50 protein-coding genes and 1 tRNA gene (2 of these 51 cut by a window edge) are annotated in these 56,717 nt (G+C 65.9%); 24 read left to right on the top strand and 27 right to left on the bottom strand.

The window, feature by feature from the left end; all coding sequences use genetic code 11:
* The 8 genes from ACTJLC_RS00480 to ACTJLC_RS00445 form a co-directional block, all read left to right on the top strand.
* Window positions 1-994: the 3' portion of a PelD GGDEF domain-containing protein gene (locus tag ACTJLC_RS00480; RefSeq protein WP_440843158.1), read on the top strand. 413 nt of this gene lie to the left of the window's left edge; 994 of the gene's 1,407 nt are visible here — the last part of the coding sequence; its start codon lies beyond the left edge, outside the window; it ends in the stop codon at window positions 992-994.
* A 4-nt stretch (window positions 995-998) separates the two neighbouring features.
* Window positions 999-2,036 (top strand): hypothetical protein, encoded by a 1,038-nt coding sequence (locus ACTJLC_RS00475; RefSeq protein WP_440843157.1) that lies wholly within the window; start codon window positions 999-1,001, stop codon window positions 2,034-2,036.
* A complete protein-coding gene (gene pelF / locus ACTJLC_RS00470; protein WP_440843156.1) occupies window positions 2,033-3,691 on the top strand; it encodes a GT4 family glycosyltransferase PelF in 1,659 nt (552 codons plus the stop codon). Before ACTJLC_RS00475 ends, pelF begins: the two co-directional genes overlap by 4 nt.
* Window positions 3,691-5,064, top strand: a complete 1,374-nt coding sequence (gene pelG / locus ACTJLC_RS00465) for an exopolysaccharide Pel transporter PelG (protein WP_083083667.1) — start codon at window positions 3,691-3,693, stop codon at window positions 5,062-5,064. Before pelF ends, pelG begins: the two co-directional genes overlap by 1 nt.
* Window positions 5,065-5,079: 15 nt before the next feature.
* The gene (locus tag ACTJLC_RS00460) at window positions 5,080-5,982 is read left to right on the top strand and encodes an endo alpha-1,4 polygalactosaminidase (RefSeq protein WP_440843155.1); all 903 of its coding nucleotides are present in this window, start codon (window positions 5,080-5,082) and stop codon (window positions 5,980-5,982) included.
* A gap of 359 nt (window positions 5,983-6,341) precedes the next feature.
* Window positions 6,342-7,535, top strand: a complete 1,194-nt coding sequence (locus tag ACTJLC_RS00455; protein ID WP_440843154.1) for a GGDEF domain-containing protein — start codon at window positions 6,342-6,344, stop codon at window positions 7,533-7,535.
* Between the two features lie 96 nt (window positions 7,536-7,631).
* Window positions 7,632-9,188: a methyl-accepting chemotaxis protein gene (locus tag ACTJLC_RS00450; RefSeq protein ID WP_440843153.1), complete on the top strand. Its 1,557-nt coding sequence runs from the start codon at window positions 7,632-7,634 to the stop codon at window positions 9,186-9,188.
* A 184-nt stretch (window positions 9,189-9,372) separates the two neighbouring features.
* Window positions 9,373-10,473: a lactonase family protein gene (locus tag ACTJLC_RS00445; RefSeq protein ID WP_440843152.1), complete on the top strand. Its 1,101-nt coding sequence runs from the start codon at window positions 9,373-9,375 to the stop codon at window positions 10,471-10,473.
* A gap of 139 nt (window positions 10,474-10,612) precedes the next feature.
* Here the strand turns inward: ACTJLC_RS00445 and ACTJLC_RS00440 are convergent, their stop codons facing one another.
* Window positions 10,613-11,632 carry a zinc-dependent alcohol dehydrogenase family protein gene (locus ACTJLC_RS00440; protein WP_440843151.1) on the bottom strand — a complete coding sequence of 340 codons (1,020 nt, stop codon included), beginning with the start codon at window positions 11,630-11,632 and terminating at the stop codon, window positions 10,613-10,615.
* A gap of 126 nt (window positions 11,633-11,758) precedes the next feature.
* Between ACTJLC_RS00440 and ACTJLC_RS00435 the strand changes: the two genes are divergently transcribed.
* Window positions 11,759-12,667: a LysR substrate-binding domain-containing protein gene (locus tag ACTJLC_RS00435; protein ID WP_073426694.1), complete on the top strand. Its 909-nt coding sequence runs from the start codon at window positions 11,759-11,761 to the stop codon at window positions 12,665-12,667.
* 206 nt (window positions 12,668-12,873) lie between these two features.
* Here the strand turns inward: ACTJLC_RS00435 and ACTJLC_RS00430 are convergent, their stop codons facing one another.
* The 10 genes from ACTJLC_RS00430 to ACTJLC_RS00385 all read right to left on the bottom strand — a co-directional run bounded on the left by ACTJLC_RS00430 (window position 12,874) and on the right by ACTJLC_RS00385 (window position 21,579).
* Window positions 12,874-14,901 (bottom strand): hypothetical protein, encoded by a 2,028-nt coding sequence (locus ACTJLC_RS00430; RefSeq protein ID WP_440843210.1) that lies wholly within the window; start codon window positions 14,899-14,901, stop codon window positions 12,874-12,876.
* Between the two features lie 218 nt (window positions 14,902-15,119).
* A complete protein-coding gene (locus tag ACTJLC_RS00425) occupies window positions 15,120-15,737 on the bottom strand; it encodes a hypothetical protein (protein WP_310128848.1) in 618 nt (205 codons plus the stop codon).
* A 105-nt stretch (window positions 15,738-15,842) separates the two neighbouring features.
* Window positions 15,843-16,460: a hypothetical protein gene (locus tag ACTJLC_RS00420; RefSeq protein ID WP_073426692.1), complete on the bottom strand. Its 618-nt coding sequence runs from the start codon at window positions 16,458-16,460 to the stop codon at window positions 15,843-15,845.
* A gap of 135 nt (window positions 16,461-16,595) precedes the next feature.
* Entirely contained in the window at window positions 16,596-17,228 is a 633-nt protein-coding gene (locus ACTJLC_RS00415; protein WP_083083676.1) for a hypothetical protein, read from the bottom strand.
* Entirely contained in the window at window positions 17,225-17,785 is a 561-nt protein-coding gene (locus ACTJLC_RS00410) for a hypothetical protein (protein WP_310128844.1), read from the bottom strand. Before ACTJLC_RS00410 ends, ACTJLC_RS00415 begins: the two co-directional genes overlap by 4 nt.
* An 89-nt stretch (window positions 17,786-17,874) precedes the next feature.
* A complete protein-coding gene (locus tag ACTJLC_RS00405; protein ID WP_073426935.1) occupies window positions 17,875-18,933 on the bottom strand; it encodes an extracellular catalytic domain type 2 short-chain-length polyhydroxyalkanoate depolymerase in 1,059 nt (352 codons plus the stop codon).
* Window positions 18,934-19,218: 285 nt separating this feature from the next.
* A complete protein-coding gene (locus ACTJLC_RS00400; RefSeq protein ID WP_440843150.1) occupies window positions 19,219-19,701 on the bottom strand; it encodes a hypothetical protein in 483 nt (160 codons plus the stop codon).
* Between the two features lie 22 nt (window positions 19,702-19,723).
* Complete coding sequence (locus tag ACTJLC_RS00395) at window positions 19,724-20,170, bottom strand: lysozyme (protein WP_073426688.1); 447 nt, start codon at window positions 20,168-20,170, stop codon at window positions 19,724-19,726.
* On the bottom strand, window positions 20,163-20,870 hold the full coding sequence (locus tag ACTJLC_RS00390; RefSeq protein WP_440843149.1) for a DUF2589 domain-containing protein: 708 nt from the start codon (window positions 20,868-20,870) through the stop codon (window positions 20,163-20,165). The genes ACTJLC_RS00395 and ACTJLC_RS00390 overlap by 8 nt, the downstream gene beginning before the upstream one ends.
* Before the next feature lie 31 nt (window positions 20,871-20,901).
* On the bottom strand, window positions 20,902-21,579 hold the full coding sequence (locus ACTJLC_RS00385; RefSeq protein ID WP_073426686.1) for a DUF2589 domain-containing protein: 678 nt from the start codon (window positions 21,577-21,579) through the stop codon (window positions 20,902-20,904).
* A gap of 276 nt (window positions 21,580-21,855) precedes the next feature.
* Here ACTJLC_RS00385 and ACTJLC_RS00380 point away from each other — a divergent pair, with 276 nt between their 5' ends.
* Window positions 21,856-22,533 carry a LuxR C-terminal-related transcriptional regulator gene (locus ACTJLC_RS00380; RefSeq protein WP_083083683.1) on the top strand — a complete coding sequence of 226 codons (678 nt, stop codon included), beginning with the start codon at window positions 21,856-21,858 and terminating at the stop codon, window positions 22,531-22,533.
* A 141-nt stretch (window positions 22,534-22,674) separates the two neighbouring features.
* Here the strand turns inward: ACTJLC_RS00380 and ACTJLC_RS00375 are convergent, their stop codons facing one another.
* Window positions 22,675-23,478 (bottom strand): bestrophin-like domain, encoded by an 804-nt coding sequence (locus tag ACTJLC_RS00375; RefSeq protein WP_083083684.1) that lies wholly within the window; start codon window positions 23,476-23,478, stop codon window positions 22,675-22,677.
* Between the two features lie 2 nt (window positions 23,479-23,480).
* Window positions 23,481-24,626: a hypothetical protein gene (locus ACTJLC_RS00370; protein ID WP_440843148.1), complete on the bottom strand. Its 1,146-nt coding sequence runs from the start codon at window positions 24,624-24,626 to the stop codon at window positions 23,481-23,483.
* 466 nt (window positions 24,627-25,092) lie between these two features.
* Here ACTJLC_RS00370 and ACTJLC_RS00365 point away from each other — a divergent pair.
* Window positions 25,093-25,169 (top strand) — tRNA-Asp (locus tag ACTJLC_RS00365).
* 83 nt (window positions 25,170-25,252) lie between these two features.
* Entirely contained in the window at window positions 25,253-27,190 is a 1,938-nt protein-coding gene (locus ACTJLC_RS00360) for a SurA N-terminal domain-containing protein (RefSeq protein WP_440843147.1), read from the top strand.
* A gap of 111 nt (window positions 27,191-27,301) precedes the next feature.
* On the opposite strand, the gene ACTJLC_RS00355 is transcribed toward ACTJLC_RS00360, so the two are convergent.
* Both ACTJLC_RS00355 and ACTJLC_RS00350 read right to left on the bottom strand, forming a co-directional pair.
* A complete protein-coding gene (locus ACTJLC_RS00355) occupies window positions 27,302-27,643 on the bottom strand; it encodes a hypothetical protein (RefSeq protein ID WP_073426682.1) in 342 nt (113 codons plus the stop codon).
* Window positions 27,644-27,761: 118 nt separating this feature from the next.
* On the bottom strand, window positions 27,762-28,451 hold the full coding sequence (locus ACTJLC_RS00350; protein WP_073426681.1) for an arylesterase: 690 nt from the start codon (window positions 28,449-28,451) through the stop codon (window positions 27,762-27,764).
* Here ACTJLC_RS00350 and ACTJLC_RS00345 point away from each other — a divergent pair.
* Window positions 28,450-29,136 (top strand): ABC transporter ATP-binding protein, encoded by a 687-nt coding sequence (locus tag ACTJLC_RS00345; RefSeq protein ID WP_073426680.1) that lies wholly within the window; start codon window positions 28,450-28,452, stop codon window positions 29,134-29,136. The genes ACTJLC_RS00350 and ACTJLC_RS00345 overlap by 2 nt on opposite strands.
* Window positions 29,137-29,321: 185 nt before the next feature.
* Here the strand turns inward: ACTJLC_RS00345 and pgi are convergent, their stop codons facing one another.
* The 3 genes from pgi to ACTJLC_RS00330 form a co-directional block, all read right to left on the bottom strand.
* Window positions 29,322-30,944, bottom strand: a complete 1,623-nt coding sequence (gene pgi, locus ACTJLC_RS00340; RefSeq protein WP_440843146.1) for a glucose-6-phosphate isomerase — start codon at window positions 30,942-30,944, stop codon at window positions 29,322-29,324.
* Between the two features lie 295 nt (window positions 30,945-31,239).
* Window positions 31,240-32,826 carry an NAD(P)H-hydrate dehydratase gene (locus tag ACTJLC_RS00335; protein ID WP_310128826.1) on the bottom strand — a complete coding sequence of 529 codons (1,587 nt, stop codon included), beginning with the start codon at window positions 32,824-32,826 and terminating at the stop codon, window positions 31,240-31,242.
* 237 nt (window positions 32,827-33,063) lie between these two features.
* The gene (locus ACTJLC_RS00330; protein ID WP_310128824.1) at window positions 33,064-34,362 is read right to left on the bottom strand and encodes an FAD-dependent oxidoreductase; all 1,299 of its coding nucleotides are present in this window, start codon (window positions 34,360-34,362) and stop codon (window positions 33,064-33,066) included.
* Window positions 34,363-34,654: 292 nt separating this feature from the next.
* Between ACTJLC_RS00330 and purL the strand changes: the two genes are divergently transcribed.
* Entirely contained in the window at window positions 34,655-38,737 is a 4,083-nt protein-coding gene (gene purL, locus ACTJLC_RS00325) for a phosphoribosylformylglycinamidine synthase (protein ID WP_440843145.1), read from the top strand.
* Between the two features lie 377 nt (window positions 38,738-39,114).
* Complete coding sequence (locus tag ACTJLC_RS00320) at window positions 39,115-39,372, top strand: helix-turn-helix domain-containing protein (protein WP_227470809.1); 258 nt, start codon at window positions 39,115-39,117, stop codon at window positions 39,370-39,372.
* Window positions 39,373-39,603: 231 nt separating this feature from the next.
* Here the strand turns inward: ACTJLC_RS00320 and ACTJLC_RS00315 are convergent, their stop codons facing one another.
* The 5 genes from ACTJLC_RS00315 to ACTJLC_RS00295 form a co-directional block, all read right to left on the bottom strand.
* Complete coding sequence (locus ACTJLC_RS00315) at window positions 39,604-40,383, bottom strand: peptidylprolyl isomerase (RefSeq protein ID WP_083083691.1); 780 nt, start codon at window positions 40,381-40,383, stop codon at window positions 39,604-39,606.
* Between the two features lie 11 nt (window positions 40,384-40,394).
* On the bottom strand, window positions 40,395-40,709 hold the full coding sequence (locus ACTJLC_RS00310) for a BolA family protein (protein ID WP_073426674.1): 315 nt from the start codon (window positions 40,707-40,709) through the stop codon (window positions 40,395-40,397).
* A gap of 2 nt (window positions 40,710-40,711) precedes the next feature.
* On the bottom strand, window positions 40,712-41,242 hold the full coding sequence (locus ACTJLC_RS00305) for a septation protein A (RefSeq protein ID WP_073426673.1): 531 nt from the start codon (window positions 41,240-41,242) through the stop codon (window positions 40,712-40,714).
* Window positions 41,243-41,514: 272 nt separating this feature from the next.
* Complete coding sequence (msrB, locus tag ACTJLC_RS00300) at window positions 41,515-41,937, bottom strand: peptide-methionine (R)-S-oxide reductase MsrB (RefSeq protein ID WP_083083693.1); 423 nt, start codon at window positions 41,935-41,937, stop codon at window positions 41,515-41,517.
* Window positions 41,938-41,986: 49 nt separating this feature from the next.
* Window positions 41,987-43,543, bottom strand: coding sequence for a protein adenylyltransferase SelO (locus ACTJLC_RS00295; RefSeq protein ID WP_310128817.1), 1,557 nt, complete (start codon window positions 43,541-43,543; stop codon window positions 41,987-41,989).
* A 189-nt stretch (window positions 43,544-43,732) separates the two neighbouring features.
* Here ACTJLC_RS00295 and ACTJLC_RS00290 point away from each other — a divergent pair, with 189 nt between their 5' ends.
* The 3 genes from ACTJLC_RS00290 (at window position 43,733) to ACTJLC_RS00280 (ending at window position 48,968) form a co-directional block, all read left to right on the top strand.
* Complete coding sequence (locus tag ACTJLC_RS00290; protein ID WP_440843143.1) at window positions 43,733-45,412, top strand: 3-(methylthio)propionyl-CoA ligase; 1,680 nt, start codon at window positions 43,733-43,735, stop codon at window positions 45,410-45,412.
* A gap of 160 nt (window positions 45,413-45,572) precedes the next feature.
* Window positions 45,573-47,657: a 3-hydroxyacyl-CoA dehydrogenase NAD-binding domain-containing protein gene (locus ACTJLC_RS00285; RefSeq protein ID WP_440843141.1), complete on the top strand. Its 2,085-nt coding sequence runs from the start codon at window positions 45,573-45,575 to the stop codon at window positions 47,655-47,657.
* Window positions 47,658-47,789: 132 nt separating this feature from the next.
* Window positions 47,790-48,968, top strand: a complete 1,179-nt coding sequence (locus tag ACTJLC_RS00280; RefSeq protein ID WP_440843139.1) for an acetyl-CoA C-acyltransferase — start codon at window positions 47,790-47,792, stop codon at window positions 48,966-48,968.
* A gap of 75 nt (window positions 48,969-49,043) precedes the next feature.
* Here the strand turns inward: ACTJLC_RS00280 and ACTJLC_RS00275 are convergent, their stop codons facing one another.
* Window positions 49,044-49,544 (bottom strand): LEA type 2 family protein, encoded by a 501-nt coding sequence (locus ACTJLC_RS00275; RefSeq protein WP_083083697.1) that lies wholly within the window; start codon window positions 49,542-49,544, stop codon window positions 49,044-49,046.
* A 70-nt stretch (window positions 49,545-49,614) separates the two neighbouring features.
* Entirely contained in the window at window positions 49,615-49,812 is a 198-nt protein-coding gene (locus ACTJLC_RS00270; RefSeq protein WP_440843215.1) for a hypothetical protein, read from the bottom strand.
* Between the two features lie 249 nt (window positions 49,813-50,061).
* Between ACTJLC_RS00270 and ACTJLC_RS00265 the strand changes: the two genes are divergently transcribed.
* The 5 genes from ACTJLC_RS00265 (at window position 50,062) to ACTJLC_RS00245 (ending at window position 54,043) form a co-directional block, all read left to right on the top strand.
* On the top strand, window positions 50,062-50,364 hold the full coding sequence (locus ACTJLC_RS00265; RefSeq protein WP_073426665.1) for a Dabb family protein: 303 nt from the start codon (window positions 50,062-50,064) through the stop codon (window positions 50,362-50,364).
* A gap of 8 nt (window positions 50,365-50,372) precedes the next feature.
* Window positions 50,373-50,858, top strand: a complete 486-nt coding sequence (locus ACTJLC_RS00260) for a PaaI family thioesterase (RefSeq protein ID WP_114162413.1) — start codon at window positions 50,373-50,375, stop codon at window positions 50,856-50,858.
* A gap of 205 nt (window positions 50,859-51,063) precedes the next feature.
* Window positions 51,064-52,062, top strand: coding sequence for an NADP-dependent oxidoreductase (locus ACTJLC_RS00255; RefSeq protein ID WP_083083700.1), 999 nt, complete (start codon window positions 51,064-51,066; stop codon window positions 52,060-52,062).
* Between the two features lie 53 nt (window positions 52,063-52,115).
* A complete protein-coding gene (locus tag ACTJLC_RS00250; protein WP_114163485.1) occupies window positions 52,116-53,021 on the top strand; it encodes an SDR family oxidoreductase in 906 nt (301 codons plus the stop codon).
* 62 nt (window positions 53,022-53,083) lie between these two features.
* Window positions 53,084-54,043, top strand: coding sequence for an alpha/beta hydrolase (locus ACTJLC_RS00245; protein WP_440843136.1), 960 nt, complete (start codon window positions 53,084-53,086; stop codon window positions 54,041-54,043).
* 12 nt (window positions 54,044-54,055) lie between these two features.
* Here the strand turns inward: ACTJLC_RS00245 and ACTJLC_RS00240 are convergent, their stop codons facing one another.
* Both ACTJLC_RS00240 and ygfZ read right to left on the bottom strand, forming a co-directional pair.
* Complete coding sequence (locus tag ACTJLC_RS00240; RefSeq protein ID WP_440843134.1) at window positions 54,056-54,916, bottom strand: NRDE family protein; 861 nt, start codon at window positions 54,914-54,916, stop codon at window positions 54,056-54,058.
* An 88-nt stretch (window positions 54,917-55,004) separates the two neighbouring features.
* Window positions 55,005-56,105 (bottom strand): CAF17-like 4Fe-4S cluster assembly/insertion protein YgfZ, encoded by a 1,101-nt coding sequence (gene ygfZ / locus ACTJLC_RS00235; RefSeq protein WP_440843132.1) that lies wholly within the window; start codon window positions 56,103-56,105, stop codon window positions 55,005-55,007.
* A gap of 78 nt (window positions 56,106-56,183) precedes the next feature.
* Here ygfZ and mltG point away from each other — a divergent pair, with 78 nt between their 5' ends.
* A protein-coding gene (gene mltG, locus ACTJLC_RS00230; RefSeq protein ID WP_073426931.1) for an endolytic transglycosylase MltG crosses the window boundary here: on the top strand, window positions 56,184-56,717 show its 5' portion. The gene runs 477 nt beyond the window's last position; 534 of the gene's 1,011 nt are visible here — the first part of the coding sequence; its start codon is at window positions 56,184-56,186; its stop codon lies beyond the right edge, outside the window.

Here is a 56,717-nt window from a genome sequence, read left to right as displayed (position 1 = left end):
GCGCGCGAACGCGTTGAACGATTACCTGAACGACCGGCTCGTCGCGATCACGAACAGCCATTACCTGATGCGCCTGTCGCATGAGCGGCTCGAAAAGGACCTGTTGTCGAAGCCGACCACGCTGCGCGATTCGATCACCGAGTTGCGCCGCCTGTCGGTCGCGCACGGGCTCGACATCGTGCCGATGGCGCCGGCGCGGACGCTGCCGGGCGCGCAGGCGTTGCTCGAATTCGTCGCCCAGGCGTGTCAGATCGAAGTGGCCGCGCTGTATGCGGTGCACGAGGGCAAGCTCGCGCATGAAGCGCTCGCGCGCATCGGCGATGCGTTCGAACTGGAACCGCGCGACGAACTCGTCGCCCGCGCGCTCGAAACGCAAGCGGTCGCGCATATCAGGAGCGGCGGGCATCCGGCCACGCACACGAGCCTGCTGGTGTGCGCGCCGGTGATCTCGGCGGACGGGCGCCTGCTCGCCGTGCTGGCGATCAGGCGCATGCCGTTCCTGTCGCTGAACTTCGACAACCTGCAAGTGCTGCTGGTCCTGCTCGGCTACTACGCCGACGGCGTCGAACACTCGCGGCAGGTGCGCACGATCCTGCATGCGGTGCCCGACTGCCCGTATGAATTCGCGCTCGACGTAAGCCGCCTCACGCGTCTCGAAGGCACGGCGGGCATTACCTCGTCGCTGGTCGCGCTGGTGTTTCCGCACGACGACGAAGGCGATTCGTTCTTCGAGCATGTGATGCGCCGCCGCCGCGCGCTCGATCTGATGTGGCCGGTGAAGGCGGCGGGGCGCTCGGTGCTGATCAACCTGATGCCCGCCACCGATGCGACCGGCGTGGACGGCTATCTCGCGCGGATCGAAGCGAGCCTGCGCGCGCAGTTCAATCTCGATCTGGAAGGCGCGCGCATCGGCGTGCATACGCTGCATCTCGGCGGCGGCGAGCCGGGCGCGGCGCTGAAGCGCCTTCTCGTGCGCAGCGGTCTCGAGGTCTGACGCCATGCGCTCCGAATCCACCCGCCGCGAGTCGAGCGTGCTCCGCGCCAGCGCCGCTTTCGCCGGCATCGTGCTCATCGCGCTCGTGCAGTTTGCGCTGATCTGGCGCATCGCGAACCGGCACACCGCGTTCGATCCGCTGCTGCCCGTCGTCGCGATCGACGTGCTCGGCGGCGCGCTCCAGGCGCTACTGGTGCGTGCACTGCTGCCGTTGCGCTATCGTGAGCCGCGCGGCTGGAGCGTGCTGCTGCTGTGGCTCGGCTGCGCGTTCGTGCCGCTGTTCGGCGGGCTCGTGGTGCTCGCGAGTTGCGTGTGGGCCGCCTGCTATCCGCGCTCGCACAGCGGCGAGGAACTGGACGACGTGCCGGCGCCCGAGTTCGTCACGCATCTGATGTCGCGCGTCTCGCACGGCGGCGGCGCCCGCTTGCAGGCGCGCATCGTGAATACGCAGGTGAATGCGTCGGATCGTCTGTCGGCGCTCGTCGCGATTCAAACCATGCCGACGCGCACCACCGGCACGTTGCTGCGCGAATTGCTTGCCGACCCGGTCGAGGACGTGCGCCTGATCGCCTACGGCACGCTGGACCAGGCGGAAAACGAGGTGACGCAGCGCATCTTCCAGACCGCGCAAAGCCTGGAAACGGCGAGCACCGATGCGCGGCGTCACGCGATCAATCGTCAGCTTGCCGAGTTGTATTTCGAGCTGATCTATCAGAACCTGGTGCAAGGCGCGGTCTACCGGCACACGCTGGAGCAGGCCGATCGCCACGCCCGCGCGGCGCTCGATATCGACGACGCCGACGCCGCGCTGTGGATGATCCGCGGCCGCCTCGCGCTCGCGAACGGCGCCGCCGACGAAGCCGCCACCTACATGGCGCGTGCCCAGGCGCTCGGCTTTCCGCGCGAGCGCCTCGTGCCCTGGCTGGCCGAAGTCGAATTCCTGCGCGGCGATTTTCCGCGCGTGTCCGAACTGCTGGCGTCGCTCGGCAATGCCGCGACGCTGCCGATGCTCAAACCTGTCGCGCGTTACTGGTCAACATGAAACCATCACTGCTGCGCCGCGCCGCGGACGCCGATGTCTGCCTGCTGCTCGAAGGCACGTTCCCCTATGTGCGCGGCGGCGTGTCGAGCTGGGTCAACGACATGATCCGCTCGTATCCCGAACTGCGCTTTTCGATCGTGTTCGTCGGCAGCCGCCAGGAGGACTATGAAGGCGCCGCCTATGCGCTGCCGGATAACGTCGTGCATTTCGAGGCGCACTACCTGTACGAAGCGGCGCTCGCCGACAAGGAGGCGTCGCGTGAAATTCCCGGCGATGCGCAAGCGTTTGCACGCTCGGCCGCCTTGCACGACGCGTGGCGCAACGGCGGCTCGAATCCAGGCTCGAACCTGGCCCCAAGCCCCGGCGCGCTGATGGCCGACATGGTGCAACTGATCGGCGACCACGGCCCGCTCAACGAGGAACAGTTTCTCTCCAGCCGCGCGGCGTGGGACTTCATCGTCGACCAGTACCATCGCTATTGCACGGACCCTTCGTTTACCGACTACTTCTGGACCGTGCGGATCATGCACAAGCCGCTATGGCAGCTTGCGCGCGTGGCCGAACAGTTGCCGCCGGCGAAGATGTATCACACGGTGTCGACGGGCTATGCGGGCTTTCTCGGCGCGCTGCTGCATTATCGGAGCGGGCGGCCGCTGCTCGTCTCGGAGCACGGCATCTACACGAAGGAACGCAAGATCGACCTGCTGCAAAGCCAGTGGATCCGCGACAACCGCGGCGCGTTCGAGCGCGACATCTCCAGGATCAGCTATTTCCGCGAACTGTGGGTGCGTTTCTTCGAAGCGCTCGGCAAGCTCGCCTACGACGCCGCCGACGACATCGTCGCGCTCTACGAGACCAATCGCCAGCGGCAGATCGCCGACGGCGCGCAGGCCTCGCGCACGCGCAACATTCCGAACGGCGTGGACGTGGAGGCGCTCGCGCCGCTCGTCGCGCAACGCGTGGCGCGTGCGCGCAAGGTGGTCGCGCTGATCGGCCGCGTGGTGCCGATCAAGGACATCAAGACCTTCATTCGCGCGCTCTTCATCGCGTCGCGGACGATGCCCGATATCGAAGGCTGGATCGTCGGCCCGCAAGAAGAAGATCCGGCCTATGCGCTGGAGTGCCGCGCGCTGGTGCAAAGTCTCGGGCTCGCGGCGAACGTGAAGTTCCTCGGCTTTCAGCGCATCGACGAGATCCTGCCGCAAGTGGACGTGATCGCGCTGACCTCGATCAGCGAGGCCTTGCCGCTCGTCGTGCTGGAAGGCTTCGCGGCCGGCGTGCCGGCGATCACGACCGACGTGGGCTCATGCCGCCAGTTGATCGAAGGCTACGGCGACGACGATCGCGCGTTGGGTTCGGCCGGCAGCGTCGTGCCGATCGCGAATCCGGCCGCGTTCGCGCAAGCCGTGCTCGACCTGCTCGGCGACGAACCGCGCTGGCTCGCGGCGCAACAGGCCGGCCTCGCGCGCGTGCGGCGTTTCTATACGAAGAAGCAGATGATCGATCAATACCGTGTGCTGTATGAACGTTTGACGGCCGCGCCCACGCGGGCCGATCGCGCGAGCGGCCAGGCCGCCGCCGCGCGCGGCGGCTGTCCGATGCACCATGGCGCGCCGGACGGCGGCGCCCGGCTTCAACCGCAAGAGGTGCGCTGATGGCCGGTATCGGTTTCGAACTCCGCAAGATACTCAAGCACCAGACGCTGTTCGGCGTCGCGCGCGCCTACGCCTACGCGGGGCTGATCAGCTCCGGGCCGCTGATTCTGTCGATCTTCGGCATTCTGATCATCGGCCTGTTGAGCCTCGCGTTCGTGATACCGAAGTACGCGATCGTGCAGTTCCAGGTGTCGGTGACGTATCTGATCGCCTGCAGCCTGATCCTGACCGGGCCGCTGCAACTGTCGTTTACGCGCTTCATTTCCGACCGCCTGTTCGAGAAGCGCGACGACCTGGTGCTGTCCAACTACAACGGCGTCGTGCTGATCTCGACGGCGGCCTCGGGCGTGCTCGGCGTGCTCGCGGTGGCGTTCGGCTTTCGCGGCGAGCCGCTCGTCTATCGGCTGCTGATGGTGGCGGGCTTCGTCGTCGTCAGCAATATCTGGATCGCGGTGATCTTTCTGTCGAGCGTCAAACAATATCGGCAGATTCTCTATGTATTCGCGCTAGGCTACGGCTGCACCGTCGCGTTCGCATTGATGCTGAATCGTCATGGATTGCCGGGCCTGCTCGGCGGCTTCGTGGCGGGCCATATCGTGCTGCTCGCGGGGCTGTCGGGGCTGATTTACCGCAACTACCAAAGCGAGCGCTTCATCTCGTTCGAGGTGCTGGAAAAGCGCTTCGCGTATCCGAGCCTCGCGCTCGTCGGGCTGCTGTTCAACCTCGGCGTGTGGATCGACAAGTTCATGTTCTGGTACGCGCCGCAAACGGGCGCGCGCGTGATCGGACCGCTGCATGCATCGGTGATCTACGATCTTCCCGTGTTCATCGCCTACGTGTGCGTGATGCCCGGCATGGCGACCTTCCTCGTGCGGATCGAGGCGGATTTCGTCGAGTATTACGACCGCTTCTACGACGCCGTGCGCAGCGGCGCGACGCTGCGCCACATCAACGACATGCGCGACATGATGGTCGGCAGCGTGCGGGCGGGGCTCTTCGAGATCGTGAAAATCCAGGCCGTCGTGCTGCTGCTGATTCTCGCGTTCGGCCACCTCGTGCTCGAAGCGCTGGGTATTTCCACCTTGTATTTGCCGCTGCTCATCGTGGATGTGATCTCGGCCAGTCTGCAAGTGTTGCTGCTCGGTTTGCTGAACGTGTTCTTCTATCTCGACGGACGCCGCGCCGTGCTCAGGCTCACGGCGGCCTTCGTCGTGCTGAACGGGCTGTTTACCGGCATGACGCTGTGGCTCGGGCCGGACTGGTACGGCTATGGTTTCGCGCTCGCGCTGCTCGTCGTCGTGATGGCCGCGGTGATGCTGCTGGACCGCAAATTCGCGTCGCTCGAGTACGAGACTTACATGCTGCGCAACTAGGCGGGAGAATTTCGGATGAGCAATGCGCTGCGCGGGCGTGATTCGATGCGCGGGGTTTATCGGCGTGTCGTGTGCGCGGCGCGTCTCGTGATCGTCGGTTTACTGTCGTCGGTCGCGCATGAACGCGCGTCGGCCGACGCGGGCGTCGCGCCGTCCATTGCGCTCTTTTACGGCGCGCAGCCGCCGGTCAGCCGGCTGCGCGAATTCGATGTCGCGGTGATCGAACCGGACAGCGGCTTCGAGCCGCTCAGGCACAAAAGCGCGCGTACCGCGTGGTTCGCCTATGTGAGCGTGGGGGAGGTGACGCCGCAGCGTTCGTATTACGCGGCGATTCCAAAGGCGTGGCTAGTCGGCGACAACGCGGTGTGGGGCGCGACGGTGATCGATCAGGACGCGGCGGACTGGCCCGCGTTCTACGTCGAGCATGTGATCGCGCCGCTGTGGAAGAAGGGCTATCGCGGCTTCTTTCTCGACACGCTCGATTCCTACCAGCTCGTCGCCAAAACGGATGCAGCGAGGGCGCGGCAGGAACGCGGTCTGGTCGCGGTCGTTCGCGCGATCAAGGCGCGCTTTCCGCGTGCGCGGCTGATTTTCAATCGCGGCTTCGAGATCCTGCCGCAGGTTCATTCGCTGGTGGTCGCGGTGGCATTCGAATCGCTGTATCGCGGCTGGGACGAGGCGGGGCAGCGCTACACGGAGATCGCGCCGGCCGATCGCGAATGGCTGCTGGGGCAGGCGAAAACGATTCGCGAGCAATACCGGCTGCCGGTACTCGCAATCGACTATTGCGCGCCCGCGGACGACGCCTGCGCGACCCAGACCGCGAGCCGGATCAGCGCGGCGGGCATCGTTCCGTATGTCACGGATGGCGGTCTGCAAACGGTCGGCACGGGGCCGGCTCGCGCGATGAAGCAGTAGCCGTGGCGCAGGCACGCGACGAACGCAGACCCGGCCCGTAGTGGGCCGTAGCGGGTCATGGCGGGCCGAAGCGGCGGCGTGGACTCGCACCTTGCCGCGTCGAGCGGCCTTGAATACGGCCTCGAAAGACACAATCCCAAACACGGACCTGAGCGCCGATGAGCGAACCGGCCTTGCCCGCAGGGCGTCCGGTTCACTGACCGGGAGCGTACAATCGTGCGGCCGTACCGGGCCCCACGTCCATTTCTGGCAGAGTCGTCAATGGCGGCTGGCGACGATACACGCTCTGTCGAAACCGCCGCCCACAGGTCCGATTGCCCGATTGTTCCGGGCCGGCAGCGCAGCGGAGAACGAGCCACATGCCCGCTCATATAACGCCCAATCAACTGATTCAACTCATCATCCCAGGCATTACCGCCGTCTTTGCGCTCAGCTTCGCCTGGGCGTGGGTCTACGACAAACGGCTGCGCTATCTGCGCTTTCTGGCCGCTTCCTTTGGTGCTTTCGCACTCGGCTCGGCGGTGCAGATCTGCCATCTGCCGGATGAATGGCGAGCGAACGCGCTGCTATCGGCCGCGTTTTACGTGCTCAGCATTCAACTGCTGGCCGAAGGCGTCTTGCGCAGGGCCGGGCTTCGGTTGCGGTTCGCCGCGCATGCGTCGATGTTCATGCTGGTGATGGGCGGCATGTACTACTTCTCCTACGTCGCCTCGAACCTGCTGGTGCGGATCTACATTCTGAATCTCAGCGCCGGGCTGTTGATGGTGTTCACCGCGCTCCGTTTCAGGAAACGCTGCCGTGGCCGCACCATCAATCACATTCTTCTCTGGGTGCTGCTGATTTTCGGCGCGAGTTTTTTCATCAGGACGCCGCTCACCGTCATTCAACCCTTGCCGCATAGCACCGCGCCCTTCGCGCAGAGCATGTTCTGGGTTCTGCTGCAACTGTCGCTCGCATTGATGGGCGCCGTGTTGGGACTCGTGCTGCTGGCCGCGGCGATGTCGGACGTGATCGACCGGCTCGTTCTCGAACGCGATCTCGACTCGCTCACCGAGACCCTGAACCGGCGCGCGTTCGAACGCCTCGCGGGCCGCCGCGTCGCGGACAAGCGAAGCCAGCCGCTCGCGCTGATCGCGTTCGATATCGACAACTTCAAGTCCATCAACGACCGTTACGGCCATGCGGCCGGCGATGCGGTGCTGCGCCAGTTCGGCGCGATCCTGCGCGGCGCGGTGCGCGAGAAAGACGTGGTGGGGCGGATCGGCGGCGAGGAGTTCGTGCTTCTGCTGCCGGGCGCCGACGGCAAGTTCGCGTACCGGATCGCCGAGCGCTTGCGCACGGTGCTGGAGTCTTCGCGCTTCGACGAAATCGACGCAACGCTGCGCGTCACGACGAGTGCCGGCATTGCCCGCTATCGCCCTGGCGAGGCGGTCGCGGCGTTGCTGGCGCGCGCCGATCAATTGCTCTACGCCGCGAAACGTGCCGGACGCAATCGGGTTCTCACCGAGTTGTCGGATCAGACGCTGGACGCTTCGACGCTCGACATGGCTTGAGCGCGCGCGAAGCTGGCAGCGGTGTTCAGCCGGAATTAAAGGTCGGCGCATCCCGGTCGTTAACGAGTCATACGATAACCAACGGACTCTGGCTCGATGCGCAATTTGACAATAAGACATAGCCTCCTCGCGGTGCTGGTGGTTTTTGCAGGGATGATCCTGTTCGGCGGCGTAGTGGGCGTGCTCACGCTCGGCCGGTCCAACGACAACGCCCGGCTTCTGCACGAGATCGCGAGCCAGGAAGTGCTCGTCAACGACGCCTATAAAGACACGACCCGCACCCGCGCGGCGCTCACGCGCGCCTACTCGGCATTGAAGGAGCGCAATGACGAACAGACGCGCGACTCCGCGCTCAAAAGCGCGCAGACCACGTTGGACCGAGCGGATCGCGAAACGAAGGCGTTCCGCGCGGCAGCGCTCTTTCCCGGCCAGGACGAAGCGTTGAAGCAACAGCTTCTCGATTCGTCGACCTCGTTGGCCGCGCTCCTGAACACCGCATTCGACGCGCTGCGGCGCGGCGACACCAACGCCTACGTCGCGATCAACGACAAGGACATCACGGCCTCGGGCGCGGCGTATTCGGCCAACGTCGAGAAGTTTCAGAAGCTCGCCGATGCGCTCTCCACGGAATCCGCCGCCCAGGGCGACCGCGAATACGCGTGGGTCGTCGGCATGGTGGTGACGGGCGTGGCGCTCGCGCTCGCCTTGATCGTGGCGACGCATTTCGCGCTGCGCAGGATCGTGATCCGTCCGTTGCAGCAAGCCTCCGCGCTGCTCGACCGGATAGCGGGTAACGATCTGACCACGTCGATCCCGGAAGGCGGGAAGAACGAGGTCGGCCAGCTATTCGACGCCATGTCGAGGATGCAGTCGGGACTCGCGCGGACCGTGTCGAACGTGCGCGTGAATTGCGAGGCGATCCACGGCGGCGCGCGCGAGATCGCCGCCGGCAACGTCGATCTGTCGAGCCGGACCGAGCAGCAGTCGGCTTCGCTGGAGGAAACCGCGGCAAGCATGGAAGAGCTCACCTCGACGGTGAAGCAGAACGCCGACAACGCGCGTCAGGCCAGCACGCTGGCCGCCAACGCGGCCGACGTCGCGCAGCGCGGCGGCGACGTGGTGCAGCGCGCGGTGCGGACGATGACGGCCATCACGGCCAGTTCGCACAAGATCGCCGAGATCACCGGCATGATCAACAGCATCGCGTTTCAGACCAACATCCTCGCGTTGAACGCGGCCGTGGAGTCGGCGCGCGCGGGCGAGCAGGGCCGCGGCTTCGCGGTGGTGGCGGGCGAAGTGCGCACGCTCGCGCAGCGCAGCGCGAACGCCGCCGAGGAAATCAAGGCGCTGATCGCCGCGTCGGTCGACGATATCCGCAGCGGCAACGAACTCGTCGTGCAGGCGGGGCAGACCATGAACGAGATCGTCGGCGCGGTGCAGGGCGTCGCGACGATCATGGCCGAGATCACCTCGGCGACCGTCGAGCAGAGCGCCGGCATCGAGCAGGTGGGGCAGGCGGTCAGCCAGATGGACCAGGTGACCCAGCAGAACGCCGCGCTGGTCGAACAGGCGGCGGCCGCCGCGAGCGCGCTCGAACAGCAGGCGCAGTCGATGACGTATGCCGTGTCCGCATTCCGACTCGCCGCGAACTAGCCACGAATTAACCGCGCATTAGCCGTGCATTAATCATCGCGACGCGCGGCCGTGCCGGATCAGGCACGCGCCGCACGATGAGATAAGCTGCGAGCCGGATCCGTCGTCCGGTGAGTCTTGACTCGCCGACGTGGGTCGTTCCGATCATTCCAACGATTCCAATCTTTCCAACGGGAGTATGAGCATGAGCGTTAAACGCGCCCTGGGTGTAGCCGCCCTCGTGCTGGGCACCGCTGTCGTGTCCGGCGTCTCGCAGGCGGCGACCTATGCGTATGTATCGAATGCCGACAGCCAGGATATCTCGGTGTTCAGCCTCGACGAATCGAACGGCGCGCTCGCGCCGGTGCAGACCGTCGCGGTCGCGGGCACGGTCATGCCCCTCGCGTTGTCGCCCGATCATCTGCGGCTGTACGCGGGGCTGCGTTCCAAGCCGTATCGCGTGGTGAGCTTCGCGGTCAATCCGCTCGACGGCCGGCTGATCGAACTCGCGCGAGCGCCGCTCGCGGACAGCATGGCCTACGTCTCGACGGACGCGACGGGCCGCTACCTGCTGTCGGCCTCCTACGGCGGCAACCTGCTGGCGGTGAACCCGATCGGCCGCGACGGCGTGGCCGGCGACGTGCAGCAGACCGTCAAGACCGGACCGATGGCGCATGCGATCCGCACCACGTCCGACAACCGCTTCGCGTTCGCCTCGGTGCTCGGCGCGGACGCGTGGCTGCGTCTGAAGTTCGACGCCGCCAACGGCCGCCTCGCCGACGCCGCCGCGCCCGCCTATTCGCTGCCGCCGAAATCGGGCCCGCGCCACTTCGTGTTTTCGCCGGATCAGCGCTTCACGTATCTGATCGATGAACTCGACGGCAAACTGCACGTGCTCGCGTTCAATCGCGCCGGCGACAACGTCAAGCCGATTCAGACCATCTCGATCCTGCCGCCCGACTTTTCGGGCGACAAGCCGTGGGGCGCCGATATCCACCTGACGCCCGACGGACGCTTTCTGTACGCGTCGGAGCGCACCTCCAGCACGCTGGCGGCCTACAAGGTGGACACCGCCTCGGGCAAGCTGACGCGCATCGGCACGTATCCGACCGAGAAGCAGCCGCGCGGATTCAACATCGATCCGTCGGGCCATTACCTGCTGGCGGCCGGGCAGTTGTCGACGAGCCTGAGCGCTTACCGCATCGACCGTAAGAGCGGCGCGTTGAGCGCAATCGGTCAGTATCCGGTCGGCAAGGGCGCGAACTGGATCGAGATCGTCCGGTTCGACGGCACGAATGGCAATTGAGTGCTGGCGCGGCGCCCGCGGGCGCCGCGCATGAAGCGGCAAACGTGCGTGCCGTGACACGCGGCATGCACACCGCCTTGCTTCGATTCATTCACGACATCAACGACATCGACGACATCAAGGATCGAGCAGCGCCGCGCTACGGCGCGACGCGAATCACCACCTTGCCGAAGTGCTGGCCCGACTCGAGATGCCGATACGCGGCCGGCGCATCCTCGAAACCGAACACGCGATCCACGACCGGCGTGATTCGATGCGCGTCGACGAGCTTGACGACGTCGTCGAGCATCGAGCGGCTGCCCACCATGATGCCGTGCAGCCGCTTGATGCCGCCGATCACGGCGAGCAGTTCGAGCTCCGGTCCCGCGAAGCCGCTCACGCCGCCGATGATCGACACGAGCCCGCCCATTTTCGTGGCGGCCACCGAGCGCGGCAGCGTGTCCCGGCCGCCCACCTCCACGACGATGTCGGCGCCCATGCCATCGGTCAGCCTCGACACTTCGTCCTGCCATTCGGGCGTGCGCCGGTAGTTGATGGTTTCATTCGCGCCGAGCTTGCGCGCGCGCTCCAGTTTCTCGTCGCTCGACGACGTGATGATCGTGCGCAGACCCGCCGCGTGCGCCAGTTGCAACGCGCAGATCGACATGCCGCCCGTGCCGAGCAGCACGACCGTCGCGCCGGGTTTGGCGTCGCCGTCCGCGAACAGCGCGTTCCATGCGGTCACGCCGACACACGACAGCGTCGCGGCCTCCTCATAGCCGAGATGCGCCGGGATCGGCGCGAGGCTCGTTTCACCGGCGACGAAGCGTTCGGCCAGCACGCCGTCGATGTGCGCGCCCGGCGACTCGGCCACTTTCCACGGCGCCGGGCCGCCATCGATCCAGTGCGGGAAATACGTGTTGATCACGCGATCGCCGGGCTTGAAGCGCGTCACCTCGCGGCCCACCTCGACCACCTCGCCCGCGCCGTCGCAGAGCGGAATCAGCGGCGCATCGCGCAGGCCGAGATAGTCGCCGCGCGCGAACATCAGGTCGCGATAGTTGAGCGACGCCGCGTGAACCTTGACGACGACCTCGCTCGGCCCCGGCGTGCGCGCCGCCGCATCGCCGCGCTGCAAACCGGCGATGCCGCCGCCGGGTTTCAATTTCCATGCGTTCATAGCGACTCCCGATGTGATTGGAGCACCTATGATAGTGTCGCTGCGAAGGACGCATTGACGAGACTTTGACGACTTACCGTCGCCTGCCAGGACACAACGCGGCGGCGAAAAAAGGAGGCGCAAGCCATGGACGAACGGTTGCGCGGCGTTGCCGAATTTGTCGACGTCGTGGAGGCCGGGAGCTTTGCCGCAGCGGGCGAGCGCCTCGGCGTCACGCGCTCGGCGATCGCGAAGATCGTGGCCCGGCTCGAACAGCGGCTGGGCGTGCGGCTGTTGCAGCGAACCACGCGACAACTCGGATTGACCGACGAAGGGCATGCGTACTACGAGCAATGCCGCCGCGTGATGGCGGAGTTGGGCGCGGCCGAGGCGGCGCTCGACGCCGGCCGCCGCGAGCCGGCCGGGCGGCTGCGCATCAGCGCGCCGGTGCTGTTCGGCCGGCAATGCGTCGCGCCGGTGATACTGAAGCTGGTCGAGCGTCATCCGTTGCTCGATGTCGAGATGTCGTTCAGCGACCGCAATGCGGATCTCGTCGAGGACGGCTTCGATCTCGCGGTGCGGATCGGCGCGCTGCCGGATCATGCGACGCTCGTGGGCCGCCGGCTCGGCGTGCAGCGCATGGGCATCTGCGCGTCGCCCGCGTGGCTCGAACGGCATGGCCGTCCGTCGGGTATCGACGAACTCGGTTCGCAGGTGAGCATCGCCTATGGGCGCGGCGGACAAAGTGCGCCGTGGCGCGTGCTCGGCGCGGACGGTGAAGTGCACGAGTGCCGTCTTGCGGCGCGGCTGCGCTACGACGACTTGCAGGCGATCGCGGACGCCGCCGCTGCCGGCGCGGGCCTCGCGTGGCTGCCGTGCTGGCTGATGGCGCCTTACCTGCGCGACGGCCGCCTCGTGCTCGTGATGGACAGCAACAGCGTGCTGGGCGCCGAGGTGCACGTCGTGCGCCCGAAGGCGCGTCACATGCCGTCGAAGGTGCGCGTCGCGATCGACGCGCTCGTCGAGGAAGTGCCGCGCGTGCTGGCGCGGATATGAGCGGGCGGGGCGGCGTAGGGCAGCGCTGCTCGCGGCCCTTCGATCCAGCGAGGCGGCCTGTTCCCTGGGGCCGCCGCGAGAGGTCCAGATTGCCTTGGGCGAGTTCGCCTGCGGCCACCGGGATCGATTCGGCAAAGGTCCTGAGATCATGTCGACATGCTGAAGGCGTGATTCGACGTCGCCATGCGGCTGCCGCATGGCGAGCCTCATTGCGGCGTGCCGGCCTGATAGCAGGCCTGCGTGCCCGTGGTCTGATAGACGAGCCGGTAGCCGCTGGCGGCCGTCGCGTCGGCCTGTTTCGACGCGAGCGTGAGCCAGCCCTTGCGCGTCGGCGGCAGCGGCCGGATCACGAGCGCGGCGAGTTGCGGATCGGCCGCGGCCGCGGCCGCGCCGATGATGCGCCGCACGTGCGAGAGGCTGCCCGCGTACCAGCCGAGGAACGGACGATAGGCGGGGCCGGCATAGTGGCTGTCGATGATCATCCACGGATCGTGTCCGGGCTGGCCGAGATTCGCGAGCGTATCGGTCGGACCGAGCAGCGCCTGAAAGTCGCCGCCCAGCCGCGAGTCCGGTTGGCCGATGCGGTTCACGTCGTATTTCGCGCGATCGGCGCCGGCCTGCAAATCGCTGAAGCGCTTGCCGGTCCACGTGATCACGTGCGCGAGCTTGTAGTCGTCGGCGAAGGTGCCGCTGCCGACCTTGTCTTTCTGCGTGATGTACAGCAGGTCGCCGGGCAACAGGTATTGCTCCATCGCGCCGATGTTGCCGCGGTTGATGTCGAGCAGCACGCCCGTCAACGGATCGACTCCGCTGGCGGGCGTCGCGCACGCCTGCGCGCTGATGGCGCCCGACAACTGATTGCTGGCGAGCCCCGCGAAGTTATAGACCCACGAGGTGAAATTCGAACAGTCCGCCCCGTTCCACATCAGCGCTTGCGACGTGATCGGAGCGGGCGTTTGCGACGCCGAGGTCTGAATGGTCTGCGCGCCGTCGGCGCCGCGCTGCGCGGTGCAGGTCATGCTGGCCGAATGCGCGTCGGCCGAACCGCCGCTGGTGCTGCCGGCCGACGAATCGCGATAGTCGATCGACCCGGTGTTCTCGGGCGGCGTCCAGCCCGGAATGTGATGGTGGCAGTAGTTCAGGTTCTGATCGACCCAGTAGTTCTCGATCGCCATCACGAGTTCGCGCCTGAACGTGTCGATGTCGGCGCACGACGCGGGCGGCGCGATCCTGCCGTAGCTCGCGGCATGCGGGCCCCACGTGCTGGCGGTCGGATAGGTCGACCAGTTGCTGCTCGTCATGCCCGGCGCGAGCGACGCCTGCACGTCGTTCTTGCGGCCCTGGAACAGCCACAGGTTTTCAGCGAGCAAGGCCACGCGGTCGCCGCACGCGGCGCCCGACGCCGTGGCGGTTTGATTCTCCGATGCCTGGGTGGTGTTCAGCATCGCCAACGAAGTGATACCCGAGCGGTTCAGCGGATTCACGCTGAAGTTCGCCGCGCCGGTCGTGACCGGGCAGGCCTCGTCGGCGGGCGCGGCGAGCGTGCCGTCCGCGGCGAGGTTGCCCGCGCCCGCGTGGCAAGCGGCCAGCGTGTCGCCCCTGGCCGACTGCGCGACGATGTTTTGCACGCTGGCCGCGAGCGTCGCGCCGGTGTCGCCGCGGCTTTGCGATTCCGCGCCGAGCGCGAGCGCCATGCGGTTGCCGTCCGTGACCGTGCCGGTCGGCGTGTGCGCGGCGACGAACGCGGGCGGTGTTTGCTGCGGGTCGATGCCGCCGAGAAACGCGGCGACGCGCGCGGCGGCCGCCGCGATATTCGCGGGCGTCAAGCCGCCCGCGGCCTGCGCATCGGCGACCACCGCGCTCGAAAACGCGGACACCAGCATCGCCGAGGGCCGCGCCACATAAACCGCGGACAACGTGCCGCCGTCGACCGACGCGCTCGTGCCGGTGGCTTCCTCCAGATACGACCCACCGCTCGCGCGCAGCAACAGCGGCCAATGCAGATCGGCGGGCAAGGCGAAGCGGCCGTTTTCATCGCTGACGGTGCGCGCGACCGGGGTCGCGCCGATCTTGCCGTCGCTGTCGATCGCATACGCGCTGACAGTCGCGCCCGCGACCGGCCCGAGATACACGCTGCCGTCCACCATGCGCGGCGACGCGGCGCTGCCGCCGCAAGCGGCGAGCAACACGGACATGAAGGGGAGGCAGGCGAGCAGGGCGGTGGAGACGATCAATCGGCGCATGGGTAATTCCAGGTCGAGGAGGAATGGCATTGACGCGATTAACGGCACCTTACTGTACAACTTGATTGGAAGTTTTACGTAAGCCTCGCCGCTGCAGGCTTGCCACTATGCGCGATGAATCGAGGTCTTTCGTGATGGTGTTTTCGAGCGCTCAAAAGCGAACCGGCCCGCGACATGCGGGCCGGCTGTTTTACGGCATCGGCGTTCGATCAAGCCATCACCACGTTCGCGAGCCGGAACTGATACGGCACCGCCGTCGTGCCGCCGCCGCCGCCCGTCATCACGATGTCGCAGCGCGCGATGCCGAGCAGCGAGAGTTCGGTGTTGATATCGGAGAGCACCGCCGAATTCATCACCGCGCCTTGCTCGATCTGCGACGCCGTGCCGATCCACAGCGTCGGCTTGAATTCGAACACGGCCTTCTGTCCCGGCACGATGCCCGTCTTGTGCGCGAGCAGCCGGTTGTCCTTGAACACGCCGGCGGTGATCGCGCCGCTGCGCAAGTCGTTGCGCAACTGGATCTCCCGCGAGCTCGACGCTGCGCCCGCCACGCCCAGCACATTGCCGGAAGCCGCGCGCGTGACGCTGAACATCTGGCCGTTTTGCGCGGGCCGCCGCGGCATGTAGTTGCCGTCGGCGTCGCTGGCGGTGAGGGTGGTTTGCATCGGAAACACGAACGGATGATTGTCTCCCCGCCCGCAGTTGCTGATCACCTTCCACGCAATCGCGAGTTCGTCGAAATCCGTCGAGACGTTCTTCTGGAAAATCACGACCTGACTGTTGTTGACGTCGTTGGAGAGGTTGATGAAGTTGAGCTTGATGTCCATGACTGACCTTTTCCGAATGGAGTGAGACGGCGCTGGACCATGCGAGGTCCGGCGCCGCCTGGATGTTGCCTGGATGTTGCCGCGTGTGGAAACGCCGCGACCTCGTCAGGCCATGACGACGTGTTCGAGCCGGAACGTGAACGGCAGCGAACGCGGGCCGGGACCGCCGCCCGTCATGACGATGTCGGCGCTGGCAATGCCGAGCAGCGAAAGCTCGGTATTGATGTCGGAGATCACCGCCGAATTGAGCAACGCGCCCTGTTCGATCTGCGACGCCACGCCGATCCACAGCGTCGGCTTGAACTGGAACACGGCTTTTTGCCCCGGCGCGATCGACGTCTTGGTCGCGAGCGGACTGCCGTCCTTGTAGATGGTCGCGTTCGCCGCGCCGTTCGGCAGATCGTTGCGGACCTGCACCTCGGAGCTGTTGCCCGGCTCGGTGCCGAGCGTGAGCACGTCGCCCGAGGTGGAGCGCACGATCTGGAACACCTGGCCGTTGCTCGCGGGCTGCTGCGGCATGTAATTGCCGTAGCTGTCGCTCGCGCTCACGTTCATCGTCATCGGAAACTTGAACGGATGATTGTCGCCCTGGCCGCAGTTGCGGATGACCTTCCACGCGATCGCCAGTTCGTCGAAGTCGGTCGCGACGTTTTTCTGGAAGATCACGATGCTCGAATTGTTAGCGTCATTCGAACGGTTGACGAAGTTAAGCTGAATGTCCACTTGCCTGCTCCTTGAAGTTTGAAATACGGCAATCGGTTTGCCGCGCACCTTCCCACCGGCCGGCCCGGCGGGCCGGCCGTCAAACGAAACCGGAGGGGAGCCCGCCGTGCGGCGGGCGTCGTCGCGTGAAAGGCGCTACACGTGCACGACGTTTTCGAGCGCGAAGCCGAAGGGCTGCGCGTCGGCGCCGCCGCCGCCGCCCGTCATCACGATGTCGGCCGCGGCGATGCCCGCGAGCGGCAGCATGGTGTTGTCGCTCGACAGCACGGCGGAACTCAGCGCGCGGCCTTCCTGCACTTGCGACGCGGCGCCGATCCACAGCACGGGCGTGAAGCGGAACACGGCCTTCTGGGCCGGCGCGACGGCCCATTTGGCGGCGATCAGCTTGCCCGCGCTGAACGCGTTGACGTTGACCGCGCCGCGCGTCATGCGGTTGACCACCTCGATTCCCGCGCCGCCGCCGACGCCGCCCGCCGGCGCCGGCTCGGCGACGAGCCGGGCGCGGCCGGTCGGATGGACGCCGACCGTGAATCGTTCGCCATCCTGCGCGGTGGCGCGCGGCGAGTAGTTGCCGTGCTCGTCGCCCAGCGCGATTTCGATCGCGGTCGAGTAGACGAACGGATGGACACAGTCGCGGCCGCAGAAGCGGATCACTTTCCACGCGATCGCCAGCTCGTCGAAATCGGGCACCACGTTGCGCTGGAACAGCACCACTTCGCTGTTGCCGCGATCGTTGGACCGGTTGATGAAGCGCAGTTGGATGTTCATTGCGCTGGCTCCGTGGTGTTGGTTGTATCCGTGGTGCCGTCCGCGAGGTGCTTTTCGACCCACTGCGTGAGCGCCGGCGATACGCTGCCGGCAACCGACGCGGCATGCAGCGCTTGCGCGCGGCTCTGCGCCTGCAGATCGGTCGCGAAACGGCCGAAGGCCATCGCGGCGTCGCTGGCATTGCGGCTGCGCGAGAGGTCGTCGAGGTATTGCGCGGCGGCGTCGCTGAGCGCGCCGCTGTGTTGCGCGTGGCCTTGCGCGATGCGCGTCGCGAGGTCGGCGTGAATCGCGGCCAGTTCCTTGATCGCGGCCGCCGCGCCGGTCAGCGCGAAGCGCTCGCGCTGCTCGCGCCAGCCGGCGTCCAATGCCGACTGCGATGCGGCGCTGTACTGCTGGGCGCTTTGCAACGCGGTGCGCGTGAGCGCGCGCCACGCGCCGGGATCGGTGGCGGCGCCCGCGAGTCCAGCGGGATGAGCCGACTGCGCGACGAGCTGGCTGAACAAACGGAAGGCGGCGAGATTGGCGGTTTCCCACTGCGTGATAAAGGTCGAGAGCATGACGGCTCCTGGTTCGGATCGGGTTCGGGTTGAGTTCGGGTTGAGTTCGGGTTGAGTTCAGAGCGAGTGCGAGCAAGCAAGGACGCTGTTCACTGACGCGCGCCGCCGAGGCGCTCGATCATCTTCATCACCGCGGCCATTTGCGGCGCCTCGCGGGAATAGAAGTTGGGATGGATCGGATCGGGACTCGTGTAGCCCCAGAAATCCCAGCAGCCGAGCGGATTGACCGCCGATTTTTCGGTTTGCGGATAGAGCACGATCAGGCGGTTCGTATCGGCGATTTCGTTGTAGCCGGCGCCGCGCACGAAGCGTTGACCGACCGCGGCGGCGTTTTGCACGCAGCCGTGAAACGCGACGTGCACGCCGCACGCGACGCGTTGGCAATCGGCCGGCACATAGACGTAGGCGAGATCGGCCAATGACGCGCGGCGCTCGGGATCGAACGCGCGCTGGTCGAAGCTTTGCAACTGGCCGCCGGCCTGGGCGGCGGGCGCGTTCAACGGCGCGTTCGGCCGTGCGTAAATCCAGCGCAGAATCTCGTGCGCTTGCTCGAAGCCGCAGTTGTTGATGTAAGGGCCTTGATTCGCGCTGCACGGCGAGTCTTCGGGATTGTTCGTGATCAACGCGTGGCCCGCTTCGGGGTGGCGCTGATACTGGATGTTCGGCTTCGGCACCTGAGCCAGTTCATAGAAGCGTTCGGCCTGATCGACCACGCGCGTGGCGACCACCGTGTCCTTCGCGCCGCTGAACAGGTAGAAGCGCTGCTCGCGCAGGTTGGCCGGGTCGTCGATCTGTTTTGCCTTGGCGTAACGCTGCGCGGCGCGCCATGCGCCTTCCGCCGACGGCGCGGCGCCGGCCGGCTGCATGCACAACGTCACGGCCGCCACGGCGGGCGCGATGAAGTCGGACTCGCCGGCGCAATCGAAGGCGCCCCCGGCGACGATCCCCGCGCCGACCAGGCGGCTCGACCACGCCACGTCGAATTGCGCGGCCATGAAGGCGCCCGACGACAGCCCGGAGACGGACGTCTGTTGCAGATTCGCGCCGAGCGCGGGCAGCGCGGCGAGGTCCGCGGCGTTCGCGCTCGTGAGCGTCGCGGCCAGCACGAGTGCGCCGAGCCGCAAACGCAGAGCGAGGCGCTGACGCATGCCGCGTTGCCTGAAAGTTCTGAATAACGAATCATCGATGACGGCTGCCGCATTCATACCGTTGCTCCTGTAGGTTCTGGTGTTCGCCGGATGCACGGCGAGCGCATGGGTGTTCGCGTTTCTGTTCGCGTTTCGGGCGGGTAGGGCTTGCGTTGCGTGAATCTCACTACGCTTGCAGAGTACGTGGGCCGCGCATCGGCATGAATGGGGCGGAAGGCCGGTATGCGACATAGAACGGATGGCCCATGAACCGATAGCGCACGCAATGGGCCGCGCTGCTTGCGGTCAGCGCGCGGCCTCGCGTGTGCAGAACGACACCGGTATCGACACGCCGCGGTCCACCGTCGTGACGGCGATGGGGCGGTTCGCCTGTGTGTAGCGCAAACGGTGGATGCCGCGCGGCCCGAAACCGCTGTCGATGTCCGCGGCGAGGTCCGTGCCGTCGGGTAGTCGCGCGAGGCTCCGGCCGCTCATCATCGCGGGGCGGCGCTGCGGGTCGTCCCAGTCGGCGTGGTCGGCCGACGTATAGAAGTTCGGCAGGACGCCGCGGGTGTAGAGACTGTCGAGCGTTTGCGCGAGCCGCTCGGCACACCTCGCGCACAGCGCCGGCTGATGCGCGAGCTGCAACGCCTGGTTGATGCGCGCGGCTTCGGCGTCGCAGGTGAGCGGCGTCGGCTGCTGCGCGTGAGCAAAACTCGCGAAGCCCGCGAGGCAAACCGCGATGGCGGCCGTGACGATGCCGGCTGCGGCACGATGGTTCGAGATCATCGGAAAGACCCCTTTGAATGCGCTAGGAGAGAAACAGCTTGCGTTCGGCCTGGCGGCGGCGCGTGAGTCCGGCAAGCGGCTTGCCGCCCGCCTTGTTCCACACGAGGAATTGATCGGCGGCACGAGCGGGCGAGCCGGCGTTCAGATAGCGCAACAGGGTCGACGAACGCAGCCGTCCCGCGCCGAGGTTGAACACGAACGACATCAGCGCGTCGAATTGCTGCTGCGTGATGGGCACGCGCACCAGCTTGCACAGTTGCAATTCGGCGCCGCGCAGGTCGCGCCTGAGCAGCGCTTGCGCTTCCGCTTCGCTGAGCGGGCGATCGAAATGCTCGTGCGGCAGGATCAGATGTCCATAGCCGATGGTCGGCTTGCCGACCGCGTCGAGATAGCGCTGAAGGCGCAGGCCCTCGAAGTGTTTGATCAGGTCGATGCCTTGCGCGCCGGTGCGCGTGGGTTGGTCAGTCATGAGGTTTCTCCGGTTCGTCGTGACGTTTGCGCGGCACGAGTCGATGGGTGTACTCGTCGATCACGCGCATGATCGCCTCGGGCGGCGCGAGCGCCGTGAACTGCATTTCGATGTCGATGTGCTGGGTGTCGCGTTGCGCCTGCCGGCCCTCGGCATCCTTGCGCGCCGATGGCGGAGCGAGCGTGACGAAGAAGCGCCCGCGTTGATCGCCGCCGGCCAGTCCGCCCGCGGGCAGCGCTTCGGTGAAGTCGGCGCGCACGGTCAGATGCACGACCATCCTGTCGAGCGCGAGTCCGCGCGGCGTGGCGAGCGCGACGAGCGGCACCGGCATGGTGTGCTCCGCGTCGAGCGCTAGTTCGACGACGCGCGGCGACAGCAAACCGTCCTCGTCCTGATCGAAGAACTGATCGAGCACGGCGGTGTACTGATGCGCGAGCAACTGGTTCGCGGCGGCCGCGGCGTGCTGCATGCCGCGGGTGATTTCGTCGAGCGCGAGGCCGCGCGGCGGGGGTGGGTTGGCGTTGGGCGGCGGCGGGGTGTCGCCGGGTGGGGGAGCGCCGGGCGGCGCGCCGCCGCCGTCGTGCGCGGCGGCCGCCTCGCCGTCGACGGCATCGGTCGGGACCGCGTTCGCGGCGTCGTCATGCGAAGGGGGATGGGCCGGCGAACGTTGCGCGCCGCGCCGCCTGAAAAAATTGAACATGATGTCCGTCCGCCGTCAGTGGCCGTCGCGCTTACTGATGAGCGGGCTGCGGCTGGCCGCCCGCCGCCTGCGTCGCGCCGCCGGCCGCGGACTCGCCGATCAGCTTGCCGTCGGTCGGCGTCGCGGGCAGCGCCTTCACGTCCTTCGACTTGTCCTCCGTCACGACCGGTTTGGTGGCCGCATCCGTCAGAAAGTCGATGACGCGCATCAGCGCCTCGGGCGGAGGCTGCCGCTTGACCTGCGTGTGGATCGAGTACTTGGCGCGCGTATCGGTGCTGCGGGTCTGCTCGGCCTTGTGCGATACGCGGCCCGACATGCTCACGCTGACCGGTCCCCAGCCGAGCTTGACCTGCAACTCGCCGCCCGCTTCGGTCGACGACGACGACTTCTCCGACTGCGTGATTTCCAGTTCGAAGTCGATCGTGCCTTCCTCGATCGCGATGATCGGATGGACGATCGCGGCCAGCAGCGGAATGCGCATGGTCTTCTGCACCACGCCTTTCGATACGCCGCTTTCGTCGACGAGGGTTTCATCGTAGTCGAACTGGACGGCCACCGCCTTGCCGTCCTGAATGCAAACCTGCATCAGAAAGTCGGCGTAACTTTTTGCCGCCTGGGTTTGCGCGGTAATCATTGCTTTCAATGGGCCTGCGATCATTTGGTCCATTGGCAACGCGTTAATGACGGAACCGATGAAATTAGCATCCATACAAACCTCCAGTGGTGAAAACCGGGTAGTGCGAATACACTGCCTTTATTCAAGTTACATAATCTGAAGGCCCATTTGGAGAGGCCGGCCGTCATGGATGTAGACAGGGGTGACGGTCATGGAAAATCGTAAAGAATTAATGTGCCTTTTGCATTAGAACGTTTGTCACGGATCAACGGGCCTAGTGCGTCGTTTTGAAAAGAGCGGTAAAAGCGAGCCGAAGAGACGCGAATAACGTGAACCCGAGCGTCTCGCTACCGAGGGGAACCGCGCAAAATGAACGTTCTAATGATCGATAGTCCGCCGTTGTTCGTGGCGGGAGTGGCCGATGTCTTATGGCGGCGCGATAGCACTTGCCAGGTGTGGTCGGCTCAGTGCGCTGACGACATTTACCGCATCCGTGAGGAATTCCCGCCGGGCACGGTCGGCGCGGTGACGCTCGAATGGGACGAGCGGGCGGCGCGCATGGGCTGGCCCAAGCTGCTGCAGGACACGCTCGGCACGGTGCCGTGGCTGTTCGTCGTGCGCACGGTGTACCGCCAGGCGATTGCCGACGCGCTGATGGCGGGCGCCGCGGGCATCGTCGAGCGACATGCGAGCGCGGACGAGTTCGCCGATGCGCTATGCCGCGTCGCCTCGGGCGCGATTTACGTGCCGCCGAGTTACGGTCTCGCCGCCGGCGTCGCGTCCGGGGAATCGCCTTCGGGCGACCGCGCGTTCGAGCGCCTCACGCCGCGGCAGCGCCAGGTGCTGCGGCTGCTCGCCGAAGGCAAGTCGAACAAGCAGATCTGCCGCGTGCTGAACGTCGCCGAGGGAACCATCAAGAACCACCTGTATGCGCTATTCCGGCAGATCGGCGTGAGCAACCGCACCGAAGCCGCACTGTGGCTGTCGCGTCATATCACGCCGGAAAGCGCGTACCTGCAAGCGACGGTATGCGCGGTACATGAATAAAAGCCGCGCCCGTTCGCGGCCCGGATGAATGACCGCACGCGTGCGCGCGCGGCGGAAGGGGACTCGATCGGGCGGCGGCGCGTCGGCTGTATCGGCACTCTATCGGCGTGAAGCGCGCCGTCCTCGGCGGCGGCGTTGCGCTCAGGCCGGCGCGCCCGGATGCCCCTCGTCCTCGGCGGCAAGCGTTTCGATCGCATGCCGCAACGGCGCGGGACTCACGCTGACCTCGCCGGCGAACGGCCGGTCCACGGCCAGGACGAAAAAGAACGCGAGCCCGAGCGTGGTCGCCCAGATGGTGACGAGGCCGAAGTGAAAGCGCGTCGCCGGCAACACGTACAGCAGCACGAGCGAGAGCGCGCTCGCGATCAGCATCACACCCCATAGCGTCGCGGGCATCGCGACGTCGAGCGCTTGCAGGCGATGCTCGCGGAGCTTGGTCATTTCATTCACGCGGGCGAGCACTTCGGTGAGCAGCGCCCGTTCGCGGTCGCCCGTCGGCGTGATGCGGTTGGTGGTCGCGAACATGCGGCTGAACGCGGCTTCGGTGGCGGCATCCGCGCGGGCGTGCTGCTGCATTTGCGGCCATTCATCGCGCACGACGTGCTCCATGTAGACGATGAGTTCGCGCCGCGCCGCTCGCGCGTCGGGCTTGCCGAACGACGCGAGATCGCGCGCCAGTTCGGTCGCGCATGCGGCTTCGGCGGCGACCGTGCCGGCCGCCGCATCGTAGGTGCCCCATACGGTGACGGCGGCGAACGCGACCAGCAGCGAGTTGATGGTGGTGACCGCGGACATCATCGCGACCGTCATGCCGCGCTGCTCGGCGTCGAGCCGGATCGGAAAGCAGCGGCGAAACAGCAGGTAGCCGGCGAGCGCCGCAACGAGCGTGGCGCCGACGACCAGCATGCCCATCACGGCGGCCGGCAGGTTGTAGAGGAAGAGCATGGTTACTCCGTGTCGTTTGAGAATGTCGTGGAGGAGGGGCTGAATGAAGGGCTGAACGGATCGCCGGCGAGCATCGCGCGCGTGAGTTCGGCGAGGCGCCGGCGAGCGGTGTCGGCGGAATCGGGCTTGTCGAACGACTGCTGCAGATCGAGCAGACTGGCGGCGAGTTCGCTCTGCCATTGCGTGCGTTCGCTGGCGGCTTGCGCGCGGCGCGTGTGCAGCGCGGCGTCGACATCGGCGGAACGATCGCCGCGCACGAGCGTGTCGAGCGTATCGACGAGGCGTTGCAGCAGCCGATGCACGGCGGTCGCCGAGAAACCGCCGAGCATCGCGAGCGCGGGTTTGCCGAAGCTGTGCATGCCGCCCTGATCGAAGAGCCGCGGCGGCAGCAGCTCGACCAGAATCAGCCCCGCGATCACGCCGAGGATCAGCCGCGCGCCGTACGACGCGTCGTACTTCGGGTCGTAGGTCGACGCCGCGATATAGCGATGCGCCTGAAACAGCGTGGCGAACGACGCGCCGAGTCCCGCGCAGAACAGCAGAAAGAGCGCGTTCCACAGCAACTGCGTGCCGTGCGAATCGAGAAAGCCGCGCTCGACGTTGTCCGCGGACACCTCGGGCGAGAGCCCGGTTGCGATGACGGCGATCAGAAACGAAATCGCCGCGACCGTCAGCAGGCGGATCAACGGAACCGGACCGAGCCACCCGAGCGGGCGGGTGAGGCGATGCTGTTCATCCAGCAACGTAACGGCTTGCGGCGTGGCGGGCGCGATCAGCGCCGCGAGCTTGCGGTGGATCGACGCGAGCGCGTGTTGTGCCGAGGTGGAGTGACGCGGTGTGGCATTCGCGGCTTCGTTGGACGGTGCGTTGGACGGTGCCGTGGACGGTGCGGTGGACGATGAAGCGCCTGACAAGACAGCCGGTCGCGTATCGGACGGCATGCCGTCGATCAGCGCGCTCAACAGCGCGATCGTTTCGGGCGCGACCGGCAGGCCGTGGTGCAACGCATAACGCGCCATCGCCTCGCATTCGTCGCGCAGTTGCGCGAGCAGCGCGCCGGGCGACGCGCCATCGTATGATGCGTGACGCTGTGAGGCGCGCGATGCGTCATGAAAGCGAAGACGCTTCGCAAAGCGATAGATGTCCATTCGAATGACCTGTCCGGTGTCGGGTGGCGTCCGGCGCGAGATGCGCTTAACGGCAGCGACCACTTTGCGTGGCTAACGGATCGCGGACAATCGGGCGGAAGTCATGGACGAAGGCATGACGAAGCGCCCATGAAGGGCGTTGGGCCGACTACTTATATAAAGAGGGAGCGGGGCGAAGCATGCGTGATGCAGCGTTTCGCGCGACACGTGTGCCGCTTTTCGTGCTGATCGGTCCGTCCTCATAGGGCAGGACTGCCGCGCTGCACAACGAGATCGCGGTCGATTTCGCGAGCGGGTCGGGCGCGCGTCATGTGCCGGCCGGCTTCGATTCGCAGGGCAGCGGGCGCGTGAATGTCATGTATGCGGGGCGTGCCTGGGTGCTTGCTCGCGTCGGCCGCTCGGCAGATTTCTGTTGCGGTGTGGCGACAGATGAGGCAAAATCACGGGCTCTTGTAGAGCAGTATCAGGAGTGGTAGTTCAGTCGGTTAGAATACCGGCCTGTCACGCCGGGGGTCGCGGGTTCGAGTCCCGTCCACTCCGCCAGTATCCTCGAAAGGCGAACTCCGGTTCGCCTTTTTTATTGCCCGCTGTTGTAATATCGGGCGTTCTGTTTTTGGCACTCACGCATGCTCGATTTTTTCCGCAATCACAAACGCCTGATGATGTTCATGCTCATCCTCGTCATTGTGCCGGGGTTGGGTTTTGTGGGCATTCAAGGCTTCCGCGGCTTTTTTGACGAAAGCGCAAACGTTGCGAGCGTCAACGGTCACAAGATCACGCGCGCGGAATACGACAGCGCGATGCGTCAGCAACTCGACCGCGCGCGGCAGATGCTCGGCGCGCAGTTCGACATGAAGTCGTTCGATACGCCGGAGCGCCGCAGTCAGATGCTCGACGGCCTGATCGAGCAGCGCGTGCTGGTCGACGAAACGCAGCGTCTGCACCTCACCGCGTCCGACGACGCCGTGCGCCGCGTATTGCTCAACGATCCGGTGATCTCGTCGCTGAAGAAACCCGACGGCACGATCGACGTGGACCGTTACAAGCAGTTGCTCGCCATGCAGGGCATGACGCCCGACCAGTACGACGAACGCGTGCGCTACGACATCTCCACGCAGCAGTTGCCGGCCAGCATCCAGAGCAGCGCCTTCACATCGAAAACCCTCGCACAGCATCTGACCGAACTCGCCGAACAGCAGCGCGAAGTGCAGGGCATCGCGTTCCATCCGCGCGACTACGCGGCGAAGGTGCAGCCCACCGACGCGCAACTGCAAGCCTATTACGACGCGCATCGCAACGACTTCGCCACGCCGGCCACCGCCACGATCCAGTACCTCGTGATGTCGCCGGCAAATCTCGCGGCCTCGGTGCAGCCGAGTGACGCCGATCTGAAGAAGTACTACGAGGACAACATCGCGCATTACCGCACGGAAGGCCAGGTGCGCGCGAGCCACATCCTGATCGCCGCGCCGAAGGATGCGAGCGCGGCCGACAAGGCCAAGGCGAAACAGAAAGCCGAGGCGTTGCTCGCGCAGATCAAGGCGCACCCGGATCAATTCGCGCAGATTGCACAGCAGGATTCGCAGGATCCGGGTTCGGCCTCGAAGGGCGGCGACCTGGGTTACTTCAGCCGCGGCATGATCGCGGGCGGCCAGGCATTCGACGACGCCGTGTTCGCGCTGAAGAAAGACGAAGTCAGCGGCATCGTGCAGACCGACTTCGGCTATCACATCGTCAAGGCGACGGACGTGAAGCCGGCCGTCACGAAACCGTTCGACGAAGTGAAAGACCAGATCGCGAAAGAGGTGAAGACGCAGCAGGCGGCCAAGGCGTTTAGCGACGACTCGGAAGGCTTCACGTCGATCGTCTATGAAAAAGCGAAGAGCCTGCAACCGGCCGCGGACAAATACAAGCTGCCATTGCAGACGGCCACCGTCACGCCGCAGCCGAACCCGAAGCTGCCGCCTGACAGTCCGCTGAACAACGCGAAGTTTCTCGCCGCGGTGTTCGCGAACGACGCGGTGACCGCGCGCAACAACACGCAGGCCATCGACGTCGGCGGCAACACGCTGATCGCGGCGCGCGTCACCGACTACAAGGCCGCGGCCGTGCCCGCGCTCGACGCGGTCAAGGACACCGTGCGTCAGAAGGTGATCGCGGCTCAATCGAACGAGGCCGCTCACAAGGACGGCATCGCGAAGCTCGCCGAGTTCGAAAAGTCGAAGGCCACCACCGGCTTCTCGTCGCCGCTGAAGGTTTCGCGCAATGACGCGCAGGGCATGCCGCCGGTCGCATTGAGTGCAATCTACAAGGCGGATGCGCAAAAGTTGCCGGCCTACGTGGGCGTCGATCTCGGCGACGACGGTTATGCGATCTATCGCGTGAACTCGGTCGTCGCGGGCGCACCGATCGATCCGCAACGCCTCGCCGCCGCACAGCAGCAGATCGCGCAAGTCGACGCGCAGTCTGAAGCAGAGGCTTATCTGGAAGCGTTGCGCGCGCGCTCGAAGGTGAAGTTCTACGGTTCGCTGGAGAGCGGCAACGCGCAGGCGAGCAGCGAATGAGCCGGCCGCAACGCGTGAAATAAGAAAAGCCCCGCAAATGCGGGGCTTTCTTTTTGCCGAGCATGAAAGCTCATCAAACGGTTTGCTTCAAACGCCTCGACGCCCGATGCGTTACAGGCAGGCGCTGATCGCGCTGGTGGCATCGCTGCCCGCCGCGCCACTCGCGCGGAAGCCGACCCACGAACCCTTGCCGGAATACGAAGGACGCACCACCGCGGCTGCGCCATTCGGCGGCTGTTGACCGGGGACATAGACGTCGACGGCTTGATCGTTGGCGAGCGTGTCTTGCGACACGACCTGCTGTTGCGAGCCGTCAGCCCATTTCTGCGCGATGCAGGTGGCGACGGCCTTCGGTGCCTGCTGGCTTTGGCCCACTGACTGGACGCCCGCCGGCGGTTGAGCGGCGCAGGCGGAAATTGCCACGGTCAAAGCGATTAACGGTAAGTATTTCACGTTATCTCCTCAGGAATTCGCTCAAAAAACGAGCCGGGTTACATGGAGTTGAAGGTGTCAGATAGACCTTACCGATCCATGTTCCCGAAGTTCTGGAAACAAGTTGTTAGCGGACTGTTCAGTGCGGCGAACTTGTGCGAAGGAGTGGCTTGACGGCGGGCCACACGTTATCGAGTAGCACTGGTTGTGCCTGCACGGTGGGATGCAGTTGATCCGCCTGGAACATCTCGGGCTTGTCGGCGATGCCCGCGAGCATGAACGGCACGAGCGGCACCCGAAGCTGTTTCGATAACTGCCCGTAGAGGCCGTGGAACTTCTGCGTGTAGTCGGGGCCGTAATTGGGCGGCACATACATGCCGACCAGCACGACCTTCGCGTGACCTTGTTGAGCCTGCTCGATGATCGTGCGCAGGTTGTCTTCGGTGGTGGCGAGCGGTACGCCGCGCAAGGCGTCGTTCGCGCCGAGTTCGACGATCACGATGCTCGGCTTCAGGCGCTGCATGAGCGCCGGCAAGCGGGCCCTGCCGCCGCTGGTGGTGTCGCCGCTGATGCTCGCATTGGCGACGCTATAATCGATTCGCTCCTCGCTCAGGCGTTTGCGCATCAACGCGACCCAGCCGGTGTCGCGGGGCAAGCCGTATTCGGCGGAGATGCTGTCGCCGAGTACGACGATCACCGGCCTGGCGGGCTCGGGCGTGTTGGCGCCATGAGCCGCGAAGGGCAGCGAACACAGGGCGGCGGCCATGACGGCCGAGCCGAATGCCGTAGTCAGCGCTATGGCGCGCACTTTCAACCTACGCTTCACCATGCTAAACAAAACTGATCCAGTCATTGAAGTGCGGGGTTTGTGCAAGAAGGTTAAGGATGCAACAGGCGAACTGACGATTCTCGACAACATCGATCTTGCTATCGATGCCGGCAGCAGTGTGGCGATCGTCGGTGCATCCGGGTCGGGCAAGTCTACGCTGCTCGGCTTGCTCGCAGGATTGGACAGCGCAAGCTCGGGCTCGGTTCGGCTGCTCGGGCGCGAGCTCGCCGAATTGAACGAAGACCAGCGCGCGGCGCTGCGCAGCGGCTCGGTCGGTTTCGTCTTCCAGTCGTTTCAATTGATGCCGCATTTGACCGCGCTCGAAAACGTCACCTTGCCGCTCGAACTGCAAGGCGGCATCAGCACGCGCGAGGCCGCGGCGCGTGCGCGCGGCTTGCTGGAGCAGGTCGGGCTCGGGCAGCGCACGGGCCATTATCCGAAGCTGCTCTCGGGCGGCGAACAGCAACGCGTCGCGCTGGCGCGCGCGTTCGTCACGCATCCGGCGATCCTGTTCGCGGACGAGCCCACCGGCAGTCTCGACGCGGCCACCGGCCATGCGGTGATCGACCTGATGTTCGAGATGAACCGCGCGAACGGCGCCACGCTGATTCTCGTCACGCACGACGTCGAACTGGCGCGCCGCTGCGATACCACGGTGACGATCGAGGCGGGGCGGCTGGCCTGACAGGGCGGCGCGTCGTTGAAGATCTAAAACGTTCGATACGGCAAAGCGAGCAAAGCGCAAAAAAGCGGGCCGCGAAGGCCCGCTTTGTCATTCCGGCTTGCTCGACCGCGGCAACGCGCAATCGAACAAGCCGCACGCATCGGCGGCGCCACGCAAGCGCTCCGCCCGCGCTCATTGCTTCGATGTCACCGCTTCAACGCGGCGCGCGCCCGCGCGATCAACGCCGAGGTCGACGAGTCGTGCTTCTTCTCATCGACGCTTGCCGCGGTCAGATCGGCCTCGACCACCTTGCCGAGAATCTTGCCCAACTCGACGCCCCATTGATCGAACGGATTGATGTTCCAGACCGACGCCTGCACCAGCACCTTATGTTCATACAACGCGATCAACGCGCCGAGCGAACGCGCGGTGAGCGCCTCGACGAGCAGCGTGCTGGTCGGCCGGTTGCCCGGAAACACCAGGTGCGGCGCGAGTTCCGGCTGATCGGCGCCGGCCACTTTTGTCGCTTCCTCGAGCGTGCGGCCGAGCATCAATGCCTCGCTTTGCGCGAAGCAATTCGCCAGCAGCTTCGGATGATGGCTCGCGAGCGGATGCTCCGGCGTCAGCACCGCGATGAAGTCGATCGGCACGATCGTCGGGCCTTGATGCAGCATCTGGAAGAACGCATGCTGGCCGTTCGTGCCGGGTTCGCCCCACGTCACCGCGGAGGTCGGATAGTCGACGGTTGCGCCATCGAGACGCGCCGACTTGCCGTTGCTCTCCATTTCGAGCTGTTGCAGATACGAGGGCAGGTAATGCAGCGCTTCCGAATACGGCGCGACCAGATAGCTTTGCGAGCCGAAGAAGTTGCGATACCAGATGCCGAGCATGCCGAGCAGCACCGGCAGGTTTTTTTCGAGCGGCGCGTCGCGGAAATGCTGGTCCATTTCATTAGCGCCGGCGAGCAGTTCGCCGAACTGTTGCGGGCCGACCGCGATCATGATCGACAGACCCACCGCCGACCACAGCGAATAACGGCCGCCGACCCAGTCCCACATCTCGAACACGTTTTCTTTCGCGATGCCGAACTTGACCACTTCCGCGGGATTGGCCGACACGCCGACGAAGTGCTTCGCCAGCGCATTTTCCGGGCAACCCTTCTGGACGAACCAGTCGCGCAGCGAGCGCGCGTTGGTCATGGTTTCGAGCGTGGTGAACGTCTTGGAGACGATGATCGCGAGCGTTTCCTCGGGATCGATCTTCTGCATCACGTTGTAGAGATCCGCGCCGTCGACGTTGGATACGAAGTGCGTGGTGATGTCGGGCGTGGCCAGATGCTGCAGCGCGTGCACGACCATCTTCGGCCCGAGGTCCGAGCCGCCGATCCCGATGTTCACCACGTAGCGGATCCGCTTGCCGGTATAGCCGGTCCATGCGCCGCTGCGCACCTGGTCGGCGAACGCGGCCATCTTCGCGCGCTCGGCCTGTACCTGCGCGTGGAACGGCGCGTTCGGGTCGCTGGCGCGCAAGGCCGTGTGCAGCGCGGCGCGGCCTTCGGTGGGATTGACGACTTCACCCGCGAACATCGCGTCGCGGCGCTGTTCGACGCCCGCTTCGCGCGCGAGCTGCACGAGTAGGTTCAGGGTTTCGTCGGTGATGCGGTTCTTCGAGAAATCGGCTGCGAGACCGCCGCCCGCGAACGCGAAGCGCTCGGCGCGAGTGGGGGCGGGGTCGTTCTCGGGGGCGAACCAGTCGCGCAGGTGCGCATCGCGAATGCTTTCGTAATGCGTTTGCAGCGAGGACCAGGAGGGGAGCGAGTTCTGCGTCATAGCGTCCGTCTAACGAAGGGGCACGAAGAAAGGCGTGCGCGTGAAGCGCTGCCGAGGATGATGCAACGATGCTGTTAGAGCGATGCCGCGCGGCCGGTTCGCCGCGGCTTGCGCTGAAACCTCTGACTGGCAGCCTCGCGATGAAGCCGCCCGTTGAAGTTTCGCCGCAACCCGCGAAGGACCCAACCCGCGGCGCAGTCGGTCAGTATAACGGCGTTGCGTGACAGGTGGCAGCGGGGTGGCAGCGGGGCGGCAGCGGTTTGGCCGGGCCGCGCAAGCGACGGGATCGACGTGGTCAGCTCGTAGCCGGATAGAACAGCCGGTTCAGCAAGGTCCGCACCATCGGCGCCAGTTCGCCCGCCGTCAAACCGGCCGGGCCGTGGCCTTGCGCGCTCAGCGTATCGGCGGCGAGGCCGTGCAGATAGACGCCCGCGAGGGCCGCTTCGTAGCGCGGCAGATGCTGCGCGAGCAGCGCCCCGATGATGCCGCCCAGCACGTCGCCGGTGCCGCCCGTCGCCAGCGCCGCGTTGCCGGTGGGATTGATCGTGAGGCGGCCGTCCGGCGCCGCGATCACGGTGCCGCTGCCCTTCAGCACGACGACGCTGGCGAAGCGCGCGGCCAGCGCGCGCGCCGCGGCGAGGCGGTCGCGCTGCACGCCCGGCGCGTCGGTGCCGAGCAGGCGCGCGGCTTCGAGCGGATGCGGCGTGAGGATGCACGGATCGCCTTGCACGCCGCGCGCGGTGAGTTCGGCGGCGAGCGAGGGGGCTTTGGCGAGCAGATTCAGCGCGTCGGCATCGAACAGCTTGGGCACGTCGAGCGGCAGCACGTCGTGCATGACGCGCGTGGCGCGCTCGCCGTGCCCCATGCCGCAACCGACGGCGAGCGCGTCCATCTTGTCGAGCGGCAGCGCGTCGACGGCATGCAGCATCAGTTCGGGATGCGGCGGATCGTAGGGCGGGGCGCCTTCGCCCAGGATGGCGACATGAACCTTGCCCGCGCCGGTGTAGAGCGCCGCGCGCGCGGCGAGGATCGGCGCGCCGCACATGCCGGTGTCGCCGCCGACCACCGCGAGGCTGCCGAAGCTGCCCTTGTTGGTCGCGAAGTCGCGCGGCGGCAGAAAGGCGGCGAAGAGTTCCGGCGCGTTCAATTGCACGGCCGTGCGGGCGCTGCAATCGACGCCGATCGGCGCCACGGTCACCGCGCCGGCGAGGTCGCGCCCTTGCGCGGTGAAGAGGCCGGGTTTCGCGCCGATGAACGTGATGGTGTGCGTGGCGTGGACCGCGGCGCCGTCGCCATTGCCGACGATCGTGCCGGTGTCGCTGTCGAGGCCGCTCGGCACGTCGAGCGCGAGCACGCCGCCTCTTCTTGGCCTGGCCTTCGCGCGTTGCGAGAGTTGCCGCGCGAGGCTCGCGAACACGCCTTCGAGTTCACGCGTGAGGCCGATGCCGAACATGCCGTCCACGAGCCAGGTGTAGCTGTCGAGCGAGGCGGGCGGCGCCGCGCTGATCGGCACGCCCGCGGCGCGGGCCGTGTCGAGCGCCCAGCGGGCGTCGGCCGGCTTGACCTCGACCGGCATGCACAGATCGACGGCGATGCCGGCCTGGTGCAGCTCCGTCGCGAGAATGAGGGCGTCGCCGCCGTTGTTGCCCGGCCCCGCGACGAGCCAGACCTTCTGCTTCGATTTTCCGATCGACGTGTCGCGGGTGATCTGCTCCTTCAGAAAGCTCGCGGCGGATTTGCCCGCGCGCGACATCAGCGTATGAGGCGGCAGGGACGCCGACGCCTGGGCCTCGGCGATCCGCAGATCGGTCAGCGTGAGGAGAGGAAGCGCCCGGTTGTGCGGACTGGTGAGCGTGGGCGGCGCGAGGTCGGCTTCTGTCATGGCGGAGGCGGGCGGGCACCTGTTGCGAGGTGAGGAGGCTGCGGGAATCACTATGGTAGTGCCTATGCGGTGCCGATGCGTGATGGGGTTGCCTGGCGTTGTGCCGCCTCGTGCACGCTCCCGATGCCCGGTGTCCGGTGTCCGGTGTCCGGTGTCCGGTGTCCGACGCCCGCCGCCTCACCGCACCCAGGCGCCCCGCTTTCCGCCGCGCGTGAACACAGCGGCGCCCACCGCCTCCTACTTGAACCGATCCGCGCGCAGCGCGGCGAGTGTGTCGACGGGCAGATCCGGCGCACTGCCCGTGATCAGGTCGGCGATCAGCTTGCCCGACCCGCATGCGAGGCCCCAGCCGGCGGGGCCATGGCCGGCGTTCACATAGAGCCGCGGATGCAGCGCGTTGCCGATCACCGGCAAGCCGTCCGGCGACAGCAGCTTGACGCCTTCCCACGGCAAGGCCGCCGAGATGCGGGCGGCGCCCGGAATCCAGTCGTGGGTCGCCTGGCCGAGCAGCGCCAGCGCCTCCTTCGTCACCGCGTCGCCGAGCGGCTTGTCGAGCAGGGCGGGGCTCTGCAAGACCGCGCCGCCCGCGATCCGCAGGCGGTGATTCATGCGGCTGATCACGATCCGCTTGACCGCGTCGACGATCGTCACGTGCGGCGCGCATTCCTCATGCGCGATCGGCGCAACCAGCGTGTGCAGGCGCAGCGGACAGAGCGGCAGCCGCAGCCCCAGGCGTTCGAGCAGCGGCAAGCTGCCATGCCCGGCGGCGACGACGACCGCATCGGCGTTGATCACGTCGACTTCGCGTGAACGCGACGCCACGCCGGGACCCGGCGCCAGTTCCACGCCGGCGCGCTGGCCTTCCAGACGGATCGCCGAGACTTCGCAGCCCAGCATGAATTGCACGCCGCCCTGGGTGTCGAGGACCTGCTTGACGAGCTTCGTGAAAAGCGGGCAGTTCGCCGTGCGCTCATGCTCGAACAGCACGCCGCCGGCGAATTCCGGCTCGGTTCGCACGGAATGCTCGAAGGCCGCGCATTCGGCGGGCGTGAGTTCGTGGTACGGCATTTCGTGCAGGCGCAGCAGACCGAGCGCGGGCCGCAGTTGCTCCCACTCCTGCGCCGAACGCACCAGATGAAGCAGGCCGCTCGCCTGCTCGAACTCGAGCCCGAAGCGCGCTTCCATGTCGGCCAGCGTCTCACGCGACATCTCGATCAGCGGGCGCAGCAATCCGTATTGATGGCCGTACGGGTTCGGATCCTGGAGCCTCGCGAGCTGCTTGACGAACTGGCGCGCCGGTCCGTTGAAGCCGGCCTTGTTGACCACGCCGTTCCTGGCGTTCTGACGGCTCGCCATGTAGGTCGGGCCGAACCATACGTCGAGCGGAGTGGGCAGCACGATGCCGCTGTGCCCATAGGTGGCGCCCTGCGCGACGGTGGCGTGGCGCTCCACGACGCAGACCCGATGACCGGCCGCGCGCAGTTGGTAAGCGGTGGCGACGCCTGCTATCCCGCCGCCAATGACGATGACATCCATGTTCTGATTCGAGTTGCCGGCGGGACGCCAAACTGCGCGTGCCGCTCGAGCGTGGCATGCGGCGCGCGGCCCGGCATGACTCACGCCGCTCGCGCCGATCTGATGAAAGGGCGAATGATAGCAGCCAAACGCGCCGACCGGCCACGCCGCGGGCCGCGCCGCCATGCCGTCAGGCCCGCTGGAAGCGCGTTCCCGGGGTATAATCCCGGACTTCCTTTCCGCCTCACGTCGCCTGCACGCGCGACTCATCGGCATCACTCATCGGCATCATTAGCGACGCAACGTCAAGTCCATGGCCCACTTCTCGTGTTTCCCCGGCGCTTCGGCCCTTTCCGATTTCCGTCAAACCCGCCTGCTCGAAACGCTCACGCGCATCGACGCCAACATTACCGGCGTGCGCGGGCAATATCTGCACTTCGTCAACGCGCAAACGCCGCTGTCCGCCGAAGACCACGCGAAGATCGAAGCGCTGATGCACTACGGCGATCCGTTCGAGGAAGGCAAGGAGCGCGGCACGGTCGAAACCTTCCTCGTGGTGCCGCGCTTCGGCACGGTGTCGCCGTGGGCCAGCAAGGCAACGGACATCGCGCATCTGTGCGGTCTCACGCAGGTGCGCCGCATCGAGCGCGGCGTCGAGTACACGGTCACGCTGAAAAGCGGCCTGCTGGGCAAGAAAACGCTCTCCGACGAAGCCCGCGCCGCAGTCGCCGCGGCGCTGCACGACCGCATGACCGAAAGCGTATCGCCCTCGCGCGACCACGCGCTGCATCTGTTCGACGAACTGCCGGCCAAGCCGCTGCAAACCGTCGACGTGCTGGGCCACGGCCGCGGCGCGCTGGAAGCGGCGAACACGGAACTGGGCCTCGCGCTCGCCGACGACGAAATCGATTACCTGGTGGACGCATTCACGAGGCTCGGCCGCAACCCGACCGACGTCGAACTGATGATGTTCGCGCAGGCCAACAGCGAGCATTGCCGCCACAAGATTTTCAACGCGGAATGGACGATCGACGGCGAGAAGCAGGACATCTCGCTGTTCAACATGATCCGCAACACCGAGAAGCTCAATCCGCAAGGCACGATCGTCGCGTATTCGGACAACTCGGCGATCATGGCGGGCGGCATGGCCGAACGCTGGTTCCCGCGCACGCCGGCTGAGTTGGGCGAGCACGAGTTGCCGGAGCACTATCGCCGCAACGTCGAACTCACGCACACGCTGATGAAGGTGGAAACGCACAACCACCCGACCGCGATCTCGCCGTTCCCCGGCGCCGCGACGGGCGCGGGCGGCGAAATCCGCGACGAAGGCGCGACCGGCCGCGGCGCGCGTCCGAAGGCGGGCCTCGCGGGCTTCACGGTGTCGAACCTCGAATTGCCGGACGGCGTCGAGGCGTGGGAAAACGCGCGTGACGTCGCCCAGCCGCTAGCGCACCGCAATCCGCACGACAGGTACGAAGCGTATGGCCGTCCCGACCGCATCGCCTCGCCGCTGCAAATCATGATCGACGGCCCGCTCGGCGGCGCCGCGTTCAACAACGAATTCGGCCGGCCGAATCTGGGCGGTTATTTCCGCGCTTACGAACAGAACGTGGCGGGTCTCGTGCGCGGTTATCACAAGCCGATCATGATCGCGGGCGGCATCGGCAATATCTCCGATCAGCACACGCACAAGCACGATCTGCCGGAAGGCTCGCTGCTGATCCAGATCGGCGGGCCGGGCATGCGCATCGGCATGGGCGGCGGCGCGGCCAGTTCGATGGCGACCGGCACCAACACCGCGGAACTCGACTTCGACTCGGTGCAGCGCGGCAATCCGGAAATCGAGCGGCGCGCGCAGGAAGTCATCAACGCGTGCTGGCAGCTCGGCGAGAAGAACCCCATTCTGAGCATTCACGACGTGGGCGCGGGCGGTTTGTCGAACGCGTTTCCGGAAGTCGTGGACGGCGCGGGCAAGGGCGCGGTGTTCAATCTGCGCAATATCCAGTTGGAAGAGAGTGGCTTGTCGCCGCGCGAAATCTGGTCGAACGAAGCCCAGGAGCGCTATGTGCTGGCGATCGCGCCGGCCGATCTGCCGGCCTTCGAGGCGATGTGCGAGCGCGAGCGCTGCCCGTTCGCGGTGGTCGGCACGGCCACGGCCGAGCGTCAGTTGAAGGTGATCGACTCCGAACTCAAGGACGACGCCGCGCATCAGCCGGTCGACATGCCGATGGAAGTGCTGCTCGGCAAGGCGCCGCGCATGCATCGCGACGTCAGGCGCGTCGAGCGGAAACTCGAACCGGTGGACGTGACGGGCATCGCGTTGCCGGAGGTCGCGGTGGGCGTGCTGCGTCACCCCACGGTGGCGAGCAAGTCGTTTCTCATCACGATCGGCGACCGCTCGGTGGGCGGCACGACCGCGCGCGATCAGATGGTCGGCCCGTGGCAAGTCCCGGTCGCCGACGTCGCGATCACCACGATGGACTACGCGGGCTTCCGCGGCGAAGCGATGACCATGGCCGAGCGCACGCCGCTCGCCGTGATCGACGCGCCGGCCTCGGGCCGCATGGCGGTGGGCGAGGCGGTGACCAACATCGCGGCGGCGCCGATCGCGTCGCTCGACAAGCTCAAGCTGTCGGCGAACTGGATGGCCGCGTGCGGCGCGCCGGGCGAAGACGCTGCGTTGTACGACACGGTCAAGGCCATCGGCATGGAACTGTGCCCGGCCTTGGGCATCAGCATTCCGGTGGGCAAGGATTCGCTCTCCATGCGCACCAAGTGGGAAGACCGGGGCGTGGCGAAGGAAGTGGTCGCGCCGGTCTCGCTGATCATCTCGGCGTTCGCGCCGGTCGAGGACGTGCGTCGCCACCTCACGCCGCAACTGCGCCGCGCGAGCGATGCTGGCGATTCCGTGCTGATCGCTATCGATCTCGGCCGCGGCAAGCATCGTCTGGGCGGCAGTATCCTCGCGCAAGTCACGCAGCAGGTTGGCGACACGGTGCCGGACGTCGACGATCCCGAGGACCTGAAGCGCTTTTTCAACGCGATCCAGTCGCTCAACAGCGAGGGCAAGCTGCTCGCGTATCACGACCGCTCGGACGGCGGCCTGTGGGCGACGGTCTGCGAAATGGCGTTCGCGGGGCATGTCGGCGTGTCGCTGAACGTGGATATGCTGGTGCTCGATCCGCACCACGAATCCGATTACGGCGACGCCAAAGACTGGGCGAAGCAGACGAGCGGCCGCCGTGAAGACCGCACGATCCGCGCGCTCTTCAACGAGGAACTGGGCGCCGTCATTCAGGTGCGCGCGGCCGACCGCGACGCGGTGCTGGTCGCGTTGCGCGAACACGGGCTGTCGGCCTGCTCGCACGTGATCGGCAAGATCAACGAGCGCGACACGATCGAAATCTATCGCGACGCGAAGAAGATTTACGAAGCGCCGCGCACCGAACTGCATCGCACGTGGAGTGAAGTGAGCTGGCGTATTGCGCGTCTGCGCGACAACCCGGCTTGCGCCGATGCCGAATACGACGCGCTTCTGGATGCCGCCGATCCGGGCATTACGCCGGTTCTCACGTTCGATCCGGCTGAAGACGTCGCCGCGCCGTTCCTTGGCAAGGGCGCGCGTCCGCGCGTCGCGATCCTGCGCGAGCAGGGCGTGAACTCGCACCTGGAGACGGCGTATGCATTCGACCGCGCCGGCTTCGACGCGCACGACGTACACATGAGCGATCTGCTATCGGGCCGCGCGAGCCTGGCGGATTTCGCCGGTGCGGTGGCATGCGGCGGCTTCTCATACGGCGACACGCTCGGCGCCGGCGAGGGCTGGGCGAAAGCGATCCGCTTCAACTCGCAACTGGCCGACATGTTCGCCGCATTCTTCGGCCGCGAGGACACCTTCGCGCTGGGCATCTGCAACGGCTGCCAGATGATGAGCAGTCTCGCGTCGATGATTCCGGGCGCCGAAGCCTGGCCGAAGTTCACGCGCAACAAGTCGGAGAAATTCGAAGCGCGCTTCTCGCTGGTCGAGGTCGAGGCTTCGCCGTCGATCTTCTTCGCCGGCATGGAAGGCTCGCGCATTCCGGTGGCGATCGCGCACGGCGAAGGCTATGCGGACTTCTCGCAGCAAGGCGATGTGTCGAAGGTGGCGGTGGCGATGCGTTATGTCGATCACCGCGGTCAGGCGACCGAGCAGTATCCGTTCAACCCGAATGGTTCGCCGAACGGCATCACGTCGGTCACCACGCCGGATGGCCGCTTCACGGTGCTGATGCCGCACACCGAGCGCGTGCATCGCGCGGTGCAGATGAGCTGGCATCCCGAAGGCTGGGGCGAGGGCGGCACGGACGCGAGTCCGTGGATGCGCGTATTCCAGAACGCGCGCCGCTGGCTGGGTTAATCATGTAGCGAAGGCCGTCGCCGCTGTGCGCGCGACGGCCTTGCCGGCAGCGCGCACCAGACGGCGTTGCGATGCTGCGGCGCAGATTGGGGGCCGCGCAGGCTTGATCTGTGGTGTTTCTTGCCGCTAATGAGCAAAATTGCCGCCGGTCCGATCCGTACCTGCTCGGGTACATAACGCGACGCACGCGCCCTCGCAGGTTCTCTTCGTATCTGTTCGGGTACGAAACGGCTCGATGAATCACCCAACATCCCATCTCGTACCCGATCGGATACGAAACTGAGCCGACGCGCATTCCCCGTGGCATAATGTTACCGAGCGGGTACGAACATACACAGGAGAGCGGAGTGCGCGCATCCGACGTTTTGATCGGCAGCATGTCGGCGTTAGGCGATCTCGTGCGCGCTTCGCGGCTTGCGCAAGGGCTCACGCGCGATGACGTCGCCAATGCCACCGGCCTGTCCCCCAAGTTCATCACGCATATCGAGGCGGGCAAGCCGACAGCCCAGATAGGCAAGGTGCTGCATCTTCTCGGCGAATTGGGCATCACTCTCCACGCGGAGGTCTCCGTGGACATTCCCCCTGTGTTAGCCACCAAGGCGCTCCATCGCCGACGGACTTCTCATGGCAGCTAGAACGCTCGCGGCATTCGCGAATGGCCAGCGCGTGGGTGTCGTCAGCGACGAAGGCGGAATCTGGTCATTCGCCTACGACACGGACTGGCTGGGCGACCGAACATGAAAAAGCCCCGATCAGTCACTGACTAACCGGGGCCTGGGCACAATCGAGGAGCGCTACTCAACGGAAGAACCAACAGCCTTATTCGAGGCTAACGCTGCTCGGTTCTTCACCGTCACCCGACGCGCTTACTGAATCTTCGCGTTCTTACGCAAACCTTCTTCAAACGCCTGCAGCTTTTCCTGCTGGATCTGCTGCACGATCTGCGGACGCACCTGTTCGAGCGGCGGCGGCGTGATGTCGCGCGTGTCGTCGACACGAATGATGTGCCAGCCGAATTGCGTATGCACCGGCGTGTCGGTCATCTGGCCTTTCTGCAGATGCGTGGCCGCGTCTGCGAATTCAGGCACGTAAGCTTTCGGATCCGACCAGTCGAGGTCGCCGCCGTTCTTGCCCGATCCCGGATCTTTCGAGAATTGTTTTGCGAGGTCTTCGAAGCTCGCGCCGCCCTTGATCTTCGCAATCAGATCCTTCGCCTGCTGCTCGTTCTCCACGAGGATGTGGTGCAGGTGATATTCCTTGCCGCCCGCGTCCTTGATCAGCGTGTTGTAACGCGCGGTGACCTCGGCGTCCGTCGGCGTGTTCTTCTTCACGAAGTCTTCGATCAGCGAGCGCAGCACAACGGTTTGTTGCGCGACGGCGATTTGCGCCTTGATGTCCGGCCGATTCGGCAGGCCGCGGCGCAGCGCTTCCTGCATCAGGATTTCGCGGTTCACCAGCTCTTCGCGCACGGCCATTTGCAGTTGCGGCGTGTCTTGCTGGCCTTGATGAACCAGTTGAGCGATCAGCGCGTCGGCGCGTGCTTTGGGAATCGGTGTGCCGTTCACCACGGCGATGTTCTGTGCGAATGCAGGTGCGGCCGCACATGCGGCCAGCAATACCCAAAGGCGGGTTTTCTTCAAGGTCATCGGAAGTTTTCCTAGCGGGACAACAAAGCGAATTCTTCGGGCGTATAAGCCGTGATTGCAAGGGCATGAATGCCGCGCTGCATGGCATCGGCCAGCGCATCATACACCATGCGATGCCGCGCCACGCGGGCCTTGCCGGCGAATGCGGCAGCCACGATCGTGACGCTGAAATGACCGCCGGCGGAGGCGCCGGCGTGACCCGCATGCTGCGCGCTGTCGTCGGTAATCTGGATCGAGGCGACCGGCGCGAGCGCGGCGCTGAGGCGTGCTTCGATCAGCGCGGCGCGCTCGGCGGTGGTGGCGTGCATGAAAACATCGCTGGTCATTATCACTCTTCCTTCATGTATTTCGCGAGCCACAAACTCTGCCCGACGATGAACACGACGAGGCAGCCAGTCGCGCCGAACAGCTTGAAATTGACCCATTGGTCGGTGGTGTAGTTGTACGCGACGAACAGGTTCACCAGGCCCAGCAGCACGAAAAAGATGGCCCAGACGATGTTCAGCTTGCCCCAGATCGCGTGCGGCAAGCTGATCTGCTTGCCCATCATCGCTTCGATCAGGTTCTTGTTGAACGCGAGTTGCGACACGATCAGCACGACGGAAAACGCCCAGTACAACACGGTCGGCTTCCATTTGATGAAGGTGTCGTTGTGCAGCACGAGCGTCGCGCCGCCGAACACCGTGACGACGCCGAGACTCACCCACAGCATCGGATCGACCTTGCGGTGACGGAACGCCACCCACGCGATCTGCACCAGCGTGGCGGCGATCGCCACTGCCGTCGCCGTGAAAATGCCCCATACCTTGAAGGCGACGAAGAACAGGATGATCGGGAACAGGTCGAACAGGAATTTCATGTCTGGCCGGGAATTCGGAGAGTGGGTCGGAGAACGAGGGACGCGGTGCGAAGCGCCCGATGGCAAGTGAGGCAGCGGCCCGCGATAGCCACCCGCCGCGGCGGCCGGCGAACGGCGTTCATTGCCGCTCATCGTGGGATGGCCGCGCCGGGTCGACCCGATCGACCGGTTCGCGAGACGCGACGCACGCACGAAGCACACGCGAAGGTCTCGCAACCGGCGCCCGTTCGATCACGGACGCCGTCCGGCCATGCGCCGAACTCCGCGCTGCGTTACTTGGATTCGAATTGTAGCGCAGCCGAATTGATGCAGTAGCGCAGACCGGTGGGCGCGGGCCCGTCTTCGAATACGTGGCCCAGATGCGCGCCGCAGTTCTTGCATTGCACTTCGATACGCAGCATGCCGTGCGAGCGGTCGGTTTTCTCGGCGATCACTTCGCCGTTGATCGGCTTGAAGTAGCTGGGCCAGCCGCAGCCGGCGTCGAACTTGGTGTCGGATTCGAACAGCGGCGTGCCGCAACAGACGCAGTCGTAGACGCCGCGCTCCCAGTGGTCGTGATAGCGGCCCGTGAACGGGCGCTCGGTGGCGGCGTGGCGCGTCACCTGATATTCGATGTCGGAGAGTTGCTTGCGCCACTCGGCGTCGTCTTTCTGCACGGCCGGGGCGTCGGTCTTGAGGTCGTCGGGATTGTTCATGATCGGGTTCCTGTCTCGGGCTTGTTTTGGGTGCGGCTCGCTTCGCGCATCACGACGAGCAACTGACTTCCAGCGAACTCGCCCAGTCGGGCGGCAACCCCGCATACGCTTCATGCTCGGGCTGTTCGTCGAACGGCCGGCGCAGTACCGCTGCAAGGCGCTCCACTTCGGAAAAGTCCTTCTCTTTCGCGCGACGGATCGCCGTTTCCGCCAGGTGATTGCGAAGTACGAATTTGGGGTTCACACGGTTCATTGCAATGGCGCGCGCCGCGTCGTCGCGTGTTTCCTCGGACAGCCGCGCGCGGTAGTCGTTCGCCCACACGTCGAAGGCCGCGCGGTCGAGGAACAGATCGCGCGCCGGGGCGTCGCCGCTCGCGTCGTGCTTCGACAGGCGCGCCAGATTGCGGAACGTCAGCGTGAAATCCGCGCGGTTCGCGTGCATGAGTTCGAACAGGCGATTGATCAACGTGTCGTCTCCCTCGCGCTCCACTTCGAGGCCGAGCTTGGCGCGCATACGGTGCTCCAGCGCCGGCGCGAAACGTTCCTTGAAACCGGCGAGCACACGCTGCGCGTCTTCGATCGCCTTGTCGCCGCGCACGCTTTCCTCATGCTGGGCGCCCAGCAGCGGCAACAGGCCCTGGGCGAGACAGAACAGATTCCAGTACGCGATCTGCGGCTGCATCCGGTACGCGTAACGGCCCTGCGAATCCGAGTGATTGCAGATGTAGCCGGCATCGAAGCCGTCCATGAAACCGAACGGACCGTAGTCGATCGTGAGGCCGAGGATCGACATGTTGTCGGTATTCATCACGCCGTGGCAGAAGCCCACGGCCTGCCATTCGACCATCAGGTCGGCGCTCGACAGCACCGCTTCATTGAGCAGCGCGAGGTATGGATCGTCGGCTTCGCGGCAAAGCGGATAGAAGCGCTCGATCACGTGATCGGCGAGCGCGCGCAGCGCGTCGGTGCGGTCGTTCGAATAGAAATGCTCGAAGTGGCCGAAGCGCACGAAACTCGGCGACACCCGCGTGACCACCGCGGCGGTTTCCACTTCCTCGCGCCGCACCGGCTGATCGGAGCCGATCACGCACAGCGCGCGCGTGGTCGGAATGCCGAGGTGATGCATCGCTTCCGAGCACAGAAATTCGCGGATCGACGAACGCAGCACCGCGCGGCCGTCGCCCATGCGCGAATACGGCGTGCGGCCCGCGCCCTTGAGTTGCAACTCGAAGCGTTGGCCGTCGTGTTCGACTTCGCCCAGACCGAGCGCGCGGCCGTCGCCGAGTTGGCCGGCCCACACGCCGAACTGATGACCCGAATACACCGACGCATACGGCAACGCTTCGGCGGGCCACTCGCGCGTGGCGTTGCCGGAGAACAGTTCCGCGAAGCCGGGGTCGTTCTGGAGCCCCGGTTCCAAACCGAGCAGCGCGGCGGTTTCCTCGGAGAATCCGACCACGTAGGGCGCGCTGAGCGGCGCGGCGGGCAGGCGCGTCAGAAACGTGCTGCCGAGCCGCGCGAAGGCGTTTTCAGCGGTGCTGGTGAGCGCGTCGGAAAGGGCCGACAACGGCCCGGATAACCCTGCAATGCTTGGGGAAAACGACATGTTGAGCGCCTCTGGATTAACCGATATTGTAAGTCCGCGCCCGCGGGGCTGCTGGCTGGCGTGCTATCGAGCCGCTATCGGCCGCATGGCTCTTTAACCTGCATGGCGGATTTCGCCAACGGCGCTTGCCGCATGCGCTCCCCGAGCTGCCATCCCATTGAAGCAAACAAGGCGAGGAGACTTCTCTATATGACGACGCCGCTGCCTGGCCAGATGATGGACGTGCCGCTCACCGTATCCTCGTTGCTCGTGCATGCCGCGCGGCATTTCGGCGGCACGGAAATCGTGTCGCGGCGCATCGAGGGCGACCTGCATCGCTACACCTACCGCGATTGCGAAAAGCGCGCGAAGCAACTGGCGCAGGCGTTGATCGCACTCGGCGTCGAGCCCGGCGAACGAGTCGCGACACTCGCCTGGAACGGCTACCGGCATCTGGAAGCGTATTACGGCACGACCGGCTTCGGCGCCGTGTGCCACACGATCAATCCGCGGCTCTTTCCCGATCAGATCGCCTACATCGTCAATCACGCCGACGACGCCTACGTGCTGTTCGACACCACCTTCGCGCCGCTCGTCGACACGCTCGCGCCGCAGTGTCCGAAAGTGCGCGGCTGGATCGCGCTCGCCGACGAAGCGCATCTGCCGGTCATGCAAACGCCCGCGCTTAGCTATGAAACGCTGGTCACCGCGCAGGACGGCAACTTCGAATGGCCGCCGCTCGACGAGCGTCAGGCGTCGTACCTTTGCTATACGTCCGGCACCACCGGCAATCCGAAGGGCGCGCTGTATTCGCATCGCTCGACGGTGCTGCATGCGTTCGGCGCGTCCTTGCCCGATGCGATGAGCCTGTCCGCGCGCGACGCCGTGCTGCCGGTCGTGCCGATGTTCCATGTGAACGCATGGGGCATTCCGCACGCCGCGCCCTTGACCGGCGCGAAGCTCGTGTTTCCCGGCAAGGATCTCGACGGCAAGTCGCTGTATGAATTGATGGAAAGCGAGCGCGTCACCTATTCGGCCGGCGTGCCGACCGTGTGGCTCGGCTTGCTGAACTACATGCGCGAGGCGGGCGTGCGGTTTTCGTCGCTCAATCGCACGGTGATCGGCGGCTCCGCGTGCCCGCCGGCCATGCTGCGCACGTTCGAGGACGACTACGGCGTGCAGGTGATCCATGCATGGGGCATGACCGAAATGTCGCCGCTCGGCACCTTGTCGAAACTGACGTGGGAGCAGAGCCAGCGGCCGCTCGCCGAGCAGCGAAAATTGCTCGAAAAGCAGGGGCACGTGCTTTACGGCGTCGATATGAAGATCGTCGGCGAAGACGGGCAGGAACTGCCGTGGGACGGCGTCGCGTTCGGCGATCTGTACGTGCGCGGGCCGTGGGTGATCGACCGGTATTTCCGCCGCGACGACTCGCCGCTGGTGGACGGCTGGTTTCCGACCGGCGACGTCGCCACCATCGACCGCGATAGCTTCCTGAACATCACGGACCGCTCGAAGGACGTCATCAAGTCCGGCGGCGAGTGGATCAGTTCGATCGATGTCGAGAACGTCGCGATCGCGCATCCGGCGGTGGCGGAGGCGGCCTGCATTGCCTGCGCGCATCCGAAGTGGACCGAGCGGCCGTTGCTCGTGGTGGTCAAGCGGCCGGGCTTCGACGTGACACGCGAGGAACTGATCGCGTTCTACGAGGGCAAGGTCGCGAATTGGTGGATACCGGACGACGTCGTGTTCGTCGACGAACTGCCGCATACGGCCACCGGCAAATTGCAGAAGCTCAAGCTGCGCGACCTCTTCCGCGACCACGTGCTGCCGTCCGCGCTGGCGGACGAGAAGGATTGTCCGCTCGCCAGGGAAACCCCTTCCAATTGAACGGGCGTGCTTTTCTGTGTACTCTGCGTGCTGACGCCGGGAGACTTGCACACTGGGTTTGACCGCTTGTTCGACAATGAGCGTCGAGCAACGGCTCAGTGAACCGGACGGGCGGCGCCCCATGCGTCGCTCATCGAATGGATCGCATGGAGGCAGGCAGATGGCAGTGGACTACACAACCCGTGACGGCGTGGCCGTCATCACGCTGAACAATCCGCCGGTGAACGGCCTCGGTCTTTCGACGCGAGCCGGCATTGTCGAGGGAATCGAGCGCGCGCAGAACGACCCGGCCATCACGGCGATCGTGCTGACGGGCGCGGGCAAGGCCTTCTCGGGCGGCGCCGACATCACCGAATTCAATACGCCGAAAGCGACCCGGGAGCCGACGCTCGCCACGGTCATCAAGGCCGTCGAGGGCAGCGCGAAGCCGGTGGTCGCGGCGATTCACAGCGTCGCGATGGGCGGCGGCCTGGAACTGGCGCTCGGCGCGCATTACCGCATCGCCGCGCGCGGCGCGCAGATCGCGCTGCCCGAGGTGAAGCTCGGCATCCTGCCGGGCGCGGGCGGCACGCAGCGTCTGCCGCGCGCCATCGGCCTGGAGGCCGCGCTCAACATGATCGTCTCCGGCGCAACGGTGATGTCGGAGACGCTGGCCGGCTCGGGCCTGTTCGACGAACTCGTTGAAGGCGATCTGGCCGAGGCGGCGTGCGCGTTTGCCCGCAAGGTCGGCGCGAAGGAAGGTCCGCATCCGAAGGTACGCGAACGCGAGATCACGCATCCGAACGCAGCCGGTTTCATCCAGTTCGCGCGCAATAGCGTCGCGGCGGTGGCCAAGCCCTTCCCGGCGCCGCACAAGTGCATCGACGCGATCGAGGCCGGCGTGCTGAACGGCTTCGACAAGGGCCTCGCGTTCGAGCGTGAATGCTTTGTCGCACTCGTGCAGACGCCGGAAAGCCGCGCGTTGCGGCATGCGTTCTTCGGCGAACGCGCGGCGAGCAAGATTCCCGATGTGCCAGCGGATACGCCGGTGCGTGACATCGAACAGGTGGCCGTGATCGGCGCCGGCACGATGGGCGGCGGCATCGCGATGAACTTCGTCAACGCGGGCTTTCCGGTCACGCTGCTGGAAACGCGGCAGGAAGCGCTCGACCGCGGACTCGCGACGATCCGCAAGAACTACGAAGCCAGCGTCAGCAAGGGCAAGCTCGAACCGGAGGCGCTCGAGGCGCGCATGGCGTTGATCACGCCCACGCTGTCCTACGACGACCTGAAACACGCCGACCTGATCGTCGAAGCCGTGTTCGAGGAACTCGGCGTGAAGGAACAGGTGTTCAGTCGGCTCGATGAAGTCGCCAAGGCCGGCGCGATCCTCGCGTCGAATACGTCCACGCTGGACCTCGACAAGATCGCGGCCTTTACGAAGCGTCCGCAAGACGTGGTCGGCATGCATTTCTTCAGCCCGGCCAACGTGATGAAGCTGCTCGAAGTCGTGCGCGGCAGGCAGACGGCGAAGGACGTGCTCGCCACCGTCATGAAGCTCGCCAAAAAAATCAAAAAGACCGCGGTGGTCTCGGGCGTGTGCGACGGCTTCATCGGCAACCGGATGATCGAGCAGTACATCCGCCAGGCGCTCTTCATGCTCGAGGAAGGCGCGCTGCCCGCACAGGTGGACAAGGCCATCGAGAAGTTCGGCTTCGCGATGGGCCCGTTCCGCATGAGCGACCTGGCCGGCAACGACATCGGCTGGGCGATCCGCAAGCGCCGCTATCAGGAACATCCCGGCATGCATTACTCGCGAATCGCCGATCGTCTGTGCGAGACCGGGCGCTTCGGGCAGAAGACCGGCGGCGGCTGGTACGACTACAAGGCGGGCGAGCGCACCGCGTATCCGTCGAAGGTGGTCGACGAGATGATCGTCGCGTATTCGAAGGAAACCGGCGTCGCGCGCCGCAAGATCGGCGACGAGGAAATCGTCGAGCGCCTCGTGCTCGCGCTCGTGAACGAAGGCGCGAAGATTCTCGATGAAGGCATCGCGTCGAAGGCGTCGGATATCGACATGGTCTATCTGACCGGCTACGGTTTTCCGATCTATCGCGGCGGCCCGATGCTCCATGCGGATACGCTCGGCCTCTACAACGTCGAGCGCGCGATTCGCCGCTATGCGGCGCAGCCGAACGGCGATGCCTGGCAACTGGCGCCGGGCATCGCCAGGCTCGCGGCCGAGGGCCGTGCGTTCAATGGCTGAAAAGCGTGGCCGAAAAATGCGGCTGAAACACGGCCGAACAAGCCGCTTGAGCGAATGAATGAGGTGGGGCGTTTCAGCGCTTCAGCGATGCGCGAGCGCGCCACCCTCGACACCAGAAAGCAGGAGACTTGCATGACTGACGCCGTAATCGTATCGACCGCCCGCACGGGTCTCGCCAAATCATGGCGCGGCGGTTTCAACATGACGCACGGCGCGACGCTCGGCGGCCACGTCACGCGGGCCGCCGTCGAGCGCGCGAAGCTGGACCCGGCGCGCGTCGAGGACGTGATCATGGGCTGCGCGAACCCCGAGGGCGCGACGGGCATGAACATCGCGCGGCAGATCGCCTTGCGCGCGGGTTTGCCGGTCAGCGTGCCGGGCATGACGGTGAACCGTTTCTGCTCGTCCGGTTTGCAAACGATCGCGCTGGCCGCGCAACGCGTGATCGCCGGTGAAGGCGAGGTGTTCGTGGCGGGCGGCGTGGAGTCGATCTCCTGCGTGCAGAACGAGATGAATCAGCACATGCTTACCGAAGGCTGGCTCAGCGAGAACAAGCCGGAAATCTACTGGTCGATGTTGCAGACCGCCGAGAACGTCGCGAAGCGCTATTCGATTTCGAAGGAGCGCCAGGACGAGTACGGCGTGCGCTCGCAACAGCGCGCCGCGGCCGCGCTCGAAGCCGGCCGGTTCAAGGAGGAGATCGTGCCGTTGACGGTGCTCGCCGGCGTCGCGGACAAGGCAACGGGCCGTCTTTACACGAAGGAAGTGACCGTCAGCGGCGACGAAGGCATTCGTGCCGACACCACGCTCGAAGGCGTCTCGAAGATTCGCACCGCGCTGCCGGTCGGCGTGATCACCGCGGGCAATGCGAGCCAGTTCTCGGATGGCGCGTCGGCTTGCGTCGTGATGAACGCGAAGGTCGCGGAACGCGAGGGCTTGCAGCCGCTCGGCATTTTCCGCGGCTTCGCGGTGGCCGGTTGCGAGCCGGACGAGATGGGCATCGGCCCGGTGTTCGCGGTGCCGAAGCTGCTCCGGCAAACGGGCTTGAAGGTCGAGGATATCGATCTGTGGGAACTGAACGAAGCGTTCGCGGTGCAAGTGCTGTATTGCGCCGACAAGCTCGGCATTCCGCATGAGCGTCTGAACGTGAACGGCGGCGCGATCGCGGTTGGGCATCCGTATGGCGTGTCGGGCGCGCGGCTGACCGGTCATGCGCTGATCGAAGGCAAGCGGCGCGGTGCGAAGCTCGTTGTCGTGACGATGTGTATCGGCGGCGGGCAGGGCGCGGCGGGATTGTTCGAAGTGGCTTGATGCGGCGCGGGTGGCGGCAGGCGGACGCCGCGTTGTCGTTGTCCGGCATTCGCCGCTTGCGCGGCTTGCCGGCAATCAGGGCAACGCCATTCCCGTAGTCGGCAGACTCAGCGTTCCTCGATCGACGAAGCGCGTCGTGCCCGTCAAGCCGCCCGCCAGCTTGCCGCGCAGAACGTATGGAAACTGCCCCGACTGCGCGGCCCCGGCGAACGCGAAGGCCTGGCGAACCGCGGCGAAAGCGGGCACCGTGAGCGGAACGTCGACGACGGTTTCGCCAAAGCGCGGCACGGTGCCGATCTGATCGCTGACACCGCTCGCGAACGGCTTGCCGTTCAGTTCGAGATCGAGCGACACGCCGTTGAAGCTCACCGCGGATTCGTTCGGATTCTGCACCCGCAGCTTGACGTTGAAGCGCATCTCGAAGCCTTGGCCGTCGAGCGGCTCGATGCCGGCGACGTTCACGCGCAACGGATCGCCGAACAGGCTCGCGCAACCGTTGAGCGTCAGCGTGACGATGACCGCGAGCATGGCCAGCAGAACAGGACGGCCGCGCAGCAGCGCGCGAAAGAAGGACATGACCGGCACCTCGAAGCAAGCGGGTTAGGTCATGCATTGTACCGGGCGGTATTGCTCGCCACGAGGCGTTTCAGGCCGCGCGCCGCAGCCTTGTTTCGACGAGGCTCGCCAGATGCCGCACGGCTTGACGCATCGAACCGTGACGTGGGTTTTCAGCGTGCCAAGGCCGCACGACGAACGCGTCGGTAACCGCATACGTTGCGCTGATCGACACGACGCCGCGCGGCGGCGTGACATGGCGTTCTTCAACGCCGGACGCTTCGATCATTTCATTCGACTGAGTTCACCGAGCACGGACCTCGATCTGGCCGACGAAGCACTGCGCAGGTTAGGGCGTTTGGCGGCGCGGATGGTGACGCATGCGCCGTGATCCGCGCTATATACCCCCACGCGACAATGGTGCTCGCGCGTGGGCAACGCCATCGCGGTTATCATTTCTCACTGCCGCGCGCCTGTCGGCGCATGCAAAATTCAAACACTTCGCAGCCCAACGCAGCGAATCGAACAAGGTGATGCCGTGATCCGTCATATCGTGATGTGGAAGCTCAAAGAACACGCAGAGGGCGCCTCGCGCGCTGAAAACGCACTGAAGCTGAAGGAAAAGCTGGAAAGCTGCCGCGACATCGTCCCTGGCATTCTGAAGCTGGAGGTCGGCATCGCGGCGCCGGGCCTCGAATCGAGCTACGACATCGTGCTGGTTTCCGATTTCGCCGACAAAACCGCGCTCGACGCCTATCAGGTCCACCCCACGCACGAAGCGATCAAGGGCTTCGTCGGCGCGGTGCGCGAAGCGCGTCAAGCTGTCGATTACGAAATCTGAACGCGGCGATGTCCGATTCGCCCTCATCCAAAGCGAGCAGCGCGTCCTTGCCCGAGAGCCCGTTCGTCGACCGGCTCGGGGTGCGGTTGTTGTCGGCGGCCGACGGCGTCAGCGAACTCGCGCTGCCGTTGCAGCCGGATCATATGAATACGTGGGACGTCGCGCACGGCGGCGTCACGATGACTCTGGCCGACGTCGCGCTCGCCATGGCCGCGCGCAGCCTGGCCGGCGATGGCGTCGGCGTGGTCACGGTCGAGATGAAGGTCAATTTCATGCAGCCGGGCCGCGGTGAACTGCGCGCCACCGGCCGCGTGCTGCACCGCTCGACCACGATGGCCTATTGCGAAGGCGAGATCCGCGACAGCGAAGGCCACTTCGTCGCCAAGGCGCTCGGCACCTTCAAATACATGCGGCGCCTCGCCGTGGGCCGCGACGTGACGCGGCAGCGTCTGCGCAGCGACCCGTCGGCGAAACCCGGTCCAAGCGACGGCTGACCGGCGGATGCCGGGCGTGCGCGTGCCGGCATCGAGCCCCGCGCTTGCTCGCCGCCGCGCTTGTCCGTCGCGGTCCGTCGCCGGGTCCGTCGCGGGTCCGCCGCAAGTCCGCCGCGGTCCGTCGTCTAGCGTTCCGGGTCCGCGCTTCGGCGGACGCCGTTCGAATCATTCGCCGATCACATCGGCAACTTAGGAGACGATCGTCATGCCACAGATCAACCGTCAATTCGTACTGGCTTCGCGTCCGCAAGGCGCCGTCACGCCCGATAACTTCAAGCTCGTCGAAACGCCGCTCGCTCCGCTCGCCGATGGCGAGATTCGCGTGCGCAATCATTTCCTGTCGCTCGATCCGTACATGCGCGGCCGCATGAACGACAGCAAGTCGTACGCGCCGCCGCAGCCGTTGAACGAAGTGATGATCGGCGGCACGGTGGGCGAGGTGGTGGAATCGAAGAATCCGAAGTTCGCGGTCGGCGACAAGGTCGTCGCGATGTTCGGCTGGCAGGAATACGGCACCTCGAACGGCGAAGGCGTGCAAAAGGTCGACGACACGCACGTGCCGCTGTCCGCGTATCTCGGCCCGGTCGGCATGCCGGGCGTTACCGCGTGGTACGGCCTGAACCGCATCCTCGCGCCGCAAGCGGGGCAGACGGTGGTGGTCAGCGCGGCGAGCGGGGCGGTCGGCAGCGTGGTCGGCCAACTGGCGAAGCTGGCCGGTGCGCGCGCGGTCGGCATCGCGGGAGGCGCGGACAAATGCCGCTATGTGGTCGAGACGCTCGGCTTCGATGCGTGCGTCGACTACAAGGCCGGCAATCTGTATCAGGACCTGAAGGCCGCGACGCCCGGCGGCGTGGATGGCTGCTTCGAGAACGTCGGCGGCGAAGTGCTCGACGCGACGATCGCGCGCATGAACCCGTCCGGCCGCATCGCGCTGTGCGGTTATATCGCGGGCTACGACGGCCAGCCGGTACCGCTCAGGCATCCGTCGCTGATCCTCACGCAGCGGCTGCTGGTGCAAGGCTTCATCGTCACCGAGCATCTGGATGTGTGGCCCGAGGCGCTCAAGCAACTCGGCACGCTGGTCGCGCAGAAGAAGCTGCAATACCGCGAGACCATCGCGCAAGGGCTCGACGCCGCGCCCGAGGCGTTCATCGGTCTGCTGAAGGGCAGGAACTTCGGCAAGCAGTTGGTCAAGCTGATCTGATCGCGGCTCATGCACTGGATGCAAGCACCGCCGATCACACCAGGAGTCTCATGATGTTCGAATTCGCAGGCAAGGTGGCGGTGATCACCGGCGCGGCAAGCGGTTTCGGCCGCGCGTTCGCGCAGAAGGGCGCGGCGCTCGGCATGAAGCTGGTGCTCGCCGACGTGAACCCCGAAGCACTTCGGCAAACCGTCGATGCACTGCATGCCGCCGGCGCGCAGGCGCTCGGCGTGCCGACCGACGTCTCCAGCGCGGCACAGGTCGAAGCGCTTGCGCAAGCTGCGCTCGACGCCTTCGGCAAGGTCCATCTGCTGTTCAATAACGCCGGGGTCGGCTCCGGCGGCTTTGTGTGGGAAAGCTCGCCGAACGACTGGGCCTGGGTGTTCGGCGTCAACGTGATGGGTGTCGCGCACGGCGTGCGGGTCTTCACGCCGATCATGCTCGCGCAGAACGAGCCCGCGCATATCGTCAACACGGCGTCCGTCGCGGGCTTGCTGTCGCCGCCCGCGATGGGCGCCTACAACGCGTCGAAGCACGCTGTCGTGTCGCTGACGGAGACGCTCTATCACGATCTGCAACTGGTGCAAGGGGCGCAAGGGGCGCAAGGGGTGCAGGCGTCGAACGGTCTGGTCGGCTGTTCGCTGCTGTGCCCGGCCTTCGTGCCGACCGGCATCGCCGATGCCGAACGCGCGCGGCCCGCGGAGCTGCGCAACGACAGCCGCCCGACGCGCTCGCAGATCGCCGCCGGCAAGCAACTGCATCGCGCGGTGCAGGCGGGCAAACTGAGCGCGGCCGACGTCGCCGACATCACGTTCGACGCGATCGCCGCGCGGCGTTTCTACATCGTCACGCACCCCGGCATCATGGCGACCGTGAAGCTGCGTCACGAGGACATCGAGCAATTACGCGCTCCCACCGATCCGATGTCGTTGAAGCCGGAAGTGAAGAGCGCGGGCTAGGCGTTCATGGCATCATCGGCGCTCTTTTCAACCCTCGGCGTTCACGCGCCAGTTAACGCACCATGCCGTTGAATCCAACGATCGAGCGGGTGCTCGACATGATCGTGCGCGCGAAGCGCCCGCAACTGCACGAACTGACCGCGCAACAGGCGCGCGCCTCGTATGAGAAAAGCGCGTCGATTCTGGACATCGCGAGCGCGCCGATGTTCTCCGTGGAAGACCTGCACGTGCCGACGCGCGACGGCGCCGCGATTCGCGCGCGTCTCTATCACGCGGACGAGCCGAGCTGGGCCGAGCCCGCGCCGGCGCTGGTGTATTACCACGGCGGCGGCTTCACGATCGGCAGCGTCGATACGCACGACGCGCTGTGCCGGATGCTCGCGCGCGACGGCCGGTGCGCGGTGCTGTCGGTGGATTACCGTCTCGCGCCGGAGCACAAGTTTCCGACCGCCGTCGAGGATGCTTTCGACGCCTTGACGTGGCTGCACGCGCATGCCGCGGAACATAGCATGGATGCGAAGCGCCTCGCGGTGGGCGGCGATAGCGCGGGCGGCACGCTCGCGACGGTCTGCGCGGTGCTCGCGCGCGACGCCGGCATCGCGCTCGCGCTGCAATTGCTGATCTATCCCGGCGTGACCGGCTATCAGCAAACCGATTCGCACTCGCGCCTCGCCAGCGGCTTTCTGCTGTCGGGCGAGACGATTCAATGGTTCTTCAACCAGTACGTGCGCGACACGAGCGATCGCGACGACTGGCGTTTCGCGCCGCTCGACGGCACGCGCGGCGCGCCCGCTTTCGGCGGCCTCGCGCCGGCCTGGATCGCGACCGCCGAATATGATCCGCTCAGCGATGAAGGCGATGAGTACGCGGAAAAATTGCTGGCGGCGGGCAACCGCGTCACGCTGCGGCGCTACGCGGGCATGATCCACGAGTTCTTCAAGATGGGCGGTTTCGTGCCCGAGGTCGCGCACGCGCAGGCGGATGCCGCGGCGGCATTGCGCGGGGCGTTTGGGGACGAGTAATCGCTGCCGCGCCTAGACCGTCTCGTCGGCGCGAATCTCACGTTCCACGTTGAACGCGAAACTGCGCTCGAAGTCGCCGGGGCGCACGATCCGGTGCGAGCCGTTGTCGTCGCTGCGCTCGGCGACGGCGACGCCGATCACGTCGCCATGCGCGACCACGCGCAACGCGGTGGTGCCGCGCGTGCCGTATTCCGGCGTTTCGATGAACGCCGCCGACAACGCCCGTTCACGTTCGAGCGAAATGCCGGTGGACGGCAATTCGTCGTCGCGGGCAAGGCGCGGATCGCGCATCAGATCGATCAGACGTTCGAGCAGCGGCATCGAGTCGCGGGCGAGCAGCGCGCCCAGTTCGGCGCGCTTGTTGACCAGCTTCGGCCACGGCGTATCGAGCACCGCGTTCGAAATGCCGTGCGTGCCGGGCGCAAGCAAGGTGGGCGCGATGTTCGAGCGGTTGCAATACCAGCCGAGTTCGCGGCGCGTCCAGTCGCCGACCAGCAGGTTGAAGCCGTTGTAAATGTCGCCGGTGCGGGCGACGTGGTGCAGATACTCGAGCGGCGTTGCGTGGGTCGAGTTGACGGAGCCAGGCGGCGAGCCGTTGAGCCAATCGCTAACCAGCGTGCCGCGCGTGGGCGCGTCGGCGCGCATTTCATGCGGCGCGCGGTAATTGGTCAGCGCGGCGAAACGGCCGTCGCGCGACAGGCCGAGCCACGTGCCGCCGCCCAGCAGATCGCGGCCGGCCAGCACGCCTGGCGCGTCGCGCCACCAGCCGATCGGCTCAGCCGTGCGGCGAAAGAATTCGTCGCGATTCGCGGCGAGCGTGAGGAGCGGGCCGTCGAGCGCGTCGGGCCGCCAGTCGAAAACGATCAGGCACATCGGGGGACGTCTCCCGGTGGGGCGATGGCGTTGAAGAGGCCAGAAAAAAGCGGCGCCTGACCGCGCCGCTCACTCTCGTTCCTCTGCTTTAAACCTCGGTTGGAAATCCATATGGCAGCGCCAGGAACCGGAGCGCGGGGCCCTGGGCCGCGCCCAGATGCACCGAGCCGCTTGCCAGCGCCGCGAGCTTGATCTCGACCAGCAGATCGACTCCGCCGTCCTGCGCCGACGCCGCATTCACGACCATGCCGCACGGTTGGCCCGGATCGTCCGAGTGAAACAGTTCGGCGCCGGCCTGCACCGTTTCCAGTTCGGCGGCCACGTTGGCGAGCGACGTGCGCCGCTTGATCGTGCCGCGATACTGGCTGCGCGCGACCACTTCCTGGCCGGGATAGCAGCCCTTGCGGAAATTCACCGCGCCGAGCACGTCGAAGTTGACCATTTGCGGCACGAACTGCTCGACCACCGGCTGCGTGATGCGCGGTTCGCCCGCGCGAATGTCGAGCCAGTCCCAGACGGCCGGCGACACGCGCTTGAGCTTGTCGTCGAGCGAGGGCAGGTGCGCCTCGACTTGCGCCTTCGGCCCGACCCACAGATAACGCAGGCGGCCGAGCGCGTCCGGCACGCGGATCAGCGAACCGGCGGCGCCGTCCACCTTGACGTGTACGCCGTCAGGCAGCGCGTCGAAGACGCCGGAGAGCGCGCGGCGCACGTCGCCCGCGAGGCCGATCACCGCCAGTTCGCCGCTTGCGTCCGCGAGTTTGGCCTTCGCGCGCAGCACGAACATCGACAGCCGTTTCTGCGCCGCGGCCTGCACGTCTTTCGACACCAGCAGGCGGATCGTGTCGCCGCTGCGCCACGTGAGGAACGACGCCAGCAGACGCCCCTTGGCCGAGCAGTAGCCGGCGAGCCGCGCATTGGCGGCATCGAGATGCTGGGTGTCGTTGGTCAACTGGCCGTGCAGGAAGCTCGCCGCGTCGTCGCCGGTGGCGTCGATCACGCCGAACTGCGTGAGCGGCATGTAGGCGCCGTGCTCGACCACGGCCTCGAATTCGTCGGACGCCGGGCGCGGCAGCGTGGGAAGTCCGGCAGACGCGGCCGAAGGGGCTGCGGCGGCGGGAGCCGAAGTCGTGCCTGAAGCAGTCGTGCCTGAAGCGCCTGAAGCAGCATTAGCGAGCGGTGTGTTCATGGATTCCCGGAACAGTCAATTCTGACTTTGGCTAAGGCAAACAAGTATTATATGAGGTCCAACCCAGCCATGTTTCGCATGTCCCTCCTGAAGAAATGTCTCGTCGCCGGCTCGATCGTCGTCGTGCTGGCCGGCGCCGCCGTTGCCGGCGGGTATTACTGGGCCAACCGCCCGCTCGAGTTGACCCCCGCGCAGCTCGACGTCACCGTCAAACCGCACAGCAGCCTGCGCAGCGTCACGTTGCAGCTCAATCGCGGCGGCGTGCCGGTCGAGCCCGAGCTGTTCATCATCATGACGCGGCTGCTCGGGTTGCAAAGCGCGCTGAAATCGGGCAACTACGAGTTCAAGACGGGCGTGACGCCGTACGAGGTGCTGCAGAAAATCGCGCGCGGCGACGTCAACGAATACGTGGCGACCATTATCGAAGGCTGGACCTTCAAGCGCATGCGCGCCGAACTGGACGCCAATCCGGCGCTCAGGCACGACACGCTCGGCATGAGCGACGCCGCGCTGATGAACGCGATCAACGCGCCGGAAGCGCCGATCGGCAACGGCGAGGGGCTGTTTTTTCCGGACACGTATCTGTTCGACAAGAACACGAGCGACCTCGAC

Source organism: Paraburkholderia sp. 22099 (assembly GCF_052045835.1).
Lineage (GTDB): Bacteria > Pseudomonadota > Gammaproteobacteria > Burkholderiales > Burkholderiaceae > Paraburkholderia > Paraburkholderia terricola.
Note: the sequence above shows the minus strand (reverse complement) of the source record. Positions and strands in the feature narration are given on the sequence as shown.

Bases quoted from the DNA above. Each gene is read 5' to 3' on its own strand.
- ACTJLC_RS00400 (WP_440843150.1), bottom strand. From the start codon at position 19,701: ATGATCTCGAACCATCGTGCCGCAGCCGGCATCGTCACGGCCGCCATC.
- ACTJLC_RS00460 (WP_440843155.1), top strand. From the start codon at position 5,080: ATGAGCAATGCGCTGCGCGGGCGTGATTCGATGCGCGGGGTTTATCGG.
- ACTJLC_RS00290 (WP_440843143.1), top strand. From the start codon at position 43,733: ATGACGACGCCGCTGCCTGGCCAGATGATGGACGTGCCGCTCACCGTA.
- ACTJLC_RS00275 (WP_083083697.1), bottom strand. From the start codon at position 49,544: ATGTCCTTCTTTCGCGCGCTGCTGCGCGGCCGTCCTGTTCTGCTGGCC.
- ACTJLC_RS00435 (WP_073426694.1), top strand. From the start codon at position 11,759: ATGGACGAACGGTTGCGCGGCGTTGCCGAATTTGTCGACGTCGTGGAG.
- ACTJLC_RS00405 (WP_073426935.1), bottom strand. From the start codon at position 18,933: ATGCGTCAGCGCCTCGCTCTGCGTTTGCGGCTCGGCGCACTCGTGCTG.
- ACTJLC_RS00255 (WP_083083700.1), top strand. From the start codon at position 51,064: ATGCCACAGATCAACCGTCAATTCGTACTGGCTTCGCGTCCGCAAGGC.
- ACTJLC_RS00395 (WP_073426688.1), bottom strand. From the start codon at position 20,170: ATGACTGACCAACCCACGCGCACCGGCGCGCAAGGCATCGACCTGATC.
- ACTJLC_RS00310 (WP_073426674.1), bottom strand. From the start codon at position 40,709: ATGACCAGCGATGTTTTCATGCACGCCACCACCGCCGAGCGCGCCGCG.
- ACTJLC_RS00320 (WP_227470809.1), top strand. From the start codon at position 39,115: ATGTCGGCGTTAGGCGATCTCGTGCGCGCTTCGCGGCTTGCGCAAGGG.
- ACTJLC_RS00305 (WP_073426673.1), bottom strand. From the start codon at position 41,242: ATGAAATTCCTGTTCGACCTGTTCCCGATCATCCTGTTCTTCGTCGCC.
- ACTJLC_RS00285 (WP_440843141.1), top strand. From the start codon at position 45,573: ATGGCAGTGGACTACACAACCCGTGACGGCGTGGCCGTCATCACGCTG.
- ACTJLC_RS00450 (WP_440843153.1), top strand. From the start codon at position 7,632: ATGCGCAATTTGACAATAAGACATAGCCTCCTCGCGGTGCTGGTGGTT.
- ACTJLC_RS00280 (WP_440843139.1), top strand. From the start codon at position 47,790: ATGACTGACGCCGTAATCGTATCGACCGCCCGCACGGGTCTCGCCAAA.
- ACTJLC_RS00440 (WP_440843151.1), bottom strand. From the start codon at position 11,632: ATGAACGCATGGAAATTGAAACCCGGCGGCGGCATCGCCGGTTTGCAG.
- ACTJLC_RS00380 (WP_083083683.1), top strand. From the start codon at position 21,856: ATGAACGTTCTAATGATCGATAGTCCGCCGTTGTTCGTGGCGGGAGTG.
- ACTJLC_RS00475 (WP_440843157.1), top strand. From the start codon at position 999: ATGCGCTCCGAATCCACCCGCCGCGAGTCGAGCGTGCTCCGCGCCAGC.
- ACTJLC_RS00445 (WP_440843152.1), top strand. From the start codon at position 9,373: ATGAGCGTTAAACGCGCCCTGGGTGTAGCCGCCCTCGTGCTGGGCACC.
- ygfZ (WP_440843132.1), bottom strand. From the start codon at position 56,105: ATGAACACACCGCTCGCTAATGCTGCTTCAGGCGCTTCAGGCACGACT.
- ACTJLC_RS00360 (WP_440843147.1), top strand. From the start codon at position 25,253: ATGCTCGATTTTTTCCGCAATCACAAACGCCTGATGATGTTCATGCTC.
- ACTJLC_RS00245 (WP_440843136.1), top strand. From the start codon at position 53,084: ATGCCGTTGAATCCAACGATCGAGCGGGTGCTCGACATGATCGTGCGC.
- ACTJLC_RS00250 (WP_114163485.1), top strand. From the start codon at position 52,116: ATGTTCGAATTCGCAGGCAAGGTGGCGGTGATCACCGGCGCGGCAAGC.
- ACTJLC_RS00345 (WP_073426680.1), top strand. From the start codon at position 28,450: ATGCTAAACAAAACTGATCCAGTCATTGAAGTGCGGGGTTTGTGCAAG.
- ACTJLC_RS00390 (WP_440843149.1), bottom strand. From the start codon at position 20,870: ATGTTCAATTTTTTCAGGCGGCGCGGCGCGCAACGTTCGCCGGCCCAT.
- ACTJLC_RS00385 (WP_073426686.1), bottom strand. From the start codon at position 21,579: ATGGATGCTAATTTCATCGGTTCCGTCATTAACGCGTTGCCAATGGAC.
- ACTJLC_RS00410 (WP_310128844.1), bottom strand. From the start codon at position 17,785: ATGCTCTCGACCTTTATCACGCAGTGGGAAACCGCCAATCTCGCCGCC.
- pelF (WP_440843156.1), top strand. From the start codon at position 2,033: ATGAAACCATCACTGCTGCGCCGCGCCGCGGACGCCGATGTCTGCCTG.
- ACTJLC_RS00425 (WP_310128848.1), bottom strand. From the start codon at position 15,737: ATGGACATCAAGCTCAACTTCATCAACCTCTCCAACGACGTCAACAAC.
- ACTJLC_RS00335 (WP_310128826.1), bottom strand. From the start codon at position 32,826: ATGACAGAAGCCGACCTCGCGCCGCCCACGCTCACCAGTCCGCACAAC.
- msrB (WP_083083693.1), bottom strand. From the start codon at position 41,937: ATGAACAATCCCGACGACCTCAAGACCGACGCCCCGGCCGTGCAGAAA.
- pgi (WP_440843146.1), bottom strand. From the start codon at position 30,944: ATGACGCAGAACTCGCTCCCCTCCTGGTCCTCGCTGCAAACGCATTAC.
- ACTJLC_RS00370 (WP_440843148.1), bottom strand. From the start codon at position 24,626: ATGGACATCTATCGCTTTGCGAAGCGTCTTCGCTTTCATGACGCATCG.
- ACTJLC_RS00315 (WP_083083691.1), bottom strand. From the start codon at position 40,383: ATGACCTTGAAGAAAACCCGCCTTTGGGTATTGCTGGCCGCATGTGCG.
- ACTJLC_RS00295 (WP_310128817.1), bottom strand. From the start codon at position 43,543: ATGTCGTTTTCCCCAAGCATTGCAGGGTTATCCGGGCCGTTGTCGGCC.
- purL (WP_440843145.1), top strand. From the start codon at position 34,655: ATGGCCCACTTCTCGTGTTTCCCCGGCGCTTCGGCCCTTTCCGATTTC.
- ACTJLC_RS00415 (WP_083083676.1), bottom strand. From the start codon at position 17,228: ATGAACATCCAACTGCGCTTCATCAACCGGTCCAACGATCGCGGCAAC.
- ACTJLC_RS00350 (WP_073426681.1), bottom strand. From the start codon at position 28,451: ATGGTGAAGCGTAGGTTGAAAGTGCGCGCCATAGCGCTGACTACGGCA.
- ACTJLC_RS00240 (WP_440843134.1), bottom strand. From the start codon at position 54,916: ATGTGCCTGATCGTTTTCGACTGGCGGCCCGACGCGCTCGACGGCCCG.
- ACTJLC_RS00270 (WP_440843215.1), bottom strand. From the start codon at position 49,812: ATGATCGAAGCGTCCGGCGTTGAAGAACGCCATGTCACGCCGCCGCGC.
- ACTJLC_RS00375 (WP_083083684.1), bottom strand. From the start codon at position 23,478: ATGCTCTTCCTCTACAACCTGCCGGCCGCCGTGATGGGCATGCTGGTC.
- ACTJLC_RS00260 (WP_114162413.1), top strand. From the start codon at position 50,373: ATGTCCGATTCGCCCTCATCCAAAGCGAGCAGCGCGTCCTTGCCCGAG.
- ACTJLC_RS00455 (WP_440843154.1), top strand. From the start codon at position 6,342: ATGCCCGCTCATATAACGCCCAATCAACTGATTCAACTCATCATCCCA.
- ACTJLC_RS00330 (WP_310128824.1), bottom strand. From the start codon at position 34,362: ATGGATGTCATCGTCATTGGCGGCGGGATAGCAGGCGTCGCCACCGCT.
- pelG (WP_083083667.1), top strand. From the start codon at position 3,691: ATGGCCGGTATCGGTTTCGAACTCCGCAAGATACTCAAGCACCAGACG.